The sequence below is a fragment of the Hymenobacter polaris genome (genome assembly GCF_012927305.1).
GTDB lineage: Bacteria > Bacteroidota > Bacteroidia > Cytophagales > Hymenobacteraceae > Hymenobacter > Hymenobacter polaris.
Genome location: NZ_JABBGH010000001.1, coordinates 1,541,041 through 1,597,688, shown reverse-complemented (window position 1 = coordinate 1,597,688; position 56,648 = coordinate 1,541,041). Strand labels below are relative to the sequence as shown.

The 56,648-nt window shown below is 63.4% G+C and carries 52 protein-coding genes and 1 riboswitch (2 of these 53 only partly in view); of the genes, 22 read left to right on the top strand and 30 right to left on the bottom strand.

The window, feature by feature from the left end:
- The 5 genes from HHL22_RS06785 to HHL22_RS06765 form a co-directional block, all read left to right on the top strand.
- A protein-coding gene (locus tag HHL22_RS06785; RefSeq protein WP_169530174.1) for a Gfo/Idh/MocA family protein crosses the window boundary here: on the top strand, window positions 1–127 show its 3' portion. 911 nt of this gene lie to the left of the window's left edge; the window shows 127 of its 1,038 coding nt (coding positions 912–1,038); the start codon falls outside the window, past its left edge; it ends in the stop codon at window positions 125–127.
- 74 nt (window positions 128–201) lie between these two features.
- A complete protein-coding gene (locus HHL22_RS06780) occupies window positions 202–855 on the top strand; it encodes an HD domain-containing protein (RefSeq protein ID WP_169530173.1) in 654 nt (217 codons plus the stop codon).
- Between the two features lie 51 nt (window positions 856–906).
- A riboswitch (SAM riboswitch) is annotated at window positions 907–1,016 on the top strand.
- Between the two features lie 194 nt (window positions 1,017–1,210).
- Entirely contained in the window at window positions 1,211–2,674 is a 1,464-nt protein-coding gene (locus HHL22_RS06775; protein ID WP_169530172.1) for an amino acid permease, read from the top strand.
- An 86-nt stretch (window positions 2,675–2,760) separates the two neighbouring features.
- The gene (locus HHL22_RS06770) at window positions 2,761–3,051 is read left to right on the top strand and encodes a TIGR03643 family protein (RefSeq protein ID WP_169530171.1); all 291 of its coding nucleotides are present in this window, start codon (window positions 2,761–2,763) and stop codon (window positions 3,049–3,051) included.
- Window positions 3,052–3,224: 173 nt separating this feature from the next.
- Window positions 3,225–4,019 carry a DUF6348 family protein gene (locus tag HHL22_RS06765; RefSeq protein WP_169530170.1) on the top strand — a complete coding sequence of 265 codons (795 nt, stop codon included), beginning with the start codon at window positions 3,225–3,227 and terminating at the stop codon, window positions 4,017–4,019.
- A 37-nt stretch (window positions 4,020–4,056) separates the two neighbouring features.
- Here the strand turns inward: HHL22_RS06765 and HHL22_RS06760 are convergent, their stop codons facing one another.
- From HHL22_RS06760 to pseC, 9 genes are all read right to left on the bottom strand, one after another.
- On the bottom strand, window positions 4,057–5,535 hold the full coding sequence (locus HHL22_RS06760; protein ID WP_169530169.1) for a lipopolysaccharide biosynthesis protein: 1,479 nt from the start codon (window positions 5,533–5,535) through the stop codon (window positions 4,057–4,059).
- 76 nt (window positions 5,536–5,611) lie between these two features.
- On the bottom strand, window positions 5,612–6,997 hold the full coding sequence (locus HHL22_RS06755; RefSeq protein WP_169530168.1) for a DUF7033 domain-containing protein: 1,386 nt from the start codon (window positions 6,995–6,997) through the stop codon (window positions 5,612–5,614).
- Window positions 6,998–7,031: 34 nt separating this feature from the next.
- The gene (locus tag HHL22_RS06750; protein WP_169530167.1) at window positions 7,032–9,680 is read right to left on the bottom strand and encodes a LamG-like jellyroll fold domain-containing protein; all 2,649 of its coding nucleotides are present in this window, start codon (window positions 9,678–9,680) and stop codon (window positions 7,032–7,034) included.
- A gap of 54 nt (window positions 9,681–9,734) precedes the next feature.
- Window positions 9,735–11,042, bottom strand: coding sequence for a glycosyltransferase family protein (locus tag HHL22_RS06745; protein ID WP_317172633.1), 1,308 nt, complete (start codon window positions 11,040–11,042; stop codon window positions 9,735–9,737).
- On the bottom strand, window positions 11,039–12,109 hold the full coding sequence (gene pseI / locus HHL22_RS06740; RefSeq protein WP_169530166.1) for a pseudaminic acid synthase: 1,071 nt from the start codon (window positions 12,107–12,109) through the stop codon (window positions 11,039–11,041). The genes HHL22_RS06745 and pseI overlap by 4 nt, the downstream gene beginning before the upstream one ends.
- Window positions 12,110–12,227: 118 nt before the next feature.
- Window positions 12,228–13,727 carry a UDP-2,4-diacetamido-2,4,6-trideoxy-beta-L-altropyranose hydrolase gene (gene pseG, locus HHL22_RS06735; RefSeq protein ID WP_169530165.1) on the bottom strand — a complete coding sequence of 500 codons (1,500 nt, stop codon included), beginning with the start codon at window positions 13,725–13,727 and terminating at the stop codon, window positions 12,228–12,230.
- A 4-nt stretch (window positions 13,728–13,731) separates the two neighbouring features.
- A complete protein-coding gene (locus HHL22_RS06730; protein WP_169530164.1) occupies window positions 13,732–14,466 on the bottom strand; it encodes a cytidylyltransferase domain-containing protein in 735 nt (244 codons plus the stop codon).
- Window positions 14,466–15,119, bottom strand: a complete 654-nt coding sequence (locus tag HHL22_RS06725) for a pseudaminic acid biosynthesis-associated methylase (RefSeq protein WP_169530163.1) — start codon at window positions 15,117–15,119, stop codon at window positions 14,466–14,468. The genes HHL22_RS06730 and HHL22_RS06725 overlap by 1 nt, the downstream gene beginning before the upstream one ends.
- Before the next feature lie 17 nt (window positions 15,120–15,136).
- Window positions 15,137–16,318 (bottom strand): UDP-4-amino-4,6-dideoxy-N-acetyl-beta-L-altrosamine transaminase, encoded by a 1,182-nt coding sequence (pseC, locus tag HHL22_RS06720; RefSeq protein WP_169530162.1) that lies wholly within the window; start codon window positions 16,316–16,318, stop codon window positions 15,137–15,139.
- 993 nt (window positions 16,319–17,311) lie between these two features.
- Between pseC and HHL22_RS06715 the strand changes: the two genes are divergently transcribed.
- Entirely contained in the window at window positions 17,312–18,385 is a 1,074-nt protein-coding gene (locus HHL22_RS06715) for a PKD domain-containing protein (RefSeq protein WP_169530161.1), read from the top strand.
- Here the strand turns inward: HHL22_RS06715 and pseB are convergent, their stop codons facing one another.
- Complete coding sequence (gene pseB, locus HHL22_RS06710) at window positions 18,386–19,408, bottom strand: UDP-N-acetylglucosamine 4,6-dehydratase (inverting) (protein ID WP_169530160.1); 1,023 nt, start codon at window positions 19,406–19,408, stop codon at window positions 18,386–18,388.
- Between the two features lie 199 nt (window positions 19,409–19,607).
- Between pseB and HHL22_RS06705 the strand changes: the two genes are divergently transcribed.
- On the top strand, window positions 19,608–21,419 hold the full coding sequence (locus HHL22_RS06705; protein WP_169530159.1) for a hypothetical protein: 1,812 nt from the start codon (window positions 19,608–19,610) through the stop codon (window positions 21,417–21,419).
- Here the strand turns inward: HHL22_RS06705 and HHL22_RS06700 are convergent.
- On the bottom strand, window positions 21,391–22,731 hold the full coding sequence (locus HHL22_RS06700; protein WP_317172632.1) for a glycosyltransferase family 4 protein: 1,341 nt from the start codon (window positions 22,729–22,731) through the stop codon (window positions 21,391–21,393). The genes HHL22_RS06705 and HHL22_RS06700 overlap by 29 nt on opposite strands.
- 90 nt (window positions 22,732–22,821) lie before the next feature.
- Here HHL22_RS06700 and HHL22_RS06695 point away from each other — a divergent pair, with 90 nt between their 5' ends.
- Together HHL22_RS06695 and ffh are read left to right on the top strand one after the other, a co-directional pair.
- Window positions 22,822–23,256 carry a hypothetical protein gene (locus HHL22_RS06695; RefSeq protein WP_169530158.1) on the top strand — a complete coding sequence of 145 codons (435 nt, stop codon included), beginning with the start codon at window positions 22,822–22,824 and terminating at the stop codon, window positions 23,254–23,256.
- A gap of 72 nt (window positions 23,257–23,328) precedes the next feature.
- A complete protein-coding gene (ffh, locus tag HHL22_RS06690; protein WP_169530157.1) occupies window positions 23,329–24,699 on the top strand; it encodes a signal recognition particle protein in 1,371 nt (456 codons plus the stop codon).
- 52 nt (window positions 24,700–24,751) lie between these two features.
- On the opposite strand, the gene HHL22_RS06685 is transcribed toward ffh, so the two are convergent.
- From HHL22_RS06685 to pdxA, 11 genes are all read right to left on the bottom strand, one after another.
- A complete protein-coding gene (locus HHL22_RS06685; RefSeq protein WP_169530156.1) occupies window positions 24,752–25,096 on the bottom strand; it encodes a hypothetical protein in 345 nt (114 codons plus the stop codon).
- 5 nt (window positions 25,097–25,101) lie between these two features.
- Window positions 25,102–25,716, bottom strand: a complete 615-nt coding sequence (locus HHL22_RS06680) for a Uma2 family endonuclease (RefSeq protein WP_169530155.1) — start codon at window positions 25,714–25,716, stop codon at window positions 25,102–25,104.
- 9 nt (window positions 25,717–25,725) lie between these two features.
- On the bottom strand, window positions 25,726–26,259 hold the full coding sequence (locus HHL22_RS06675) for a hypothetical protein (RefSeq protein ID WP_169530154.1): 534 nt from the start codon (window positions 26,257–26,259) through the stop codon (window positions 25,726–25,728).
- A 16-nt stretch (window positions 26,260–26,275) separates the two neighbouring features.
- The gene (gene accC / locus HHL22_RS06670; RefSeq protein ID WP_169530153.1) at window positions 26,276–27,619 is read right to left on the bottom strand and encodes an acetyl-CoA carboxylase biotin carboxylase subunit; all 1,344 of its coding nucleotides are present in this window, start codon (window positions 27,617–27,619) and stop codon (window positions 26,276–26,278) included.
- A gap of 173 nt (window positions 27,620–27,792) precedes the next feature.
- Complete coding sequence (gene accB / locus HHL22_RS06665) at window positions 27,793–28,290, bottom strand: acetyl-CoA carboxylase biotin carboxyl carrier protein (protein ID WP_169530995.1); 498 nt, start codon at window positions 28,288–28,290, stop codon at window positions 27,793–27,795.
- A gap of 144 nt (window positions 28,291–28,434) precedes the next feature.
- Window positions 28,435–28,998: an elongation factor P gene (gene efp / locus HHL22_RS06660; RefSeq protein WP_169530152.1), complete on the bottom strand. Its 564-nt coding sequence runs from the start codon at window positions 28,996–28,998 to the stop codon at window positions 28,435–28,437.
- 100 nt (window positions 28,999–29,098) lie between these two features.
- On the bottom strand, window positions 29,099–30,091 hold the full coding sequence (locus tag HHL22_RS06655) for a beta-ketoacyl-ACP synthase III (protein WP_169530151.1): 993 nt from the start codon (window positions 30,089–30,091) through the stop codon (window positions 29,099–29,101).
- A 60-nt stretch (window positions 30,092–30,151) separates the two neighbouring features.
- Window positions 30,152–31,093, bottom strand: a complete 942-nt coding sequence (gene plsX / locus HHL22_RS06650; protein WP_169530150.1) for a phosphate acyltransferase PlsX — start codon at window positions 31,091–31,093, stop codon at window positions 30,152–30,154.
- A 122-nt stretch (window positions 31,094–31,215) separates the two neighbouring features.
- A complete protein-coding gene (gene rpmF / locus HHL22_RS06645; RefSeq protein ID WP_169530149.1) occupies window positions 31,216–31,449 on the bottom strand; it encodes a 50S ribosomal protein L32 in 234 nt (77 codons plus the stop codon).
- A gap of 57 nt (window positions 31,450–31,506) precedes the next feature.
- The gene (locus tag HHL22_RS06640; protein WP_169530148.1) at window positions 31,507–32,046 is read right to left on the bottom strand and encodes a YceD family protein; all 540 of its coding nucleotides are present in this window, start codon (window positions 32,044–32,046) and stop codon (window positions 31,507–31,509) included.
- 134 nt (window positions 32,047–32,180) lie between these two features.
- A complete protein-coding gene (pdxA, locus tag HHL22_RS06635; protein WP_169530147.1) occupies window positions 32,181–33,233 on the bottom strand; it encodes a 4-hydroxythreonine-4-phosphate dehydrogenase PdxA in 1,053 nt (350 codons plus the stop codon).
- 247 nt (window positions 33,234–33,480) lie between these two features.
- Here pdxA and HHL22_RS06630 point away from each other — a divergent pair, with 247 nt between their 5' ends.
- On the top strand, window positions 33,481–34,455 hold the full coding sequence (locus tag HHL22_RS06630; protein WP_169530146.1) for an amidohydrolase family protein: 975 nt from the start codon (window positions 33,481–33,483) through the stop codon (window positions 34,453–34,455).
- A 134-nt stretch (window positions 34,456–34,589) separates the two neighbouring features.
- Here HHL22_RS06630 and HHL22_RS06625 read toward each other — a convergent pair whose 3' ends face one another.
- Complete coding sequence (locus tag HHL22_RS06625; protein ID WP_169530145.1) at window positions 34,590–35,738, bottom strand: FAD-dependent monooxygenase; 1,149 nt, start codon at window positions 35,736–35,738, stop codon at window positions 34,590–34,592.
- Window positions 35,739–35,902: 164 nt separating this feature from the next.
- A complete protein-coding gene (locus HHL22_RS06620; protein WP_169530144.1) occupies window positions 35,903–37,360 on the bottom strand; it encodes a leucyl aminopeptidase family protein in 1,458 nt (485 codons plus the stop codon).
- 167 nt (window positions 37,361–37,527) lie between these two features.
- On the opposite strand from HHL22_RS06620, the gene HHL22_RS06615 reads away from it, so the two are divergent.
- From HHL22_RS06615 to HHL22_RS06560, 12 genes are all read left to right on the top strand, one after another.
- On the top strand, window positions 37,528–39,183 hold the full coding sequence (locus HHL22_RS06615) for a M1 family metallopeptidase (RefSeq protein ID WP_169530143.1): 1,656 nt from the start codon (window positions 37,528–37,530) through the stop codon (window positions 39,181–39,183).
- A gap of 251 nt (window positions 39,184–39,434) precedes the next feature.
- Window positions 39,435–40,214 carry a 16S rRNA (adenine(1518)-N(6)/adenine(1519)-N(6))-dimethyltransferase RsmA gene (gene rsmA, locus HHL22_RS06610; RefSeq protein WP_169530142.1) on the top strand — a complete coding sequence of 260 codons (780 nt, stop codon included), beginning with the start codon at window positions 39,435–39,437 and terminating at the stop codon, window positions 40,212–40,214.
- Window positions 40,215–40,514: 300 nt separating this feature from the next.
- Window positions 40,515–42,599 (top strand): glycoside hydrolase family 97 protein, encoded by a 2,085-nt coding sequence (locus HHL22_RS06605; protein ID WP_169530994.1) that lies wholly within the window; start codon window positions 40,515–40,517, stop codon window positions 42,597–42,599.
- Between the two features lie 41 nt (window positions 42,600–42,640).
- Window positions 42,641–43,747: an acyltransferase gene (locus tag HHL22_RS06600; RefSeq protein ID WP_169530141.1), complete on the top strand. Its 1,107-nt coding sequence runs from the start codon at window positions 42,641–42,643 to the stop codon at window positions 43,745–43,747.
- A gap of 111 nt (window positions 43,748–43,858) precedes the next feature.
- Window positions 43,859–44,443, top strand: coding sequence for a hypothetical protein (locus HHL22_RS06595; protein WP_169530140.1), 585 nt, complete (start codon window positions 43,859–43,861; stop codon window positions 44,441–44,443).
- Window positions 44,444–44,865: 422 nt separating this feature from the next.
- Entirely contained in the window at window positions 44,866–45,810 is a 945-nt protein-coding gene (locus HHL22_RS06590; RefSeq protein WP_317172631.1) for an NAD(P)-dependent oxidoreductase, read from the top strand.
- 279 nt (window positions 45,811–46,089) lie between these two features.
- Entirely contained in the window at window positions 46,090–46,563 is a 474-nt protein-coding gene (gene greA / locus HHL22_RS06585; protein ID WP_169530139.1) for a transcription elongation factor GreA, read from the top strand.
- A gap of 155 nt (window positions 46,564–46,718) precedes the next feature.
- Complete coding sequence (locus HHL22_RS24345; RefSeq protein ID WP_169530138.1) at window positions 46,719–47,582, top strand: nuclease A inhibitor family protein; 864 nt, start codon at window positions 46,719–46,721, stop codon at window positions 47,580–47,582.
- 10 nt (window positions 47,583–47,592) lie between these two features.
- The gene (locus HHL22_RS06575; RefSeq protein ID WP_169530137.1) at window positions 47,593–48,366 is read left to right on the top strand and encodes an enhanced serine sensitivity protein SseB C-terminal domain-containing protein; all 774 of its coding nucleotides are present in this window, start codon (window positions 47,593–47,595) and stop codon (window positions 48,364–48,366) included.
- Between the two features lie 31 nt (window positions 48,367–48,397).
- Window positions 48,398–50,038 (top strand): M28 family peptidase, encoded by a 1,641-nt coding sequence (locus HHL22_RS06570; RefSeq protein ID WP_169530136.1) that lies wholly within the window; start codon window positions 48,398–48,400, stop codon window positions 50,036–50,038.
- A 113-nt stretch (window positions 50,039–50,151) separates the two neighbouring features.
- Entirely contained in the window at window positions 50,152–50,982 is an 831-nt protein-coding gene (locus HHL22_RS06565; protein ID WP_169530135.1) for an alpha/beta hydrolase, read from the top strand.
- A 21-nt stretch (window positions 50,983–51,003) separates the two neighbouring features.
- A complete protein-coding gene (locus HHL22_RS06560) occupies window positions 51,004–51,720 on the top strand; it encodes a hypothetical protein (RefSeq protein WP_169530134.1) in 717 nt (238 codons plus the stop codon).
- 8 nt (window positions 51,721–51,728) lie between these two features.
- Here the strand turns inward: HHL22_RS06560 and HHL22_RS06555 are convergent, their stop codons facing one another.
- The 6 genes from HHL22_RS06555 to HHL22_RS06530 all read right to left on the bottom strand — a co-directional run.
- Window positions 51,729–52,124, bottom strand: a complete 396-nt coding sequence (locus HHL22_RS06555; RefSeq protein WP_169530133.1) for a hypothetical protein — start codon at window positions 52,122–52,124, stop codon at window positions 51,729–51,731.
- Window positions 52,108–52,833, bottom strand: a complete 726-nt coding sequence (locus tag HHL22_RS06550) for a class I SAM-dependent methyltransferase (protein WP_169530132.1) — start codon at window positions 52,831–52,833, stop codon at window positions 52,108–52,110. The genes HHL22_RS06555 and HHL22_RS06550 overlap by 17 nt, the downstream gene beginning before the upstream one ends.
- Before the next feature lie 29 nt (window positions 52,834–52,862).
- On the bottom strand, window positions 52,863–53,609 hold the full coding sequence (locus HHL22_RS06545; RefSeq protein WP_169530131.1) for a DUF2071 domain-containing protein: 747 nt from the start codon (window positions 53,607–53,609) through the stop codon (window positions 52,863–52,865).
- A gap of 5 nt (window positions 53,610–53,614) precedes the next feature.
- Window positions 53,615–53,983, bottom strand: coding sequence for a DoxX-like family protein (locus tag HHL22_RS06540; protein WP_169530130.1), 369 nt, complete (start codon window positions 53,981–53,983; stop codon window positions 53,615–53,617).
- A gap of 53 nt (window positions 53,984–54,036) precedes the next feature.
- Window positions 54,037–55,515: a DNA/RNA non-specific endonuclease gene (locus tag HHL22_RS06535; protein WP_169530129.1), complete on the bottom strand. Its 1,479-nt coding sequence runs from the start codon at window positions 55,513–55,515 to the stop codon at window positions 54,037–54,039.
- Between the two features lie 72 nt (window positions 55,516–55,587).
- Window positions 55,588–56,648, bottom strand: the 3' portion of a protein-coding gene (locus tag HHL22_RS06530) for an NAD(P)/FAD-dependent oxidoreductase (protein WP_169530128.1). 280 nt of this gene lie beyond the right edge of the window; 1,061 of the gene's 1,341 nt are visible here — the last part of the coding sequence; its start codon lies beyond the right edge, outside the window — the gene reads right to left on this strand; it ends in the stop codon at window positions 55,588–55,590.

Sequence of the window (56,648 nt, the reverse complement as noted above, 5' to 3'; positions counted from 1 at the left end):
CAACCACGTGCACGTCATCGACAACGTGGTGGCCACGCTGCAGCAAGGTGGCCAAGCCACCACCAACGCCGAGGACGGCCTCAAAGTAGTGGACATCATCGAGCGGATTTACGCCTTGCGCTCCTAGCCAAGCGAAGGCTAAGCGAGAAGACGCCAAGGCTTACCTTTCGCCCGAACTGCGTAGTTAAGCAGTTGCTGCCCATGCTCCCCGATGCCCTGGCGGCCCGCTGGCACGCCCTCACCGCCCCGCTGCTGCCCGCCGCCGCCCCGCGCCAGGCCGAGCTGCAGCGCCTGGCGGCCGCCTACTCTGCGCCCGAGCGGCACTACCACACCCTAGGGCACCTCGAAAACCTGCTGCACCAGGTGGCCCGGTTTCCGCTCCAGGATGCGGCGGTGGTGGAGCTGGCCGTGTGGTACCACGATGCCGTGTACCACGCCCTGCGCTCGGACAACGAAGAAAAAAGCGCCGAGTGGGCGCTGGCTTTTCTGGCGCAAACCACCCTAGGGCCCGCCCGCGCCGCCCGCGTGGCCGACCTCATCCGCCGCACCCACGACCACACCCAGCCCCAGCCGCCCGCTGACGCTGACCTGCTGCTGTTTCTGGATGCCGACCTGAGCATCCTGGGGGCTCCCGCCGCCGCCTACTGGGCCTATGCCCGCCAGGTGCGCCGCGAGTACCGCCTGGTGCCCGACCTGCTCTACCGCCCCGGCCGGCGCAAGGTGCTGGCCCGGCTGCTCGAAGCGCCCGTGCTGTTCCATACCCCCGCGCTGCGGGCCGAGCTGGATGCCCCCGCCCGCCGCAACTTGGCGGCCGAGCTGGCGGCGTGGGAGCGGGGCGGGCTGCCGGCTGAGTAACGCGTGAAGCGTACCTTTGCCCTGTCAAGTCCGGCTGCTCAGCCTAGCTTGTTTTTATACCGAGGCGCCGAGAGATAGGCTCTGCGACGCGCCGGCAACCTGCGCGCTTGCGAGTTGGTGCCCAACCGACCAGCCGCCACCCTAGGGCGGCTATATAAAAACCGTGGCTTCTTTCACTTTCTGCGTTGCATCTGCCCACCCCGCTGCCGGCTCGGCCCGGTGTTGTTGTCGGTAGCAGGTGCGCGCAGCTTACTCCTTCATTTCAAGGGATTAAGTAGCCGGCCGGGCGCGCTGCGCCTGGGCTGTCGGCTGCTTATCGCCGGGCGGGCCGCCGGGTCCGGCCACCTCCACACGTATGCTAGTAAAATCATTGGAAAGCCTGCGGCAGGAAGCCGCGGCGGCGGGCGCGGGCACCCTCAAGCGCAGCCTCAACGGCGTGAGCCTCATTGCGCTGGGCATTGGCGTTATCATTGGGGCGGGGCTGTTTTCGCTCACCGGGCTGGCGGCGGCCAACCACGCCGGGCCGGCCGTCACGCTCTCCTTCGTGGTGGCGGCAGTAGGTTGTGCGTTTTCGGCGCTCTGCTACGCCGAGTTTGCGGCGCTGGTGCCAGTGGCGGGCTCGGCCTATACGTACTCGTACGCCACTATGGGCGAGTTGTTTGCCTGGATTATCGGCTGGGATTTGGTGTTGGAATACTCGGTAGGCGCCGCCACGGTGGCCATCAGCTGGTCGCAGTATCTACTCAAGTTTCTGGGTAAGTACGGCCTGCATTTGCCGCCGCGCCTGGTCATGTCGCCCTTCGAAACGGCCACGCTGGCCGACGGCTCCGTGGTGCACGGCTACGTCAACTTGCCGGCCATTCTGGTGGTGCTGGCCATTACGGCGGTTATCATTCGGGGCACGGCGGGCTCGGCCTGGTTCAATGCGCTGGTGGTGGCCCTCAAGGTGGCGGTGGTGCTGGTGTTCATCGCCCTCGGCTGGAAATACATCGACCCGGCCAACTACCATCCCTTCATTCCGGCTAACACGGGCACGTTTGGCGAGTTTGGCTGGAGCGGCATCTTGCGCGGGGCGGGGGTTATCTTCTTCGTCTTCATTGGCTTCGACATCGTGGCCACCATGGCCCAGGAAACCAAAGACCCGCAGCGCAACATGCCCATCGGCATCCTCGGGTCGCTGGCGGTATGCACGGTCTTGTTCGTGCTTTTCGGCTACGTGCTCACCGGCCTGGCCAACTACACCGAGTTCAAGAACAGCGCCGCGCCGGTGGCCATCGCCATCGAGAAAACGCCCTACGCCTGGCTGAGCGGCGCCATCATCCTGGCCATTCTGGTGGGCTACACCTCAGTTATCCTGGTCGATTTGCTGGGGCAGTCGCGGGTGTTCTTCGCCATGTCGAAGGATGGGCTGCTGCCGCCCGCCTTCTCGCGGCTGCACCCCACCTGGCGCACACCCGTGCAAAGCAACCTGCTCCTGGGGGCCTTCATCGCGCTGTTCGCGGGCTTCGTGCCTATCACCGTGGTGGGCGAGATGGTGAGCATCGGCACGCTGCTAGCCTTCGTGATGGTGTGCCTGGGCGTGCTCATCATGCGCCGCACCAACCCCGACGCGCCCCGCAGCTTCCGCACGCCCTGGGTGCCGCTGGTGCCCATCCTGGGCATCCTCACCTGCCTGGTAATGATGGCCAGCCTGCCTTGGGAAACCTGGCTGCGCCTGGCCGTGTGGCTAGCCCTAGGGCTGGCCATCTACTTCGGCTACGGCAAAAAGCACAGCGTGCTGGGCCGGCAGGCGCGGGGCGAGGGCAGCCCGTCAGAATGAAATGGCCATCTGACGAACACTTACTGCCCAAGTATCCTTAAGAGGAAGCGCCGCCCCGGTAGTTTGCTGGGGCGGCGCCATCGTTTATGCCTGAGCCCTTACCCGCGCTAACCGCGCCGCAAATCGACCGCATCATGGAAATGGCCTGGGAAGACCGTACGCCCTTTGAAGCCATATTTGCCCAATTCGGCTTAAAAGAAAGTGAAGTAATCCAGCTGATGCGCCGCGAGCTGAAGCCCACTTCGTGGCGCCTGTGGCGGGCCCGCGTGCAGGGCCGCGCCACCAAGCACCAAGTCAAAAGCGCCGTCGATGACGCCCGCTTCAAAGCCAACCGGCAGCGCAGCATTACGCTCAATAAGATTTCTAAGCGCGGCTAGGACTTTGGCAGAGCTGGATGGTTTATATGCACTTAGCTGAGTGTTGAGCCCTAGGGTATTAGATAATGTAGGTGGTGCAGTGGGCTGGTAATCGCGAAGCACATGGCTTGGATTCAGATATGCCCGGTAGCAGCTAATACCTACCTTGCGTGTTGACGCATTTATCGTTAGCAATGAACCTACTGCGCAAATTGCAGCAATTATTTCAGCCCGCTAAAGCGATTATCGCACCTCCTGCAATTAAGCAGTCATCGGCTGCCGAGGTCAATCAGCTATTTCAGCAGGAGTTACTGACTATCATCCAGCAACAATTTTCTGCGTTATTACCAGTACTAACTGAACAGGGTATTGCACTTAACCCGGTGCAGATGCTATTAGAAACCGAAGTATTGGAGCTTACGCGCCATCCTAATGCGCTTGTGGGTGGCTTTGCCGTACGATTAAGTCAACCAGACTACTTCCCGCAGGGCATGATGGAATGCTTGGCTGGCATTGGGCAGGATGAAACTACGGCGGCTACTGCCGCCGCCAAGATTTATGTTGAAGGAGTATTGGCTACCGTGCTGGAAGCCTTTGAGGGGCGACACGATGCTGCGCTTGATGTTGTTTCGCCCCATGACGGGGCAGTCTGGCACCCCATACTTGGCTTGCTATATGTGCAGGGCGCCTGGGTGGCCCGCAGCCAGGAATTGATAGCCGAATACTTGTTTGAGCAACTAAAGCCGTTGCTGCTGGAGCATCTACAGCCTCAGCCGTTTCATTGGGTAAAGGTGTACGCCAGCCGGCAGCGCGCCAAAACCTTTATTGGCGAGTGCCAACTAGACAACGAACCTTGGGAAGCAGGTTTGCAGCACTTAGAGGCAATAACCGCTGCTTGGCCTGCTGAATGGGAATTTGCCGCGCAGAAGCAATTTATTTTGCTACGCAGGTGCGGGTTGTGTCAGCCAAGGAATCTTGCTGATGAATAATCAGCTAATAAATCCAATAAACGCTGCTTTATTCTCCTCACTGCTTTGTTAGCCACCGCGCCACCCTGCTCACCTCGGGCACCCAGCCGCTGAGCAATAGCCCTAGGCCGTAAATAGCCGTGAGGGTGCCGCCGCGCAGCAGCAGCGTTAGCCAGCTGTTGTGGAAGCCCGGCAGGGCCCAGGCTACCGCGCCCGCGCCGGCCGCCAGCAGCAGCAGGTAGGCCACCGTGCGGTCGAAGGGCTGCCAGCCGAAGCTGCGCCACACAAACCAGGTGCGCAGCAGGTTGATGCCGCTCAGGGCCAGGCAGTTGGAGAGCGACGCCCCGGTGAGGCCGAAGCGGGGGATGAGCAAGTAGTTGAGCACCACAATGGAGCCAGCCAGGCCCACGTTGAACAACAAATCGTAGCGGTAGCGGGGCGAGGTGCTTACAATCAGGCCGTTGACGCCCGTAATGCCGTCGGTGAGGCGGCCGGCCAGCAGCAGCAGCACCGCCGTGGTGCCCGCCGCAAACGCCGGCCGGTGGATGAGGCCATAAATGAACGGCAGGTTGAGGGCGATGCCCACGGCCAGGTAGGCCCCTAGGGCCGTGTTGAGGCGCGTAGTGCGGCGGTAAAAATCGAGCATCTTGGCGGCCGCGCCTTCCTTCCAGTACTCGGCAATGAGCGGGTGGGCCGTTTTGTAGAGCGCCCGAAACGGGATGGCCAGCGCCGTGCTGATATTGAGGGCAATGACGTAGATGCCCGCGTCGGTCAGGCTGCGCTGCGAGCCCAGCATCAGCGAGTCGATGGTAACCAGGATGTTGCCCGAGATATTACTCAGCAGCGCGAAGCTGCCAAAGCGCAGCAGCTCGCCCATGGGCCGCACCGCTAGCACCGCCCGGCGCGGGCGCAGATGCAGCTCGCCCACTACCCCTAGGTACACCAGCAGCGCGAGGGCCACCGCCGCGTAGCTGCCCAGGTAGGCCAGCACGAAGCCCTCAAACGAAAGCACTTTGGTGGCGTAGAGCGCCGCCGCGCTCACGATGAGCAAGCGCTGCAGTACCTCGGTCAGAAAGGAAGAAAATGAGCTGTAAAACAGCGACTTGGCATAGGAATCGAGCAAGCTGTAGAGCAGGATGAAAAAGGCCATCGCCAGCATTACGCCGTAGTGGCGGCCCACCAGGTCGGTATCGTGGCCGTGGCTGTACCAGGCCAGCACCCAGGGCCGGCCCAGCCACAGCCCCAGGGCCACCCCCCCAAACACGGCCAGCGGCACGGCCAGCAGCAGCGGCAGGTAGCCCCGGTGCCCACTCTCGGCATCGCGGAAGTAGGGAAAATAGCGGAGCGTGGTATTGGTAAAGCCCAGCGCCGAGAGCTGCGCCCCCAGTGTGGCCAGCGCCACCAGCACGCTCAGCAGCCCCAGCTGCGCCGGCGCCAGCAGCCGCGGCAGCACCAGCGTGGTATTTACGAAACCGACCCCTAGGCCCGCGTAGGAAATAATAGTGTTGCGCAGCCCCTGCCGCTGAACGATACCCAAGTTTGAGTTATAAGTTAAAAGTTATGAGTTAAGATGTTCGCGCTTAACGCACCTCTGCGAATTACCACGGCGCACCTCAGCGGGAGCTTCCGGGCGGTGCAACGAACTCGCTGTAAATCTCGCGCCCCGTGCGGAAGGCCGCCCCCAAATCCTGCAAGTGGCGCATCAGCGCGTGAAATTCCCTAGGGCCGTTGCGCTCGTTGGTGGGGTCGAAGTTCTCGTTGTGCCACAGCACCGAGGCCACCCCGCCAAAGCGCCGGATTTCGGCAAAAATGGGAGCTAAGGCGGGTAGAATTTCGCTAGGCGCCAGCTGCAGGTAGCGCGGGTGGTGCAGCGTGGCATCCATCACGTTGAGCGGAATTTCCAGGAAGCTAGCTTCGCTACCGGTAGCGAAATCGAACGGGTAAAATGGCAGGCAGTAGCTGTGGCGGAAGCCGTAGTGCTCAGCAAAGCCTAGGGTACTGTCGTAGATAACCTCCGTCCACTCGACCATGGTCGGCGTGCGATATGGCTCCCAATGTAGGTAATGAAACCTCAAGCCTGACCCTGGTAGATATAAACGTCGCAACTCACCAATTAAAGCCCAGTTATCGATACTAGTACCCAAGCTGCCGTGTAGCCCCAGCTCGCAACCCTGCTCTTGTAGCCGTCTTAGGCGGTGCCGAAACTGCGGTGTAAATTGGTAGTCAGCATTAGGCGTGCCATTAGGCGCTCTACGGTGCTCGGGCAAAATGAAAAACGTGCTGCGCCCGCCGTACTGCGCTACCTGCGCGGCCACGGCCTCCAGGTTGTCCCAGGCGTCGGGTTGCGTCAGGTGGCGCCATAGTAGCCGGCCGAAGCGCAGCAGCTGGCCGCGCCCTAGGGCCGCTTTGGCGGGGGCCTTCCAGGCGCTGCGCAGGTTGTCCACGTCGTGCGAGATAAAGGCGGCGAACTCGGCCCGCTGCGGGCCCCAGCGGCGCGGCGCGTACTGCTGGCCAGTAGCTTGCTCCAGCGCGGTTTTCAGCACGTCGAAGTAATAATTAACTACCGGCAGCGCCGCAAACCCGTACTGCTGCTGCACGCTGGCCGCGTAGGGAAAGCGCCCGTGCTGGTCGCGCTCGTCGGAGAAATATTCCTGCCAGCCGCTGAGCAGGTAAAACGCCGCCGCCACCACATCGGCCGCCACGAAAACCTGGCCGCCGCGCTCGGTCAGCAACGGTTCGCCTAGGGGGGCGTCGAAGAAAAACGGCACCCGCCGCCCCCGCCACTCGCGCCAGGTGGGCGCGGGCGGGTAGGGCTGGGTGCCGTCGAAAAAACCAGCGCTGCCCTCGGCTACCACTACCACCGGCTGCCCGCCATCGGCGTAGCCCAGCAGCTCGGTGGGCAGTCCGGGGTAGGCCCGCGCCAGCTGCCGCCGCACGTAGCCCAGGCGCACCATCGCCGACACGGGGGCAGCGGGCGCAGGTAAAGGCGGGGTGGTCATAGTCCGGCAAAGGTACCTGCCCTAGGGCCGGGGCCTAGCGCACCACCTCCACCCAGCCCTTGTAGCTGTAGCCGGTGCTGGCGCGGCGCAGCAGCACGTAGTACATGCCGGCGGCAGCCTCCGAGCCCCAGTCATTGCGGTAGCTGTCGGTGTGCAGCACGGGGCGGCCCCAGCGGTTGTAGATGTCCAGGCTCCAGTCGCTGCCCGCCAGGCCCTGCACGGCAAACAGGTCGTTCTGCTTGTCGTTGTTGGGCGTGATGATGTTGGGCACCAGCAGGCAGTTGCGCGGGGCCACCGTGCGCGCCGCCTGGGTGGTGCCGCACTGGCTGCTCACGCGCAGCGAGTAGCTGCCCGCCGCCGTCACCCTCAGCAGTTGGTTGGTCGAGCCATCCGACCACAGGTAGCGCAGGCCCGCGCCGGCCGGGCCGCGTAGCGTCAGGCTTTCGCCGTCGCAGAGCGTCGTATCAGCCCCTAGGGTGAAGGTGGGCGCGGCCAGCGCGCCGCGTACCCGGTAGCTGGCCTGCTGCGCGCAGCCCGTAGCATTGGTCACAGTCACGGTGTAGGTGCCCGCCTGCGTTACGGGCAGGCTGGCAGTGGTGGCGCCGGTATTCCAGCGGTAAGTAAGCGGGCTCGCGGCATTGCCCACAAACGTAACCAGCTGCGCGGTAGCGCCGGGGCACAGCACCGAGTCGCCCCCAATCGCCACGGTGGGCAGCGCCAGCGCCCGCACGCGCACCTGCGCCGTGCTGGTGCAGCCGTTGGCAAAGCTGGCCGTAACGGTGTAGGTACCCGCCTGGCTCACGGCGATGCTGGCCGTGTTGGCGCCGGTGCTCCAGCGGTAGCCAGTGGCGCCGGCGCTGGTGGCCGCTAGGTGCCCGCTGCCGCCCGCGCACAGCACCGTGTCGCCGCTGATGCTAAGGGGAGCCGTAGCCAGCAGCTGCACCTGAAAGGCTGCCTGCCCTACGCAGCCCGCGGCCGACGTAGCCGTAACGGTATACGTGCCCGGCTGCGTAACGGCGATGCCGGCCGTAGTAGCCCCGGTGCTCCAGCGGTAAGTGGCGGCGCTGCTGGCAGTGGCCGTGAGGCGGCCGGTGCTGCCAGCGCACAGCCCCGCGTCGCCCGTAATGCTAACGGTGGGGTTGGGCGCCACCCGCACCCGGTAGCTGGCCTGCTGCGGGCAGCCCGCGGGCGAAGTAGCCGTGACGGTATAGGTGCCCGCCTGGCTCACGGCGATGCTGGCCGTAGTAGCCCCCGTGTTCCACAAATAAGCCACGGGCCCCGCCGCGCTAGCCTGCAAGCGGCCCGCCGCGCCCGCGCACAGCACCGAGTCGCCGCTGATGGTGGGCGCATACGAGCGGGCTTGCCGAATGGTGGCCTGCGCCGTGGCCGTGCAGCCATTGGCAAAGCTGGCTGTGACGGTGTAAGTACCCGGCCCCAGGCCGCTGAGCGTGGCCGTGGTAGCCCCGGTGCTCCAGCGGTAGCTGGTGGCGCCCGTGGTGGTGGCTACCAGGCGGCCCGTAGCCCCGGCGCACACCGCCGAGTCGCCCGCGATGGTGAGGGGCGCGGCGGCGCTGCCCAGCAAAATGTACTCGCCGCGGTAGCTCAAACTACTGCTTAGTAAGGAGTTATTAACAGTGGTAGTTGTCAGCGCCGACCAGCCTTGGTCGTTAGCCGGACGCTGCTGGGCGGTGCGGCAGTTGGCGCCCCCTAGGGGGTGCAGCCGCAGGGTAAAGGTGGGGATGTTGCCGGTGCCCACCGTAAAAACGCCTACGTAGTTGGCCGCCGCCCCCGCCCCGGCCGCAATGCTGGGCGGGCTATCGACGGCGTAGAGCTGCACGCCGCGCGTTTGGGCGCTTACCAGGCTGGCCACGGCCGAGTCGCCGGTGGCCGTAGCCAGCGCCACCCGCGCGCCCGTGGCCAGCGAAGCCTGGTAGAGGCTGGTGCTGGCATCGCCCAGGGCCGCCCCCGACGGGTGCCAGGGCGAGCCCGCAAAGCCCACCAAGGTGCCGTTCGTGGGCTGGCTGCCCTGGTCGGTAGCCGTCAGCCCGCTGCTCTGGTCGAAGCGGTAGTACGCTACCAAATCGGCCGGGGCAGTGGCAAACTTACGGCACATATTCTGCTGAATGTCAGCAGTAGAGCGCGCCGTGCGCCATACCCGCACCTCGTCGATGTCGCCCTGGAAATAGAAGTTGGTGAGGTAGGTATAGGTGCCAATCGTCATGGGCTCGGGCGTGCGTAGGTCGCCGCCCGAGTAGGCGTAGGTGTTGCTGTTTTCCAGCACGCCATCCACGTAAATGCGCCACACGTTTTGCTCTACCTGCCCGGCAATGTGGTGCCAGCGTCCGTCGCTGACGACGGTAGTGGAAAGCCCCGACGTGAAATAATTGCCTTTGCCGGCCCGGCCATAAATAGCCGCCCGGCCCTGCACCGTACCAAACTCAAACCCACTTTCCGAAAAGAAGGAATTAGAATACTTGGTTACGGCAAACTGCCCTTCGTAGGAAATGGTTTTCACCCAGGCTTCCACCGTGAGGGTATTGACAATGCCCCGGTCGGCGGTGCCGCAGTTAACGTATTGGCTGTAGCCGTTGAAAGTCAGGTTATTGCCTGAGCCAGGAAGTGATTGAGCGGTAGCTAGATGCGCAGCTATGAAAAGGAAAAGAACTAGTAATTGTTTAAGCATATACTTACGTAATAAAAAACTGCCTATAAGCAACAAAGCTACAGTGTAACCCCCTTATTCAGCCCGTGAATTGTCCAGCATAGCAGCCAGTTTAGCCAGGCAAAATTGCTGGCTATGGCCTTCTAGCTCGGTGCCTAGGGTGGCATTGTAGTAGGCCGCCCGCTGGTAGAGCGTGGCCGGCTTGCAGGCCGCATACTGCTGCACCAGCGCTGCCAACTCCGGCAAGCTATCGGCGCGCGCTACCAGGCCGTGCCGCACGTAGCCATAGTAGTCGTTGGTGAGGGCATTAGTGCCGAAGCGGTAGTACATACTAGCCACGTTAAGCAGGGTAGCCTCTAGGTGCGTCGAGGTGTCGGCGGCGATGAGCGCGTCGTGCGCCAGCAAAAAGTCGAATACCTGCTCCTGCCGGGCATCCGACCACTGCAAACCAGGCAGCAATTGGCGCAGGGCGCTGAAGTCGCGCGTATCGCTAGGGTGGGGGCGCAGGGTAAACGTGAGGTTCGGAAACTGCGCGGTCAGGAACACGAGCGCCTCCGTTAGGGCGGGCAGCGGGTCGTGAATATTGCAGGCTACCGCCACCCGTTGCACCCTAGGGTTGGTATTGCGCCGGCTCAGAAAGGCGTCGGCTTTGGGCATGCCCACCAGCTCGACGCGCCCGGCTACGGGGCCGCACTGCCGGTACTTATCCAGCGCGTCCTGGCCTTCGAGCAGGCTGAGGTCGAAGCCCAGGGGCGGGAAGTTGGTGCTCACGCTGGCGTGCTGCACGTAGGCCGTGGGCACGCCCTCGGCGCGGCAGGCCAGCAGCAGCGAGCGGCTATCGTCGTTGTGGTCGTTGGCAAACACCACGGCCCTAGGGCGGTAGTGGCGCAGCGCCCGGCGGTACACCTCGTAGTAGCCGATGGCGTAAAAAACGAGGTCGAAAAACCGCAGCGCCCGGCTGCCCACCAGCTGCCGCAGCCCTCGCAGTGCTGCCGGGTACTGCCAGTAGTACAATATTTTACGGCGCAGCGAAAGCCGGTTTACCGCCCCGCCGTAGCGCCCGATATTCTTGCCCTGGCCCGCCACCAGCACCGCGTCGGGCCGCGCTTCTTGGATGAAGCGCAATGCCTCGTAGTTGTTGGCGCTCACCACGTAGAGCCACACCGCGCCGCGCAGCTCGCCGGGGTTGCGCAGGGGTTGAAATACGTTGCCCACCAGCCGCAGTCCGGCGTAGCCCAGCACCCGGCCCAGACGCCGCCAGGGGCTGGCCGGCGAAATACCCGCCAGCACCGAGGCAGGCAGCGCGGCAAATAAGTCGGTAAAGCGCAGCTGTAGCACATCGCGCAGCCGCTGGGCCAGGGGGCTAGCAGTGGGCGCGCTCACGGCTGGGGGGCGGCCACGGGCTCGCCCAGCAGCGCGTCCCAGCTGAGGGGGGTGCCGGGGGCCAGGTCGCGGGCGGCCGGGCGGCCCAGCACCACGTCCCAGAAGCGCGGCAGCAGCCCGTCGCCGGGCCGAATAATACGCAGATTGTCAGCGGTTAGGGGTTCGCCAGCAGCAATGGGCCGGGCCACGTAGATGCTACGCTTAAAGATGCGGCTCTTCGCCTCGCTGGCTTGTACGCACAGCTGCACCGTTCCCAGGGCCTGGTGGGCGCGGGTGGTTTCGGCTACCAGCAGCTGCAGCTCCTCGGGCTCGAGCGAAAAGGCCGAATCCACGCCCCCGTCGGCGCGGCGCAGGGTGAAGTGCTTTTCGATGACGCAGGCCCCTAGGGCCACCGCCGCCACGCTGGCGCCCACGCCCATGGTGTGGTCGCTGAGGCCCACCGGGCAGTCGAACGTTTCGGCCAGCACGGGGATGGTGCGCAGGTTGGTGGTGGCCGGCGAGGCGGGGTAGGTGCTGGTGCACTTGAGCAGCACCAGCTCGCGGCAGCCGGCGCCGCGTAGCACCCGCACGGCCTCGTCAATCTCGCTGAGGGTGGCCGCGCCGGTGCTCACAATCACGGGCTTGCCGGTGGCGGCCACCCGGCGCAGCAGCGGCCAGTGCGCATTCTCGAACGAGGCAATCTTGTAGGCCGGCACGTCGAGCGCCTCCAGAAAATCCACCGCCGACTCGTCAAACGGCGAGCTGAAGGCCAGCAGCCCCCGCTGCCGGGCCCGCTCAAAGATGGGCGCGTGCCACTCCCAGGGCGTATAGGCCTCTTTATAAAGCTGATACAGGCTCTTGCCCTCCCACAGCGACTGCCCATTTTCGCGGATAACGAAGCCCGTGTCCATGCTAATGGTGTCGGCGGTATAGGTTTGGAGCTTGAGGGCGTCCACGCCCGCGTCGGCCGCCGCATCTACCAGGGCCAGGGCCCGGTCGAGGCTCTGGTTGTGGTTGCCCGACATTTCGGCAATGATAAAGGGCCGCTGGGCGGGACCCACGGGCCGCCCGCCAATGGTAATATCCATAGATAATCGATTCACTGTTAACGCAATGGCCAGGTAGTGCAAGGGCCTCGGCCGGGCGGCTGCCCCTGTCAAGGGCCCGGCAAAAAGCGTCCGCCAGGCCGGCGCCGAGCCTTCGTGCCTAGGCCACCCAGGCAAAAGTACGGCTGCCCGCCGGCCCGCTGCTCGCCACTTGCTGATAGCCGGCCCGCCCAAAGGCCCGCACCGAAGCCAGGTTGTCGACCTTCACTTCGCCGCGCACCTGCGCCAGTTGCGGCCAGTGCGCCAGGGCCGCCCGCGTGCCCGCCAGCAGCAGCGGCGCCGCCCAGCCCCGCCCGCGGTAAGTCGGCCCTAGGGAGTAGCTTAGTATAGCCGTAATTTGCTCATTATTATCGGATAAAGCAAAGCGAATCAAGCCCGCCGGCTCGCCCGTAGCGGTTTCCTCGGCCAGTAGCAACAGGTAGCGCGCGGGTTGCGCCAGCTGGCCCGCCAGCCAGGTTTCGTGCTGCGCCAGCGGCACCGGCGCGGGGTCGAACGACTGCTGCCGGGTGGCGGGGTCGTTGGTCCAGGCCAGCAGCTGGGCGGAGTCGGCGGGCTGCACCGGGCGCAGGCGCAGCGGCGCGGCCGGCACTTGCAAGGCGGTAAACTCCTGGCGCAGGCGCCGCCCCTGCTGCCCATCGAAGCAGCGGTGCTGGGCCTGCCTCAGCTGCTGGGTTAGGCGCGGCGCCTCGGCGGCGGTGAGCACGTTGGGGGCGGTAGTATAAGGTAGCCCTAGGCCCGCCGCCCGCAAAAAGCGGTCGAGGTCGTGCTGGTTGTCGGCGGTGGGCAGCAGCAGCAGCAGCCCGCCGCCCGCCGCGCAGTACTCGTAGCTGATGGTGCTGGGCGAGAGCACGGCCGCGCCGCACTGCCGCATAAGGGCCGCCAGCTCGGCGCCGCCCAGGGCCCGGTGCAGCGTCAGGCGCTCGGCGTGGGGGGCAGCCCAGGTGCGCAGCTCGTCCCAGCCAGCGTAGGCGGCCCCCGCTACGGCGTGCACGTGCGCCACGCCCGGCAGCGCCAGCAGCGCGGCGGCCGTGGCGCGGGTCAGCTGGCGCGGGTCGGCCCCGCCCAGGCACAGCAGCACTTGGTGGGGGCTAGGCGCAGGGTCGGTTGGGGAGGCAGGCGTTAGAAACTCCTCGCGTAGCGGCGCGTAGGCGGGGCCGCTCAGCAAGCGAGCGCCCGGCGTGCGCAGGTCGTAGGCGGCTGGCCCCACGCCCCCGGCCGGGTTCAGCACCAGGTCGGCAGCGAAGGGGAAAGCGTGGATATCATCCAGGCACACCAAGCGGGCCACCAGCGGCCGCACCGCCAGCTGGTAGGCGTAGTCGAAGCTGTACCCATCGAGCACCAGCACATCGGTAGGGCGCAGCAGGGGCGGCAGCGTAGCGGTAGCCTCCGGGCCCAGGGGCTGGCCAGGCAGCTCGCCCAGGCTTAAGCCCGCGCGTCGCACCAGCTCGCGCACAGCCTCATCGGGCGTCTGCGTCAGAAAAAGCACCTCCGTAAAGTCCGGCCGCAGCAACTCGGCCAGCGCCAATAGTCGCATCAGGTGGCCTAGGCCCAGGCGGCCGTTGCCATCGGCGCGGAGCACGAGGCGGGGGGCAGTAGCCATAGGCCTAGGCGGTTTTTTGCACTACCTCGGCGTTTAGCGCCAGTAGCTCGGGGTGGGCGTTCAGCAGCGCCAGTAGCTCGGGCAGCGCGAGTTCGTGGGCGTGATAGGTGCCGATTAATTGGCGCAATACCTCAAAGTCGGCGGGCACATCCAGCGTCAGGCGCGGGGCGCTGTAGTCGCCCAGGGGGCACAGCTCGTCGCGGCGCAGCACGGGGCCAGCGGGCGCAAACTGGGCGCGTAGGTAGGGCGTCACGTGCTCGCGCTCGGCGGCGGTAGTGGCGCGGCGGTGGGCCAGGGCCAGCAAGTCGGCGGAGAAAATCTCGAAATCCAGCCCCCGCGGAAAAGTACGGGCTACTACGTTCGAGCGGTAGGCGAGGGCGTTGCCCTCGGCCAGGTAGCGCGCTACGGCCGCCCCGATGGTGGGGCCATCGAGCAGCGGGCAGTCGCTGGTGACGCGCACTACCACGTCGAACCCCAGCTGCTGATTGGCCTCATAGTAGCGGCTCAGCACATCGCTTTCTGAGCCTCGGTAGCACGGCAAGTCATGCTCGGCAGCGTAGGCAGCCAGCACATCATCGGCCGGCAGGGTAGTGGTAGCCAGTGCCACCGGCAGGCCGCTGGTGCGCAGCCGCGCCACGTGGTAGTCGAGCATGGGCCGCCCGGCTACCGGCAACAACACCTTGCCCGGCAGCCGGGTGCTGCCCATGCGCACCTGCGAAATAATGCCGGCCGTTTGCATTAGCTCGGGATTTTTTCCAACAGGTACATGGCGTCGGTGTTGCCCTGCTCGGGGGCGCTCACATAAGGAAATAACTCCTTTTTTACCAGGCGCAGCTGCGGAAAAGTATCCAGGAAAAGCTGGGCGAAGTCAGCCTTCCACAAAAAGCCCTCGTTGCCGCGATACGGGATGGCCGTGGTGGCGGGGGCGTAGTACTCAAAGCCCCAGATGTAGCGCCGCGAGCAGCGCACCATCTCGGCCATGAGCTGGGGCAGGTCGGCCGGGGCAATGTGAATCAGCACGCCGTTGGTGCACACCACGTCAAAGAAACCGTCCTTAAACGGTAAGTCGAAACCGCTACCCTGCATGATGTTTATATGCTGGGTATATTCCTTGGCTTTCTCCACGGCGTAGGCTTGTAGCTCCACGCCGTAGAGCTGCGAAAAGCCGGCTTCCTGCAAGCCGCGCAGCTGCATGCCCGTGTTGCAGCCCACTTCCAAAATGCGGCTTTCGGCGGGTAAATCCCCTAGGAAGCGCTGGTTCATTTCGGGCTTGGTCAGGCCCCAGGTGCGGCGGTAAAAGTCGTTCCACTCGGCCAGGTGGCGCGAGTTGCGGTCGGTGTATTCGCGGCCAAACTCGCCAGCCCAGAATTCTTCTTGTTGAGTAGGTTGCATATAAAAGGCGGTGACGCTTACGCCGTCGGGTTATGAGCCAGAAACTCCTGCACGCAGGCCACCACGTACTGCTGCTCCTCGTCGGTGAGGGTGGGGTAGAGGGGCAAACTCAGGCAGCGGCTGTAGTAGGCTTCGGCGTGCGGAAAGTCGCCGAATTCCCAGCCCAGGCGCTCGTAGTAGGGCATGCGGTGCACCGGCACGTAATGCACCTGGGTCAGAATGTTTTTGGTGCGCAAGAACTCGTAGAGCCCGCGCCGATTAGCTACTTCAATCACGTACAAATGGTAGGCGTGGCCCGCGCGGCCGGGCGCTAGCACCTGCACGCCGGGCGTGGCGGTAAAGGCCGCGTCGTAGGCGGCGGCCAGCTGGCGGCGGCGGGCCAGGCCGGCCTCGGCGCGGGCCAGCTGGCTGAGCCCTAGGGCACAGTTGAGGTCCGAAATGCGGTAGTTGTAGCCCAGCTCCTGCATTTCCATGTACCAGCCGCCCTCGTCCTGGCGCAGCAGGCCGGTGGCGTCGCGCTCGATGCCGTGGGTGCGCAGGCGGCGCAGGTGGCGGGCCATGGCTTCGTCGTTGGTGGTTATCATGCCGCCCTCGCCGGTGGCAATGTGCTTGACGGGGTGGAAGCTGAAAATGGCCAGCTCGGCCAGCTGCCCGCTGCCGCAGCGGCGCTCCTGCCCCTGGCTGTCTACAAAAAAGCCGCCCGGCGCGTGGCAGGCGTCCTCAATCAGCCAGAGGCCGTGCTCGTCGGCCAGCGCCCGCGCCGCTTCCATATCCACGGCCAGCCCGGCAAAGTCCACCGGAATCAGCCCCGTGAAGTAGCCCCTAGGGTGCGCTTCGAGCAGGCGGCGCACGGCCGCTAAATCCAGCAGGCCCGTAGCCGGGTCAATGTCGGCGAAGTGCACCTCGCCGCCGCAGTAGCGCACGCAGTTGGCGCTGGCCGCGAAGGTGATGGGCGTGGTGATGACCCGCTGGCCCGGCTGCACCCCTAGGGCTAGCGCGCACAAGTGCAGGGCGGCCGTGCCGTTGCTCACGGCCACGGCGTAGCGGGCGCCCACGTAGGCGGCGAATTTCTCCTCAAACTCCGCCACCCGCGGCCCCTGGGTTAGGAAATCCGAATGCAGCGTTTCAACGACGGCGGCCACGTCGTCGTCGGTAATGTGCTGGCGGCCGTAGGGGAGGGGATGAGTAGGCGTAAACATGGGGGGCAAAAGTACAGTCGCGGCCCGACCTGCTCGCGGCCGTGGCGCTCAGCTCAATCCGGCTCCATATTTGAACGGCGCTTAAGCTCTGCCTTACACCGTATCAACCTAGTGAGATATTTTTTACTACTGCTATTGCTCGAATTGCTAGCCCCCGCCACCGGATGGGCTCAACGCGAATACTACAACTGGTACTTCGGCAGTTCGGCTGGCATAACCTTCAATACGGGTACCCCCACGTTCCTGCCTGGCAACCAGCACGACAGGCCTCATAGCCCCTTCACTATCTCCAATGCCGCCGGGGTAGTGCAGCTAAGTGGTGAGGATACAAACTTATGGGACCGCACCGAGGCACCCATGCCGGGTAATGTGCTGGGAAGTTGCTCGTTGGGTGCTACTATCGGCGCCTCCTCAGCCTGTCTAGTTGTGCCCCAGCCTGGGCGGCCAGGTCGCTACTACGTACTCCGTAGTGTTGCGAAACAATACAGGCAGGCATGCATTACGGGCTTTCAATACGCAGTGATAGATATGGGGCGGCGGGGTGGCCTAGGGGAGGTAGTGGAAGCAGATTCGCTGCCTTACTCGCAATGGCTTGCTAATTATGGTGCACCAACGGCCGTACGCCATACTAACGGCCGCGACCTGTGGATAATCACTCAAAATCGCGTTACTAACCAATACTGTGCTTGGTTGCTGACCGCGACTGGTTGGCAAGGCTTACCCGTGCTGAGCGGCCCGCCGACCGCCTATGCTACTTTCTTTTTCAATGAATTATATAGACTAAAATCTTCTCCCGACGGGCAGCATTTAGTAACCGCTTGGTACGACTTAGTGCCAGTTTTACCTAACGCGCCTTATTTTAAAAGACGTACCTACCTTGAATTAGCGGATTTTTCTCTTAGCACCGGCACTGTTACGCAGCGTCGTATTCTGCCTGACTCGCTTCAGGGGGCTAATAAAGTTGGACCGAATAGAGATTGCATCATTGGCGGCTTGGAATTTTCACCCGACGGCTCGCGCCTGTACGCCGACACTGTAGGAGGCCACGAAATCTGGCAATACAACCTACTAGCTGGAACACCAGCGGCCATCGCGGCTTCTAAGCAGCGCATTCCTATCACCACGCGCGGCGAGCTTAACGATTTGCAACTCGGTCCTGACGGCAACATCTACGTTTCGGCATGGGACAGTCATTATTTAGCGCGGCTTACCAACGTCAATGCCTCGGCTGCCGCTGTGCGCTACGAGGAGCGGGTAGTCGACCTGCAAGGCGCGACCTGCCAGTTTGCCTTGCCTCGCGGCCCCAACGACTTAAACCTACCGCCCGTGGTTGTTACTAATTCTGGTACCGTAAGCGCCTCAGCCGTCACGTGTGCGGGCGAGCCGGTGCTGTTTCAGTCGTCGCTGAGTCCCTTCGTCACCGCAGCCTCGTATGCCTGGGATTTTGGCGACCCTGATGCGGGCGGTGCCAACCAGGCCGCCGGGCAGGCCCCTAGCCACACCTACACCCAAGCTGGCACTTACGCGGTGCGCCTACGCGTAACCTCCAGCAGCGGGCAGGTATTTGAAACGGGCCAAACGGTGCAAGTGCTGCCATTGCCCCGCATAGCTTGGCCCGCCGACACTACGCTGTGCGCCGGCGGGCAGTACAAGCTCAGCCCTGGGCCGCAGCCAGCTGGCACCACCTACCGCTGGCAAGACGGAAGTACCACCAGCGGACAAACCATAATCCAAGCCGGCCAATACCAAGTAAGGGTAACAAGCCCTACCGGCTGCACCACCCAAGCGCAGATAACCGTGAGCTTTGCGGATTGCCCGTCCTTGCTACCAAATATCATCCTTCCTGCCGGCGACAACGCCGCCAATGCGCATTTTGCCTTACGAGGGCTGAATGCTTCCGACTGGGACCTGACGCTGTTTAACCGTTGGGGCCGGGAAATCCACCGCCAGGAGCATTATGATAACTCCTGGGCGGCAGCAGGCCAATCCGCCGGCCTGTATTACTACTTTCTCTACAATCCCACCACTGGCCAGCGCCTGCGTGGCTGGGTCGAAGTGGTGAAGTAGTTACACCTCAAACGCGGGGTCTACGTGCAGGCGGATTTCCTCGCGTATCTGCTCGGCGCTCAGCCAGTCGGTGTTGTTGGCCGAGTCGTAGTGGAAGTCCTCGGGCACGCGCTTGCCGTCGAATTTCTCGATGAACTTGTCCACGTTCCAGCCGGGGGCGGTGGCGGGCAAAATCACGTAGTAGCGGTCCAGCTCCACGGTGCTTAGCGCGTCGGTCTGGGTTATCATCTCCTCGTGCAGCTTCTCGCCGGGCCGGATGCCCACAATCTGCTGCTCGCAGTCGGGCCCAATGGCGCGGGCCACCTCGGTAATCTTGTAGCTCGGGATTTTGGGCACGAAAATCTCGCCACCCCAAGCGTGCTCCAGCGCGTAGAGCACCAGGTCCACGCCCTCTTCGAGCGAAATGTTGAAGCGCGTCATGTCGGGGTGAGTGATGGGCAGCACGCCCGTGCGGCGCTGCTGCAAGAAGAACGGCACCACCGAGCCGCGCGAGCCAATCACGTTGCCGTAGCGCACCACCGAGAGGCGCAAGTCCCTAGCCCCCTTCATGTTGTTGGCTGCCACAAAGAGCTTGTCCGAGCACAGCTTGGTGGCGCCGTAGAGGTTGATGGGGGCGGCGGCCTTATCGGTGCTCAACGCCACTACGTCGTGCACGCCGCTGTCGAGGGCGGCGTTTATCACGTTTTCGGCCCCGAAGATGTTAGTTTTGATGCACTCCATGGGGTTGTACTCGGCGGCCGGCACTTGCTTGAGGGCGGCGGCGTGCACGATAATGTCCACGCCCTCGCAGGCCCGGTGCAGGCGGGCAGGGTCGCGCACGTCGCCCAAAAAGAAGCGGATGGCCGGGTACTGGCTCTGCGGAAACTCCTGGCTCATCTCGTACTGCTTCAGCTCGTCGCGCGAGAAGACGATGAGCCGGCGGATGCCCGGGTAGAGGCGGAAAATGGTGCGGACAAACTGCTTGCCGAACGAGCCCGTGCCGCCGGTGATGAGGATGGACTTGCCGTTGAGGTCGAGGGCCATGAGTGGGTAATGTGGAAAATGCAGGGAATGTGGGAAATGTGAAAATGAAAAGTGTCTAAGGCCTGGGGCAGCCAGTCAGCCTAGCTCATCTCCATATTTCCACATTCAATACATTTTCACATTTAGTAAAGAAATCTGGCTGCAAAAATAACCCCGCCGGCCGCCCGAACTTTGTTGCCGCCCTAGCCCTTCGTTTCGCATGACCCTGCCGCACCCCGTTAAATTGCTCATCTGGGACCTCGACGACACCTTTTGGCGCGGTACCCTCTCGGAAGGCGCCGTGGAGGCGCTCGCCGAAAACCTAGCCCTGGTGCGCGACACGGCCGCCCGCGGCCTGGTGCACACCATCGTGAGCAAGAACGACCTAGGGCCGGTGGAGGCCGAGCTAACGCGCCTGGGCATCCGCGACTTATTCGTGTTTCTGCGGGTGAGCTGGCAGCCCAAGGGCCCGGTTATCAAGGAGCTACTGGAGGCCATGCAGCTGCGGGCGCCCAACGCGCTGTTTTTGGACGACAACGCCGCCAACCGCCAGGAAGCCGCCTTCTACAACCCCGGCCTGCAAACGGCCGACCCTGCCGACCTGCCCACCCTAGGGCCCCTGCTGCGCGCCAGCGGCAAGCCCGACCCCACCCTGAGCCGCTTGCAGCAGTACCAGCTGTTGGAGCGCCAGCAGGCCGTGCGCCAGCAGTACGGCGCCGACAACCTGGCCTACCTGCGCGCCGCCGGCATTCAGGTCGAGTTTCGCGAGGGCGCGGCCGCCTTGCTGCCCGACTTGGAGCGCATCGAGGAACTGATAAACCGGAGCAACCAACTCAATTTCACCAAGGTGCGGGTGGAAAAAACAGCGCTGGCCACTGCCCTGGACGACCCCAGCCGGCGTTGGGGCAGCGTGCGTGTGCGCGACGCGCTGGGCGACTACGGTTTGGTGGGCGTGTTTAGCCTGAATCAGCAAACCAATGAGCTAGAGCAGTTTACTTTCTCGTGCCGCATCCTGCACCTCGGCATCGAGCAGTTCACCTACGCCTGGCTGGGCTTTCCTGGGCTGGAAGTGGCTGGCGAAGTAGTGAGCGAGCTAAATCGCACCGACCGGCCCGACTGGATTACGGTAGCGGCGGCCTCGGCTGATACGGCTGCCCCCGCACCCCCTAGGGCCACGCCGCGCCTGCGGGTGCTGCTCAAGGGCGGCTGCGACCTGGGGCAGCTCACGCCTTTTCTGCAAGCGTATGAGGTACAAGTAGAAGAGGAATTTAACTACGCCAACGAAAATCAGATTATCGCCCACCTCGAGCACACTGTGCTCTTGCGCGAAGGCCGCGAGCTGCCCCCGGCCGCGCTGCAGCGCCTAGGGGCTAGCCTGCCGTTTTTGGGCCGCGAGGCGTTCGCTACCAAGCTGTGGCAATTTGACTATGACACACTGATTTTCAGCACAATCATGGATTATACCCAGGAGCTGTACCGCGAGCGGGCCACGGGCTACGAGGTGCCCTTTGGCGGCTACTACGACCTCACCGCCCGCGACCCGGCTGCCCAGGCTGCCCGCTTTGCCCAGCGCCGCTACCGCGGGATGGATGAAAACTTCCTGCGCCAGTTTGCCCGGGATTTTACGTGTGAGGGCCAAATCAGCCCCGCCCGCTTCCAAGAAAATCTGGCTTGGCTGCGCGCTCAGATTCCGGCAACCATTCCCATTTTCTTCCTCAACGGCGCCGAATTGGAGCTGGCCAACCCCGCCGAGCCTACCGCCCTAGCCCGCCACGCGGCCCTGAACGCCGCCTTGGCCGAGTTCGTGGCGGGTGCCGAAAACTGCGTTGTCATCGACGTGCGTCCCCTCATCCAAACCCGCGCCGACGTGACCAACAACCTGCGCCATTACCAGCCGCGCCACTACCGCGCCCTGGCCCAGCAACTGGCCGCCGCCCTGGCCGCCTGGCGTGGCCAGGGCCAATTGCGCCACTCGCGCTGGGTTGATGCCAAAGCGCGCCTGCTCAGCTACTTGCCGCCGGCCTGGCGCTAGCGGGTACCAGCTGGGCCAGCCGCGCCGCCTGGCCCCGCCGCGAGTAGCGCGCCACCATCGGGCTCGGGGGCAGGTCGAGGTCGGGACTTTGCTGCCAGCGGTGCCCTAGGGCTAGCAAGGTGCTCAGCATCAACTCGTAGTCGTCGTAGGGCAGGGCCTGGCCGGCGCCGGCTTCGCGCAGAATGTGGTCGGCGTCGGAGCCGGCCGGGCCTACGCACAACACGGGCTTATAAGTAGCCAGGTACTCAAAGACTTTGCCCGGTAAGATGCCCAGGTTCAGCGGCACGTCGGGGATGGCCATGAGCACGGCGCTGCTTTGCAGCAGGTAGGCCACCGACTGCTGGTGCGGCACGAAGGGTAGAAATTCCGTGGCATCGGCCAAGCCCGCCGCGGCCACCTGCGCCCGAATGCCGGCATCGACCTGCCCTATGAAGCGCAGCCGCCAGGGCACGGCGGGTAGGCGCCGGCCGCACTCGGCCACGGCCCGGAGCAGATTGTCAATGCGATAACGCGCCGTGATGGTGCCGGTGTGGGTGATGCGCAGGCAGTCTGCGGGCGGCTGGGAGGGCTGCTGAAAATCGGGCTCGTCGTAGCCGTTGGGCAGCACCACGATTTTGCCAGCCGCCAAGTCGGGCAGTTTGCGCCGGAACAGGCGCTCGGTTTCGGGCGAGGTTACCAGCACCGCGTCGGCCCCGCGCAGCACCTGCCGCTCGTAGCGCGCATCAAGCCAGGCGGCGGCCGGGGTGCGGTGCAGGTCCTTGGTATAGTAAATGTCGGTCCAGGGGTCGCGCAAATCGGCCAGCCAACGCAGGCCGTGGCGTCTTTTTAGCTCCAGGCCAATGAGCTGAGTAGAATGCGGGGGCGAGGACGTCAGCACCGCGTCGAAGCGCTCGCCCTGCGCCAGCAGCTTCTCCACGGCGGCTAGCGCGTAGGCGTTCCAGCCCCGGCGCGGGTCTGGGATAAACAAATTGCCCCGCACAAAGCGCATGGCTTTTTGCGAAAGGCTCGGGGTGCCCTCGTTGGCGAAGCCGCCGTGCGGCACGGCCCGCCCCGTCAGCTTCTGGTACGAGCCAAAGGGCTCGAGCGTAGCCGTGCGGATGACGCGCACTCCTAGGGGCACGTCGTGCAGCAGGCTCTCGTCGCGCACCGGGTAAGTGGCTTGGTCGGGGTCCACGGTGATGACGGTGGGCTCCACGCCCAGGCCCGGCAGATACTTCACCCACTTCAGGCAGCGCTGCACGCCCGCCCCGCCCGAGGGCGGCCAGTAGTAAGTGATGACGAGCAGGCGAAGCGGGGAGGCAGTTTCGGGCACGGCGGGCGGCGAATTTTTGTTGGCAAAGCTACGCGATGCCCTAGGCTGCCGGGGCCGTACCTTTGGCTATTCAAGCCCGCCTTCCTTGCCATGACCAACGAGCAAGCCACCGAACTCCTGGCCTTGGTGGCCGACCAATTAAAAGCCACCGACCGGCTCAACGAAACCTTCAACCGTCGCTTCGAGCAGCTTACCGAGGTAGTACTCAACGGCTTCGTGCGCCTGGAAGATAAGTTTGATAAGAAAATCGACGTGCTCACCGGCCGCGTAGACGTGCTGACCGACCATGTAGATGTGCTGACTGATGAAATGCGTGAGGTGAAAGCCGACGTGCGCGACATCAAGAGCGAAGCCCAAACTACCAACCGCCGCCTGCAAGCCACCTTCGAGCAAACGGGCAAGCTCACCGAAAGCAATACCGACAAGGAGGCCCGTATCGTGAAGCTCGAAACCGAAGCGCCTAGCAATGCCGAGCTGCATCGCCGCCTGCTGGCCCTCGAGGAGCAAATGCGCCGCGCCTCCTAGCCCCCCCCGCGTAGTCAGCCCGCGCAGCGGGCGTATCCACGCAATCCGTTAAATCCGTTAAATCTGCGATTTATGTTTGATAACCTCTCTACCAAGCTCGACCGGGCCATCAAAACCCTCAAAGGTCAGGGCAGCATCTCCGAAATCAACGTCGCCAGCACCGTTAAGGAAATCCGCCGGGCGCTAGTGGATGCCGACGTCAACTACAAGGTTGCCAAGGAGGTAACCGACAAGATTAAGGACGAGGCCATGGGCCGCGAGGTGCTTACGGCCGTGTCGCCGGGCCAGCTCATGGTCAAAATCGTCTACGACGAGCTGACCGAGCTGATGGGCGGCGAGAAGCAAGACATCGTCATCAAGGGCGACCCGGCGGTGGTGCTGCTCTCGGGCCTGCAGGGCTCGGGCAAAACCACCTTCGCCGGCAAGCTGGCCGCCTTCATCAAGAAAAGCGGCCGCAACCCGCTGCTGGTGGCCTGCGACGTGTACCGCCCCGCCGCCATCGACCAGCTCAAGGTCCTGGGGGAGCAGATTGGCGTGGAGGTGTACAGCGAGCCGGAGAACAAGAACCCGGTCGAGATTTCGCAGAACGGCATCGCCTACGCCAAGAAGAACGGCAAGAAGGTCGTCATCATCGACACCGCCGGCCGCTTGGCTGTGGACGAGCAGATGATGCGCGAGATTGAGCAGGTGAAGCGGGCCATTAACCCCTCGGAAACCCTGTTTGTGGTGGACTCGATGACCGGCCAGGACGCCGTGAACACCGCCAAGACCTTCAACGACCGGCTCAACTTCGACGGCGTGGTGCTCACCAAGCTCGACGGCGACAGCCGCGGCGGGGCGGCGCTCAGCATCCGGGCGGTAGTGGAGAAACCCATCAAGTTCATCTCGACCGGCGAGAAGATGGAGGCCCTCGACCTCTTCTACCCCGACCGCATGGCCCAGCGCATCCTGGGCATGGGCGACGTGATTTCGCTGGTAGAGCGCGCCCAGCAGCAGTTCGACGAGGACGAGGCCAAGCGCATCAACGCCAAGATTCGCAAAAACCAGTTCGACTTCAACGACTTCCTAGGGCAGCTCGAGCAAATCAAGAAGATGGGCAACCTCAAGGACCTGGTGGGCATGATACCCGGCGCCGCCAAGATGATGAAGGACGTTGAAATTGACGACGACGCCTTCAAGCCCGTCGAGAGCATCATCAAGAGCATGACCAAGCAGGAGCGCTCGCAGCCCGACCTCATCAACGCCTCGCGCCGCCGCCGCCTCGCGGCTGGCTCCGGCACTGATATTCAGCAGGTAAACGCCCTAATGAAGCAGTTTGAGGATATGCGCAAGATGATGCGCCAAATGAACAAGATGAGCCAAACCAAAGGCGGCATGGCCCAAATGGCCAAAATGATGGGCGGCATGAAAGGTGGCGCCATGCCCGGCATGGGCCGCCGCTAAGCCTAGGGGTATTAGCAACTAAAAAACGCCCGGTTTCGTAACCGGGTGTTTTTTAGTTGGTGATTTTGAGGCGTGGAATTTCTTTTTCGCGCAAGTCGATATCTGCTGGCGCGGGCTGCTTGCTGAACTCGTCAAAGCATACCGTGCGCTGCCCGCGGTATTTCATTTCCGGGTCTTCGATAATAATAACGTGCGGAAACGTGCCGTATTCCTTGTCCTCGCGCGTCAAGGTTTGCTGGGTGCCTAGGTCAGGCTTGTTCAGCACGTTGGCATACACGAACTGCCCCCTAGGGGCCTGCTTGAAATAAAGCACGGTAGCCTCGATGTGGCCGGTGCAGGGGGCGGAGCAGGCAGAAGCCAGTAATCCCGCAAGCGCATAAAACAGTGAACTGCGCATAAGCATTAAAATGAACCCGCCAGCCGTAGCAGACTAATTTCCACGTCTTCATAAATAGCCGCTAAACTCACCCGCAGCCCCACGGAGGGTAGTGCCAACTCGTCCGTCAGCTGCCGTAGCGAAGTGAGCTTCCACTCGTTTTCCGAGTCGCGTAGGTAGCTTTCCACTAGCACCTTATTTTGCGATACCATTACGTACTGCTGCAAGTCGGGCAGCAGTTGGTACTGCTGAAACTTCCAGCCCCGGTCGTGCGCCTCAGTGCTGGCCGGAAGCACTTCGATAACTAGAATAGGGTGGCGGGCCATACGGGTTTCGCGCCGGTCGTCGGGGTGGCAGGTAACCATCACGTCGGGGTACGTGAACTGCTTGTCCTGCTCCATCCCCAGGCGCACGTTTTCGTCGAAAACCCGGCAGCCGCTGCCCCGCAGCCCCTGCCGCAACGCCATCACACAGTTTTGCTTAAGTGTATTGTGGGCAAACGTGGCACCCGCCATCGCCGTTGGCCCATCCAGCGGAAATACCTCGCCGTGGTAATACTCGTGCCGCAGGTCGGATTGCTCTTCTAGGGCGAAATATTCCTCGGCGGTGTAAAGGCGGGGAGTGGGTTGGGCGGCGGACATGAAATTATATTACTGACACTTTTGTGTTACTGACGATTCAATTTTCATCAGTCCTATATTGTTGCTGGTTGTGGTAATATATTTTAAATAAAAAACCTGATAAATTGTTGTGTCATAGTTGTTCTGTACAAGCCGAAGTCGTGCGACAGTATCATTGTTAATAATGGCAATACTATATTTTTTACCCAAAAATCGGCTTCCACTTGGTGAGTCGTAATCTAATTTACTAAGAGATGCACTTAAATAGTTGGTCGCAATAATTCTGCAATCAGAATTATATAAGACTATTTTCTGCAACTTTGGGCTTCTGGTAAGCAGCAGAATTTCACGACGTGCTCTCGACTTTAGAATATTTCCGCTAATCAAAGATGCTGTTGTTAGGAGAATAAATAGACACGCTCCCCATTTGAAAGAGGCCCTTTTCCAGGGAAGACTTTCACTTCCAGAAAGACCATGAGCCGCAACAGTTATCCAAGTGACGATAAATGCTGCGGCTCCAAGTAAGCCTATTCTTTCTGAAAACAAGTCCAGAGAATTAGCCATTTAGTAAGCTAGTAACTTACACCACCGAAAAATCAAACGACTCCAGAAACTTGGTCGTGAAATTTCCCGCCTTGAAATCCTCGCTGTCCATCAGCGCTAAGTGAAAAGGGATGGTAGTTTTTACGCCTTCGACCACGAACTCGCTCAGGGCGCGCTTCATTTTCACGATGCACTCCTCGCGGGTCTGGGCCACAGTGATGAGCTTGGCAATCATGGAGTCGTAGTTCGGCGGAATCTGGTAGCCGGCGTACACGTGGGTATCGACGCGCACGCCGTGGCCGCCGGGAATGTGCAGCGTGGTGATGCGGCCGGGTGCGGGGCGAAAACCGGCCCTAGGGTCCTCCGCATTGATGCGGCACTCCATGGCGTGGCCGGTGGGCAGGTAGTTGCGGCCCGAAATAGGGATGCCCGCCGCTACTTTTATCTGCTCCTTAATCAAGTCGTAGTTGATGATTTCCTCGGTCACGGGGTGTTCCACCTGAATGCGGGTGTTCATCTCCATGAAGTAGAAATCGCGGTTCTTATCCACCAAAAACTCGATGGTGCCCACGCCCTCGTAACCAATGGCCGCGGCCCCCGCGATGGCCGCCGCACCCATGCGCTCGCGCAGGTCGTCGGTCATAAAGGGGCTAGGGGCTTCCTCTACCAGCTTCTGGTGGCGGCGCTGAATGCTGCAGTCGCGCTCCGAAAGGTGGCAGACGTGGCCGTACTGGTCGCCACAGATTTGAATCTCGATGTGGCGGGGTTCCTCCACGTACTTTTCCAGGTACATCCCGTCGTTGCCAAAGGCGGCGGCGGCTTCGGTGCGGGCGCTGTCCCAGGCGTGCTGAAACTCGTCCTCGGCGTTGATGATGCGCATGCCGCGCCCGCCGCCGCCGGCCGTAGCCTTCAGAATAACGGGATATTTGATTTTGGCGGCCACTTTCTTGCCCTGCTCCACCGACTGCAGCAAGCCATCGGAGCCCGGTACCACCGGCACGCCGGCCGCAATCATGGTGGCCTTGGCCGACGCCTTGTCGCCCATGCGGTTAATCATGTCGGGCGAGGCGCCGATGAACTTGATGCCGTTTTCCTGGCAGATGCGCGAAAATTCGGCGTTTTCACTCAGGAAGCCGTAGCCGGGGTGGATGGCGTCGGCGTTGGTAATCTCGGCTGCCGCAATCAGGGTTGGAATGTTGAGGTAGCTCTGGCGGCTCGGGGGCGGGCCAATGCACACGGCCTCATCAGCAAAGCGCACGTGCAGGCTCTCCTTATCGGCGGTCGAGTACACGGCTACCGTTTTGATGCCCATTTCGCGGCAGGTACGGATAACGCGGAGCGCGATTTCGCCCCGGTTAGCAATCAGGATTTTATTGAACATAAGGGGGTGGGGCAGGGGCAAGCTAGCCAGCAAAGTTGCTATAAAATTGTTATCCTGAGCACTGCGAAGGACCTTTGCCCCCTAGGCCGCCCGCATGGATGATTAGTCCTGACGGCCGGCTGGGGGCAAAGGTCCTGCGCGGTGCTCAGGATAACAGCTGGTTAGGGTAGAAACTACTCAATCAGGAACAGGGGCTGGTCGTACTCCACCGGGGTAGCATTCTCCACCAGCACTTTCACGATGCGGCCAGCTTGCTCAGCTTCAATCTCGTTGAAGAGCTTCATGGCCTCAATAATGCAGATGACCTGCCCTTTTTCCACCATGTCGCCCACTTGCACGAAGGCCGGCGTATCGGGCCCGCTGCTGCGGTAGAAGGTGCCAATCATGGGCGACTTCAGCGGCGAGTAGTTGGCGGCGCTGGCGGCCGGGGCGGTGGCCGCAGCTGCCTCGGCGGCCGTGGGCATGGGCGCCACGGGCGGCAGCACCGGCTGAATGGGCGGCAGAGCGCTGGGGGCTGGCGCAGCTAGTGGCGCGGCGCTGGCACTCACGATTTGCTTCACGTTAGGCTCACGCTGCACTGAAATCGTAAACTCTTCCGTTTCAATGTGCACCTTATTGAGGCCCGACTTAGCAATAAAGTCGAGCAGCTCCTGTAGTTCTTTGGCTTTCATGGGAGCGTCTTTCTTGGGCGGGTTTTTAGCAGGGTCTTTGGGCATTTTTCTAGCTGTTGGCTCTTGGCTGTTAGTTTTTCGCGGAAAAATCTATTGGCCGAAAGCTGATAGCTAGTAGCCAAAAACTAACAGCTCAAAAAAACGCTACTTCACGCGCTCTACGTAGCTGTAGTCGCTGGTTTTGATACGAATTTTGGTGTCGGTGTCTACGAACAGCGGCACCTGAATGCGGGCGCCGGTTTCGACGGTGGCCGGCTTGAGCGTGTTGGTGGCGGTGTCGCCGCGCAGGCCCGGCTCGGTGTACGTCACCACCAAGTCGACAGTGGCGGGCAACTCGGCCGTAAGGGGCTGCTCGGTTTCGGCGTGGAAGAGGATGCTCACATCCTGGCCTTCTTTCATCAGGTCGGCGAAGGGTACCATGACCTCGGGCAGCACCACCTGCTCGAAGTCGTCCTTATTCATGAAGGTGTAGCCGTAGTCGTCCTTGTACAGGAACTGGTGCGGCCGCTGCTCCACGCGAGCCGTTTCCACCTTCACGCCAGCGTTGAAGGTGTTATCAATGGTGCGGCCCGTTTTGATGTTGCGCATCTTGGTGCGCACGAAAGCCGGGCCCTTGCCAGGCTTTACGTGTTGAAATTCGGTGATGACGTGCAGGTCGCCGTTGTAGTTAAGGACTAGCCCGTTGCGGAAGTCGGCAGTAGAGGCCATAGTAAGTAATTATGAATTATGAATTGGAAATTATGAATTGAAACCAATGAATTAGATATTGCTCAAGCGCAATTCGTAACTCATATTTTTCAATTCATAATTAAGAATTATACGCCCATTTTACGTGCATGGCGCCCCAGGTGAAGCCACCGCCGAAGGCCGCCAGGATGAGGTTATCGCCCTTGTGAAGCTGCTTCTCGTAGTCCCAGAGGCACAGCGGGATGGTGGCGCTGGTGGTATTGCCGTAGCGCTGGATGTTGAGCATCACCTTCTCGGGCCCCACGCCCATGCGGTGGGCCGTGGCGTCGATGATGCGCTTGTTGGCCTGGTGAGGCACCAGCCAGGCCACGTCGTCGTGGCTTAGGTGCTGGCGGGCCATCACTTGCGCAGCCACGTCGGCCATGCTTTTCACCGCAAACTTGAATACCGTTGCGCCTTCCTGGTAGATAAAGTGCTCGCGGTTGGCAAGCGTTTCGGCCGAGGGGGGGCGGCGGCTGCCGCCGGCTTTCTGGTGTAGGTAGGCTTCGCCGCTGCCATCGGTGCACAGCACCTGGTCGAGCACGCCGTAGCCGTCGGTGTTGGGTTCGAGTAGCACGGCCGCCGCGCCGTCGCCAAACAGAATGCAATTGGCCCGGTCGCTGTAATCCACGATGGCCGACATCTTATCGGCGCCCACTATCACCACTTTTTTGTGCAGGCCGCTTTGAATGAACTGTGCCCCGGTAGCTAGCGCGTACAGGAAGCTAGAGCACGCCGCGTTCATATCGTAGCTAAAGGCTTTGGTGATACCCGCGCCGTTGGAGATGATGTTGGCCGTGGCCGGAAACAGCATATCGGGCGTTACGGTGGCACAAATCAGCAAGTCTACCTCAGTGGGGTCGGTGTTGGTTTTTTCCAGCAGCTGCTTCACCGCCTTAATGCCCATTACCGACGCGCCCTGGTCTTTGCCCTTCAGAATGCGGCGCTCCTTAATACCGGTGCGCGTCATAATCCATTCGTCGTTGGTATCGACCAGCTGTTCCAGCTCCTGGTTGGTGAGCACGTAATCGGGCACGTAGCCTCCAACTCCAGTAATAGCGGCGGTAATCTTCATGAACGCAAAGGTGCGGCCCCGAACGCGAAAAAGCCCGGCCCTAGGCCCGGCCGTTTCACTCTAGGATTTAAAAGAGTCTTTAATCTGGTCTACGATGCCGGCGTAGGCCATCTGGTAGCCCTGCATGAGCATGTTGCAGATGGCCCTGGGCGTGCTCACCCCGTGCCCAATGATAGCATTGTCGTTGATGCCCAAAATGGGCGAGCCGCCAATGGTTTCGTAGTTTACGCGGGCAAAAAATTCGTCGTCGAGCTGGCGCGTCACCATGATGTCGTACATCGACTCGGCCATTTTCAGAATCACGTTACCCGTAAAGCCGTCGCACACTATCACGTCGGCCTTATCATTAAACAGGTCGCGGCCTTCCAGGTTGCCAATGAAGTGCACGTGGGGGTTCACTTTCAGCAATTGGTGCGCCGCCTGCGTCACGGCCGAACCTTTGCCCTCTTCCTCCCCTAGGCTCATCAACCCCACTTTAGGGCGAGCAATGCCGAGCACGTACTGGGCGTAGAGTGAGCCTAGCTCGCCAAACTGCTCCAGCATCTCGGGCTTGCAGTCGGCGTTGGCCCCCACGTCGAGCATAATACCCATGCCACCATCAAGCTTGGGCACGAAGTTGGCAATGGCGGGCCGCAGCACGCCAGGCACGGCTTTCACCGTAAACATGGCGCCCACCAGCATGGCCCCCGTGTTGCCAGCCGAGCAAAAGGCCTCGACGGTGCCGCTGTGCAGCAAGCGGTAGCCCACGGCAATGCTGCTATCGGGCTTTTGCTGAAAGGCCTTGGCTGGGTGCTCACCCATTTCAATGACCTGGGTCGAGGGTACCAGCTCCAGGGTGGCCGCCGCGGGCCCGTACTCCTGCAAAAGGGGCCGCACGGCCTCTTCCGTACCAATGAGCACAACCTGGGCTTTGCCGGCCAGCTGCTGGGCGGCCAGCACGGCGCCAGCCACGGCCGCCTGAGGGGCAAAGTCGCCGCCCATGGCGTCGAGGGCAATTTTCATGAACGCGGGAATAGTAGAGAAACAGCCAAATTAGCGCCGGGCGCGAAACCAAACCGGGCCGGACTACTCATGCGAGGGGAGTAGCCCGGCCCGATGGCACCGCGAAATAACAACGCTTTTGACTATTCTTCGTCCGAGTCCGCGTCGCCCGCAGTGGCGGGGGCCGCTACCGAGGCGTAGTTTTTGATGGCTAGCTGGCCATTATGGTACAGGTCACCATCCACTACGTAGGCCTTGTGGCGCAGGTGCAGCTCGCCCGTGTTGGGGCAAATAGTCACGGCTTTAGGGGTGAGCTTGTGGTGGCTGCGACGCTTGTCGCGGGTGGCGGTGGAGGTCCGGCGCTTAGGATGAGCCATGGTCTGGAGGAATTATGAGTTATAAGTTATGAATGATGAATTAGCGCAGGCGAGGCACTAATTCAAGTTTTTAAGGGCGGCCCACCTAGGGTCGGCCGGCTCGTCATCATCGGGGCTTTCGCCCTTGGGCCGGGTCGAGAAGATAAGCTTGGTTTCGGCCTCGGGGTCTTCATCGGCCTCGTGCTGAAAGCGCGGATGCAGGCGCTTCATGGGCAGGGCCAGGCCAATGTAGTCGTACAGGTGCTGGGCCACATCGAGCGTCAGCGTTTCGGGGGTTACTTGCAGCACGTCGTCATCCAGCTCCTTGGGCTCGTCGCCGTAGCGCACCAGCAGCTGGTGCGTGATATCCAGGGGCTGGTCGTACTCGTCGAGGCTGCGGTCGCAGGTGAGGCGCACGGTGCCCACGATGTGAAAGTCAAGGGTAATCAGGCGCTCCGTTTTCTCCAGCGTTACGTCGGCGTGCAGGTTGCCGTCGGCGATAAATTCGCCCTTGGGGTCGAACTGCTCGAAGAAAGCACGGCCGAGCTCAAACGCAAAGTGGTGCGTTTTAAGCGATAGCCGGGCAATCGGCAAATCAAATTGCGGGTCCTTCTTCACAGTTAGCCAAGTAAACGGGGGGCAAAGGTAAGGGTTTTTCGCGGCTTTATCAAGCCAGCAGGCGGTTAACAGTTCAGGGCCAGCTAGTTTTTAAAAAGTGCGTGTTGCTCGCCTCGCCCCTGGTAGCCCTAGGGCTAGCGCGTCGAGCGCGGGTCGGCCATGCCCAGGCGGCGGGCGCGCACCACGTCGCAGGCCAAGTACACGGCGGCGCGGAACGAGGAGGGGTCGGCCACGAATTTGCCGGCAATGCCGTAGGCCGTGCCGTGGTCGGGCGAGGTGCGCACTACCGAGAGGCCGGCCGTGAAGTTGACGCCCTGCTCGAAGGCCATGAGCTTGAACGGAATCAGGCCCTGGTCGTGGTAGAGCGAGAGGGTGGCGTCGAACTGCCGGAACTGGCCGGTGCCGAAGTAGCCATCGGCCGGGTAAGGGCCGAACACGAGGTGCCCGTCGTGCTCGAACTGCCGGATGACGGGTGTTACTACGTCGCCTTCCTCGCGGCCTAGTAGCCCGCCCTCGCCGGCGTGGGGGTTGAGGCCCAGCACGGCCACCTTGGGCTTGAGGATGTTAAAATCTTGCTGCAAGGACTTGAGCAGCAAGCGGATTTTGGTGCGCAGTAGGTCGGCCGTGAGCTTGGTGGGCACGTCCTTCAGGGCCAGGTGGCCGGTGGCGGTGGCCACGCGCAGCGGCAGGCCCTCATCCACTAAAAACATGAGGTTGTCGGCCGCCCCAAAGTAGCTGGCCAAAAACTCAGTGTGGCCGGGGAAGCGGAAGTCGTCGCTCTGCGTGTTTTCCTTGCTGATGGGCGCCGTCACGATGGCGTCGAGCAGGCCAGCCTTGAGGTCGCGGGCGGCGGCCAGCAGGCTTTCGCGGGCGGCCTGGCCGCTGGCGGCCGAAGGCTGACCGGGCGTGAGGTGGAAGTCCTCGTCCCAGCACGTGACGGCGTTGAGGCGGCCGGGGGCGATGTCGGCCGCGTCGCGCAGCTGCCGGAAGGTGAGCGGCTCGGCGTTTTTCTCCACCGGAAAGTCGGCGAAGAGCGTGGTGGCATCGCCATACACTACGGGCGTGCACTGGCCGAGCAGGCGCTCGTCGCGCAGGGTTTTGTAGATAATCTCGGGGCCAATACCGGCGAGGTCGCCCACCGAAAAGCCGAGGCGGGGCAGGTGGGGCTTGGGGCTTGGGTGGCTCATGGATGGGGGAGGGGCCTAGGGCCGCGCGCAGAGGCTAGGGCGCGGCCGGGCGGTGTAGCAAGCTCAAAAGTACTAGCTGCTGGGGCCGGCCCCGCGTGGGTGGCGGCCCCGGGCCAGCTGGCGCCTTGTGCCGCAGGCCTGGCGAAGGGTGCCGAAGCGCGGCGTAAAGTATCTGCTCCCGGTAAACGTTAGTGCAATTACGGGCCAGCCCCGACCCGTAACGCATCCGCACGTATTACCTGCCAGTATGAAACTCATCGCCATCGAAGAACATTTTCTGACCCCGGCCATCCGGGCCGCCTGGGCGGCGTCGGCCATTGGCCAGGAAGGCACCGCCAGCTTCGACCGGGGCGAGATAGAAGCCCGCCTCGACGAGCTGGGCCCGCAGCGCCTGGCCCTGATGGACGAGGCCGGCGTGGACGTGCAGGTGCTGTCCGTGACGACCCCCGCGCTGCACAACCTGGAGCCGGCCGAGAGCGTGGCCCTGGCCCGCCAAACCAACGACCTGCTGACCGCCACCGTGGCCCAGTACCCCGCTCGCTTCCAAGGCTTTGCTACGCTGCCCATGCCGGCGCCCGCCGAGGTGGCGCCCGAGCTGGCGCGCTGCGTCACGGAGCTGGGCTTCAAGGGGGCGATGGTGTGCGGCCGTACCCGCGACAAAAACCTGGACCACCCCGACTACCGGCCCCTGTTCGCGCAGGCGGCGGCCCTAGGGGTGCCGGTGTTCATTCACCCGCAGGTGCCGCAGCAGGCCGTGCGCGAGGCGCTGTACAGCGGGTTTAGCGAGACGGTCGATGCCGCGTTCTCCGCGTTTGGGCTGGGCTGGCACTACGAGGCAGGCATCCAGTTCGTGCGCCTGGTGCTGGCTGGTGTGTTTGATGAGCACCCGGAGCTGCAAATCATCCTGGGCCACTGGGGCGAGGTGGTGCTGTTTTATTTGGAGCGACTACAGAACCTAGGGCGGGTGGCCACGCTGCAGCGACCCATTACCGAATATTTCCAACGCAACCTGTACGTGACAGCCAGCGGCATGTGGAGCCCGACCTACCTGCAGCGCGCCCTAGATATTGTGGGCCCCGAGCGCTTGCTGTTCTCCACCGACTACCCTTACCAGTACCGGCCCGGCCACCAAGCCCGCCGCTTCCTGGACGAAGCGCCCCTGCCGGCCGAGCAGAAGGAGCTGTTCGCCCATGGCAACTGGGAGCGGCTGACGCAGCGGTGAGATAGCAATAAGTAGGAACGTCATGCTGAGCGCAGCCGAAGCATCTCTCCCGAACGACCCCCTAGGCGGCGTGGTAGAGATGCTTCGACTGCGCTCAGCATGACGTTCTTTTTTAGCTTTGAACGCTACTGCCACTATAACTCCTGGTACAGCCAGGCAATTTGCTGACGGGTTATCCAGTCGGGCACGGTGGCCATGGTGGCATCGCGCAGGGGCACCAGCCAGGGCGGCGTGAATTGCGCCACCGCCCCCAGTAAGCGCGACTGCTGGATGATGCGCCGGGTGCGGGGCCGGCGCTGCTGGTCGAAGACGGCGAAGGCGGCCGGCAGGTTAGGGCCGCTTGCTGCCAGGCAGCGTTGCAGCACGTAGGCGTCTTCCACAGCCATGCCGGCGCCCTGGCCCAGGTTGGGGGTGGTGGCGTGGGCGGCGTCGCCTAGCAGCAGCACCCGGCCGTAGTCGAAGCGGCGCAGCGGGGCCAGGTCGAGGATGTCGCCCCACAGCAAATCGGCCTCGCGGGTGAGGGCCAGCACCGCCGGAATGGGCGCGTGGAAGCTGGCGAAGTGCCGCCGCAAATCGGCCACCGTGTAGGCTTTATACACCGGATTATTGGCCTTAGGGCTATTGATGCAGGCAAACCAGTAGAGCTGCCCTTGCGCCACTGGTACCAGCCCGAAGCGGCCGGCGCGGCCCCAGGTTTCGGACGTGCCATCGGCGGGCAGCCCGAGGGTGCTGGCATCGACCACGGCCCGCCAGCAGGTGTAGCCGGCGTAGCGCGGCTGGCTGGCCGGCAGCAGCTGCCGCCGCACCGGCGAGCGGATGCCATCGGCCGCGATAAGAGCGTCGGCGGTGGCGTGCGCGCCGTTTTCGAAGTGGGCGGTTACCTGGGTGCTGGTCTGCTGGAAGTGGGCTAGGCGGTGCCCCAGGTGCACGGTGCCGGGCGGCAGCGCCTGTAGCAGCGCCCGCTGCAAGTCGGCGCGGTGCACGGCCAGATTGTCGTAGCCCAGGCGCTCAGTAAAGGCACGGGTATCGGCCTGGTTGAGCACCCGCCCGCGCTCGCTGAACAGGCGCACGCTGGTGAGCACCGCGCCGGTGGGTTGCACGGCGTCGTGTAGCCCTAGGGCCGCCAGCGCCCGCATGGCATTGGCTCCCAGCACCACGCCCGCGCCAATCTCGCGCAGCTCAGTGGCGGCCTCGTACACCCGCACCGCGTGGCCCAGACCCAGCAGCGCGTGCGCCGTGGCCAAGCCCCCAATGCCGGCGCCGATGACAAGAAAAGAAGCCATAGAGGAAATGAGATGTCTTCTGGAACAACAAAAAAGGCGGTCATGCTGAGCGTAGCCGAAGCCTCTCTACCGCGTAACTAACTCCAGACGTTAGGATTACTTACGCGGTAGAGATGCTTCGGCTGCGCTCAGCATGACCGCCTTTTACAGAACAAGGCCTTGCCCTAGGCTACCTGCCGTTTCAGAAACTCGTACAGCAGGCGCACGCCCATGCCGGTGCCGCCCTTGCCGCGGTAGCTGTCGGGGGCGGTGAGGTAGGCGGGGCCGGCGATGTCGAGGTGCAGCCAGGGCGTGCCCTCGATGAAGCGCTCTAGAAACTTGGCGGCCGAGATGTGGCCCGCCTCGGCCTTGCCCAGGTTCGAGAGGTCAGCAATGTCGGACTTCATGTGGTCGCCGTAGTCGTCCCAGAGCGGAAACTCTACCAGGCGCTCGTGCACGCGGTGGGCGGCGGCCAGCAACTGGGCGGTGGTATCGGGGGCGGCGGTGCCCATGACGGCGGCGGCCTCGGTGCCCACGGCCCGCACGGCGGCCCCGGTGAGGGTGGCCAGGTCAATCACCAGCGCTGGCTCGTACTTCTTGGCGAAGCCTAGGGCATCGGCCAGCAGCAAGCGGCCCTCGGCGTCGGTGTTTTTGACTTCTACGGTCAGGCCCGTGAACATCGTGATGACGTCGCCGGGCGTGTAGGCCAGGCCGCCGGGGCGGTTGTCGGTGGCCGGCACTAGGCCCACCACGTGCAGCGGCACGTTGTTTTTGGCCAGGGCGTAGAGCACGCCGCCCACGGCCGCGCCGCCAGCCATGTCGCACTTCATCATGTCCATGCTGCCCGGCGTGGGCTTCAAGCTGAGGCCGCCCGTGTCGTACACCACGCCCTTGCCCACCAGCACGTAGGGCTGCGGGTTCACCGCGCCTGCGGGCTTCCACTCCAGGATACTGAAGGTAGGCGGCTCGGGCGAGCCCAGGTTCACGGCCAGCAGGCCACCCATGCGCAGGCTCTCGATGTGGGCTAGGTCCAGGATTTCGGTCTGGTAGCCGGCCTGGTCGCCGGCCTCGGCCAGGCGGTCGGCCAGCTGCTGGGCGTTCAGCTTGTTGACGGGCATGTTCACCAGGTCACGGGCCAGGGCCACGCCCTCCAGCAGGTGCTGCAGCTCAGTTACTTGGGTTTCGCTGGCGGCCTCGCCTACCAGGGCAATGGTGGTGAGCGCGGCGGGCGTGCGCGATTTCTCGTCGGTCTTGTAGCCTTCGAACTCGTAGGCCGACAAAAACAGGCCCTCAGCCAGAATGAGCGCCGCCTCAGGCAGCTCGCTCAAGTTTTGCAGGTACACGGCCTCAGTTTTCTCCTTTTTGAGGGCGGCGTGCAGCTGGTGGCCGGCTTTGCGCAGGGCCTCTAGCTGTAGCTCGGGCGTGCGCTTTTCTTCGAGTACCACGAAGTAGTGCTGGTGCGAGAAGTGGTTGAGAGCCACGAAGGCTTGCTTGTCGGCCAACGCTTTTTCGACGTAGGCGCGAGCCTCGGCGGGCAGGTCGGTGGCGGCGGCTTCGGGTAGGGTAGTGGTCCCTAGGGGCAGGACGAATACCTGGGTGCTGTGAGCCGGTACGGCGGTGGCGCGGGAGAGCGTGAGGGACATAAGGTGTTTATAGTTGCTGGTTGTTGGCTATCAATGGGCTGCGCGGACGCCAGATAAGCATGACGTTCTTATTAGATACCGACACGCTACTGCCGCTTACTTTTGGCGAAGGTAGGGCCAGCCGGGCTGGCCGCCCCTAGGGCCCCTGGGCCGCTTCTTTCTTCGCTATGCACCTGAAAAAACTGCTGCTGCCCCTGCTGGGCTTGCCGCTGCTAGCCTCGGCCCAGCTGATGCAGCCCAAGGCCACCTTCACCCGCGCCGATACGCTGCGGGGCGGCCAGCTGCCCGAGCGCACCTGCTACGACATCACCTACTACCACCTCGACGTGAAGCTCGACGTCACCCAGCGCGCCATCAGCGGCAGCAACCTGTTCCGCTTCACGGCCACGCGCGACTTCACGCGGCTGCAGTTCGACCTTTTTGCTAACCTGAAGGTGGAGAAAGTGACCTATAAAGGCCGCGAGTTACCCTTCACCCGCGAGGCCAACGCCGTGTTCGTGACCTTTCCCGCGCCTATTAAACAAGGCACCCGCGACGAGTTCACGGTGACTTACGCCGGCCAGCCCACGGTGGCCAAGCGGGCGCCCTGGGACGGCGGCCTCGTGTTTACGCAGGATGCCAAGGGACGGCCCTGGGTGGCCAGCGCCAACCAGGGTGTGGGCGCCAGCATCTGGTGGCCTAACAAAGACCAGCAAGCCGACGAAGTGGACTCGATGCTTATCAGCGTGGCCGTGCCCCTAGGGCTCAAGGACGTGAGCAACGGCCGCCTGCGCGGCACCAAGAAGCTGCCCGGCGGCTACACCCGCTACGACTGGGCGGTGCGCGAGCCCATCAACAACTACGACGTGGCCCTGAACGTGGGCGACTACGTGCACTTCGGCGACGTGTACCAGGGCGAGAGCGGGCCGCTGACGCTCGACTACTGGGTGCTGCCCGAGAATCTGGAAAAAGCCAAAAAGCAGTTCGCCGCCAACGTCAAGCCCATGCTCAAGAGCATGGAATATTGGTTTGGGCCCTACCCGTGGTACAAGGACGGCTATAAGCTGGTGGATGCCCCGCACCTGGGCATGGAGCACCAGAGCGCCGTGGCCTACGGCAACCACTACCAGAACGGCTACCTGGGCCAGGACCGCTCGGGCACCGGCTGGGGCGCCAAGTGGGACTTCATCATCATCCACGAAAGCGGGCACGAGTGGTTTGGCAACAGCCTCACCAGCAAGGATATCGCCGATATGTGGGTGCATGAGAGCTTCACCACTTACTCGGAGGCGCTGTTCGTGGAAAGCCAGTACGGCAAGCAGGCCGGCCAGGAGTACTTGCACGGCCAGCGCCGCAACATCTCGAACGACGGCCCCATCATCGGGCCCTACGGCGTGAACAAGGAAGGCTCGGGCGACATGTACGACAAGGGCAGCAACCTGCTGAACATGGTGCGCACCCTCGTCAACGACGATGCTAAATGGCGGGCCATGCTGCGCGGCCTCAACAAGACGTTCTGCCACCAAACCATTACCGGCCAGCAGGTTATCGACTACCTCAGCCGCGAGTCGGGGCTGACCCTAGACCCCCTGTTCGACCAGTACCTGCGCCACTCGGCCCTGCCCGTGCTAGAGCTGCGTCAGCAGGACGACCGGCTGCTGGGCCGCTGGGTGAGCAGTGTGCCGCCCACTTTCCAGGTGCCCGTGCGGATGCGGGTAAAAGGCGGCGAGTGGCAGTTCGTGACGCCTACTATGCGCTTCAAGCCCCTAGGCCTGCCCGGCGCCACCCGCGACAACGTGGAGGTGGACACGTTCAACTACTACATTGGGGTGTTGGTGGATTAGGGTAGAGAAAGCCGAAAAACCCTCGAGAACGTCATGTTCATCTGGCGTCCGCGCAGCCGAAGCCTCTCTACCGAACGAAGGCCCTAGGGCAATTCTAGCGGCGTGGTAGAGATGCTTCGGCAAGCGGACGCCAGATGAACATGACGTTCTTTGTGACTTGCGCCGGCCGCTTGCCCTCAGCTGCGTAGTCAGCCCGCCGCCGCAGGCAGGCGGGCGTATCCGCGTAATCCGTTAAATCCGTTAAATCTGCGATGACCGCCGTTCGTCCCAAGAAACACCTGGGCCAGCACTTCCTGGCCGACCCTAACATCGCCCGCCGCATTGTGGAGAGCCTGCGCCTGCCCGGTGGCGTGCGCGAGGTGCTCGAAATTGGGCCCGGCATGGGCGTGCTCACGCAGTACTTGCTGGAAAACCCGGCCTACCAAACCAGCGTGGTCGAAATTGACCAGGAGTCGGTAGCCTACCTCACGGCGCACTACCCGGCGCTGGCCCCGCGCATCTACGCCACCGATTTTCTGCGCCAGAACCTGGGCCAGCTCTACGGCGACGCGCCGCTGGCCATCATCGGCAACTTCCCCTACAACATCAGCAGCCAGATTTTCTTCCAGGTGCTGGCCCAGCGGCAGCAGGTGCGCGAGGTGGTGGGCATGCTGCAGAAGGAAGTGGCCGAGCGCCTGGCCGAGCCGCCCGGCTCCAAAACCTACGGCATCCTGAGCGTGCTGCTGCAGGCCTACTACGACATTGAGTACCTGTTTACGGTGCCGCCGCACGTGTTTGTGCCGCCGCCCAAGGTCGAGTCGGCTGTGGTGCGCCTCACGCGCAACGCCACCGAGCAGCTGGCTTGCGACGAGAAGCTGTTCTTCCGCGTCGTGAAGCAGGCCTTCTCGACCCGCCGCAAAACGCTGCGCAACGCCCTCAAGCCCCTAGGCCTCTCGGCCGAGGCCATGGCCGGCGAGCTGTTTGACAAGCGCGCCGAGCAGCTGGGCGTGGCGCAGTTCGTGGAGCTGACCAACTTGGTGGCGCAGGCCTAGCTAATGTCCCAAGGGTTTATAAACAGTTAGAAAAAACGGTCATGCTGAGCTTGCCGAAGCATCTCTACCGCGTCGCGTGAACGGTTCGGATGGATGCGATAGAGATGCTTCGGCAAGCTCAGCATGACCGTTTTTTTGCTGTTTTGTTGGTCTAATGCTTAGAGCCTGCCGACACCGCCATCTTACCCGCCCTCGTCCCTAGGGCCCGCGCCAACCAAAAGGCGCGGCATTACTTTCCTGATTTATATGAAACAGTTTTTCCTGCTTAGCCACTTAAAACCAACTGGCTGGCTGTTGTTTATGCTGTGCCTGGGGCTGCTGGGGCAGCGCGCGGCGGCCCAGCAGATTGCCTCGCCCGATGGGCAATTGAAGCTCGATTTCGTGCTGCAGGCGGGCGGCGTGCCCACCTACAGCTTCACGTACAAGGGGCGGCCGGTTATCAAGCCCAGCCGCCTCGGGCTGGTGCTGAAAGAAGGGCCCGATTTAGCCAGCGGCTTCGCGGTGGCGGGCACCAGCACCCGCAGCTTCGACGAAACCTGGCAGCCGGTGTGGGGAGAAGTCAAGAATATTCGCAACCACTACAACGAGCTGACCGTGCGCCTGACCCAGGCGGCCACCAAGCGCGCGATGGTGCTGCACTTTCGGGTGTTCGACGATGGCCTAGGGTTTCGCTACGAGTTTCCGAAGCAGCCGGCGCTGGAGTATTTCACGGTGAAGGAGGAGGCCACCCAGTTTGCGCTGGCCGGCGACCACAAGGCCTTCTGGCTGCCCGGCGACTACGACACCCAGGAGTACAGCACCGTGACCTCGAAGCTGTCGGAGGTGCGCGGGCTGATGAAGGCGGCCACCACGCCCAACGCCTCGCAAACGCCGTTTTCGCCCACCGGCCTGCAAACGCCGCTCATGCTCAAGAGCGCGGACGGCCTGTATATCAACCTCCACGAGGCGGCGCTGCTTGACTACTCCACGCTGTCGCTGGAGCTGGATGATAAGAACATGGTGCTCAATGCCCACCTCACGCCCGACGCGCTCGGCGACAAGGGGCATTTGCAAACGCCCTGCCTTTCGCCCTGGCGCACGGTTATCGTCAGCGACCGGGCCGGCGCTATTCTGGAGTCGAAGCTGGTGCTCAACCTTAACGAGCCCACCAAGTACCCGGATGTGAGCTGGATAAAGCCCATCAAGTACGTGGGGGTGTGGTGGGAGATGATAACCGGCAAGAGCACCTGGGCCTACACTAACGCCAGCAACATCAAGCTCGATAGCCTCGACTACCGCCAGGTGAAACCCAACGGCATGCACGCCGCCAATACCGCCCACGTGAAGGAGTACATCGACTTCGCGGCCCAGCACCACCTCGACGCGGTGCTGGTGGAAGGCTGGAACACGGGTTGGGAAGACTGGTTTGGCCAGGGCAAGGACTACGTGTTCGACTTCGTGACGCCCTACCCCGACTTCGACGTGCCGGAGCTGCACCGCTACGCGGCCAGCAAGGGCGTCAAAATCATCATGCACCACGAAACCAGCAGCTCGGTGCGCAACTACGAGCGGCATATGGAGCAGGCCTACCAGTTTATGAACGACAACGGCTACGACGCCGTGAAGAGCGGCTACGTGGGCAACATCCTGCCCAGGGGCGAGCACCACTACGGGCAGTGGCTCAACAACCACTACCTCTACGCCATCACGGAGGCGGCCCGGCACCACATTATGGTGAATGCCCACGAGGCCGTGCGCCCCACCGGCCTGGCCCGCACCTACCCCAACCTGATTGGCAACGAAGCGGCCCGCGGCACCGAATACGAAGCCTTCGGCGGCAACAACGCCGACCACACCACTATCCTGCCCTTCACGCGTCTCATCGGCGGGCCCATGGACTACACGCCGGGCATTTTTCAGACCCGCATCAGCGCCTACAACCCCAGCAATAAGTCGTTTGTGCACAGCACCCTGGCCCGCCAGTTGGCCCTGTACGTGACCATGTACTCGCCGCTGCAAATGGCCGCCGACCTGCCCGAAACCTACAACAAGCACCTCGACGCCTTCCAGTTTATTGAGGACGTGGCCGTGGATTGGGACGACACGAAGGTGCTCGAAGCTGAGCCGGGCGACTATATCACCATCGCCCGCAAGGCCAAGGGGAAGAACGATTGGTTTGTGGGCAGCACCTGCGACGAAAACGGCCGCACGTCCACCATCAGCCTAGGGTTCCTGGACTCCGGCAAGACATACCTGGCCACCATCTACGCTGACGGCAAGCACGCGCACTACGAGAAAAACCCCCAGGCCTACGCCATCCGCAAGCTCAGCGTGACCCGCAACACCAGGCTAACGCAGTACTGCGCGCCAGGCGGCGGCTACGCCATTAGCTTAGTGGTTAAATAAGAGTACCTTACCGTTTTCTTGCTTAGCCTGCTACCGTCTGTATGTCTGCTGCCTCCTTGTCGGCTTCGCCCAGCCTAGCCCCCGAAAAAGACTTGGCGTTAAACCAGCCTTCCCGCGTGTCCTTTATGGACGTGCTGCGCATACTGGCCTGCTTTATGGTCATTATGGTGCATTCGGGCGAGTTTTTTTACATTGGGCCGGGCGACGTCATCGTGCGCGACCACACGTATGGCACTGGGGTGTACGGCAGCGCGCTGCGGGCCTGCGTGCCGCTATTCGTGGTAGCCTCGGGCTACCTGCTGCTGCCCATCCGCGAGGCCACGGGTACTTTTTTTCGGCGGCGCTACACCAGGGTGCTGGTGCCGTTTCTGCTATGGTCGGCCGTGTACGTGGTGTACTTTCATAAGTATACCGACGCAATAGGCCTAGGGCAGCAGCTGCTGCTGATTGGGGTAAACTGGACTTCCGGCCACTTGTGGTTTGTGTACATGCTGCTGGGCTTGTACGCGTTTGCGCCGGTTATCTCACCCTGGCTGCGCGCGGCCTCGGCCCAAGAGGAGCGCTGGTTTCTGCTGGCCTGGGGCGTCACGCTGCTGCTGCCCTTCGTGCGCCTGTACTTCCCGAAGGTGTGGGGCGAGGCGTTCTGGAACCACATTGGCGGCGCCTACTACTTCTCGGGCTACCTGGGCTACTTCGTGCTGGGCCACTACCTGCGCGTGCACCTGCGGCTGGGGGCGGCGCGCAGCCGCGGCCTAGGGCTGCTGCTGCTAGGGGTGGGGTATGGCCTCACGTACTGGGGCTTTGCCAGCCGCCTGCCCTGGGCGCGCACCCTGCCCGAGCTGGAGCTTACCTGGGCGTTTCCCACCTTCAACGTGGCGCTGATGACCCTAGGGTGGTACCTGCTGCTAAAGGACCTGCCGCTGCCCAGCCCCCGCGCCCAGCAGTGGCTGGCGCGCCTCTCGCAGCTCAGCTTTGGCGTGTACCTGGCTCACATCCTGGTGCTGGAGCAAGTGCACCGGCTGCTCGCGGGCGTGGTGCCGCCCGGCCTGGCGTTTATTCCGGTGCAGGCCCTGCTCACGTTTTTGCTGGCCTACGGGCTGGTGTACTTGCTCTCGCTGCTGCCGCGCAGCCGCTACCTGGTGGGGTAGGGCGGCACCAGGCCCTAGGGGCAGCCTGGCGCGACACGAACGGGCTGGCTTGCAACGCTTGCGGGCGCTGCCGGCTCTACCAGAAGAACGGTTTTTTGCCCCGCTGCCGCCATGAAAATGACCTTGCTGATAGCCGCGCTGGCGGCCGCGCCCACCTACCGCGGCGCCTGGTTTAGCGGCTGCATTACCTACCGCCTGGAGGCGCACAACGCCGCCGGCGAAACCCTGGAAACTTCCTTTGGCGCCGAAAACCAGCTCTACATCAGCGGCCAGGGCTACAAGATGCTGGCCGCCCACCGCCGCCTACTGGAGGTGTACGACAGCCAGACCGACCAGCGCCAGGCCTTTGGCGCCGATGGCCAGCTGGTAGCGCGGGCCGATACCGTGCGCCCCACCATTCGGCCGGTGGCGGCCACGCAGCAGGTGCTGGGCTACCCCTGCCAGGCGGTGCAGGTGCGGGTGCCTGGCGTGGTAAGCACCGTGTTCTTTGCGCCGGCCTTGCGGGTAAATCCGGCCAGCTTCCGCACCCCCGCCAGCGGGCCGACGGGCGCGCTGCTGCAAGCCACGGGCGGCGCCCTGCCCCTGCGCGTAGTGACGATGGGCACCGCCGCCGGCTTCACCCTCGTTAGCGAAGCAACTAGCGTGCAGCCGCTGGTGCTCAAAGCCGCTGATTTTGCAACTGCTGCAGGGCGGTAGCTTTGCGGCTATGAGGAGTTTAAAAGGGTTAGGCTGGGTGCAACATGCCTTGATACACTGCGCCCTTGTGCTGCTGGCCAGTGGCGCTACCGGATGTTCTGGTCCTGAGCGAACGCGAATAGTAGGACGCTATTTTACCGCGCCTACAGAAGATGGAGATTATAGGCTCTATTTTGACGACCCCAAATTAGGGCCTACTGAGATGGGGGCTCCCTCAATAATAGGAACAGCTAAAGGCTATGTAGCATCCTTTGAAGGTGGTGAAAATGGGTGCTACCTATTTCTAGCAGATGCTGCTACGGCCGAAGCAGCCCGCAACTCTCAGCTAGGCCCCTTTTCTACTACTGTTTGTGAGCAAAAAGTAGCTGAACTGACGGGCGACTCCTTGCGACTTAAGTCATTATACAACAATTTTTAAGTTCGTGTCCCTCTGCCTGATAATTGACGAAATGCACCCCACGCTGCTGCCGATGCTGGCCAACATTGGCGTGGAGGGCGACTACCAGCCCACCCTGAAGCCTGCCGACGTGCCCGCGGCCCTAGGGGCCCGGCCCTACGCCGGCCTGCTGGTGCGCAGCAAGATGCAGATTAGCGCCGCGCTGCTCGCCCACGGCCCGCACCTGCGCTACGTGGCCCGCGCCGGCGCCGGCGTCGATAACATCGACGTGGAGGCCCTAGGGCCGGCCGGCGTGGTGCTGCTCAACGCGCCCGAGGGCAACCGCGACGCGGTGGGCGAGTTTGCGGTGGGGGCGCTGCTGGCGCTGCTGCGCCACACCACCACGGCCGACGCCGAGGTGCGCCGCGGCGAGTGGCGCCGCGAAGCCAACCGGGGCGAGGAAATCGGCACGAAAACCGTGGGCCTGCTGGGCTACGGGCACATGGGGCGGGCGTTTGCGCGGCGCCTCAGCGGCTTTGGCTGCACGGTGCTGGCCCACGACCACGACCCCACCGTATTTGCCGACGGCCACGCCCAACTGGTGCCGCTGGCCGAATTGCAGGCGCGGGCCGACGTGCTCAGCATCCACATCCCCTACACGCCGGCCAACGATAAGTTTGTGAGCGAAGCGTTTCTGGCCGCGTTTCCTAGGCCCCTGTGGCTGCTGAATACGGCTCGCGGCGACGTGCTCGACCTAGCGGCCCTAGTGGCGGCCCTGCAAAGCGGCCGGGTGCGCGGCGCCGCCCTCGACGTGCTCGAAAACGAGAAGCTGGCCACGCTCAGCCCCGCCCAGCGCGCCCGCTTCGACTACCTGGCGCAGGCGCCCAACGTGGTGCTCTCGCCCCACATCGGCGGCTGGACGCACCAGAGCTACGTGCGCATCAACGAGGTGCTGGTGGCCAAGATTGGCAAGCTGTTGGGTAGTGACTAACTACTAGTGGCTGGTGGCTGATATCGTTTGTAATGAGTGAATTAGCTAGCCTGGTGCTTTGCGTATCCCGAGGCCTCAGCCGTAGCAGTGGCGGCGGGTGATGCGGCGCTGCCGCACCTACTCGCTAAAGCAATTAGTCACTCGTCCCTAGTAGTTAGTCACTAAAAAGCCGTATCTTTGCCTGACCGAAAGGGGAGAACGGCTGGCCGCGTGCTAGCCGTTCTCTTTCTTTTTGGCCGGCACCCTACCTGCTGCGCAACCTACGTTTTTTTGATTCTTATGGCAACCATTAATTATTACACCGCCGAAGGCTTGCAAAAGCTGAAAGACGAGCTGCAAGACCTCAAAGTTCGGGGCCGGGCCAAGGCCGCCGAAGACCTGCGCGAAGCCCGCGACAAGGGCGACCTGAGCGAAAACGCCGAGTACGACGCCGCCAAGGACGCCCAAGGCCTGCTGGAGCTGAAAATATCGAAGCTCGAAGAAGTAGTGGGCAACGCCCGCCTGCTCGACGACTCGAACATGGACACCAGCAAGGTGCTCATTCAGAGCAAGGTGAAGCTCAAAAACCTGAAAAATAACGCCGTGCTCGACTACGTGCTGGTAGCTGAAGAGGAAGCCAACCTGGCCGCCGGCAAAATCTCCGTCAAGTCGCCCATCGGCAAAGGCCTGCTGGGCAAGGAAGTAGGCGACGTGGCCGAAATAACCGTGCCCGCTGGCAAGCTGCAGTTCGAAGTGCTGGAAGTAGGCCGCTAGGTTTAGAAGCTGTTAGCTAACAGCTGTTAGCTTATGCCAGATAAGGCCGCTGATGACCTCAGCGGCCTTTCTTTGTTACTTGTAGCATCTTTCACGGCAGCGGCTGACAGCGGAAAAGCTAATAGCTAGCAGCCAATAGCTAACAGCTAAACCCCATGGCTTCCATTTTCTCGCGCATCGTGGCCGGCGAGCTGCCCGCCTACAAGGTGGCCGAAGACGCCGACCACCTGGCCTTCCTCGACATCACGCCCCTAGTGGAAGGCCACACGCTCGTCATTCCCAAGCAGGAAATCGACTACATCTTTGATATGACGCCGCAGGCGCTGGCGGCGCTGCACGTGTTTGCCCAGCGCGTGGCTAAGGGCGTGCGTGCGGCCGTGCCCTGCAAGCGCATCGGGGTAGCCGTAATCGGGCTGGAGGTGCCCCACGCCCACATCCACCTGATTCCGCTAAACCAGGTGAGCGACATGAACTTCGCCAACCCCAAGATAAAGGTGCCCGAGGCGCGCATGCAGGAGCTAGCCACTGCCATTGCGGCCCAGGTGCCGGGCGGCAGCGGCCTGCCTGCGCCGGCCGGCGCGGCCGCAGCCGCTACTACCGCCCCCCTCGCCGCCGACCCCAACGATGCCACCCTGGCCCAGCTGCAGCCCCTGGTGGCGGGCCTCAATTTTGGCGATAAGTCGGAGTCAGATGCGCCGTTGCAAGCCGTAAGCTATGCCGCGCCTGGTGGCCCCCTTAGCGATGCCCAATTGCTGCAAGTGCTAGGCGAACCCGCCCGGGCAAAGGTTGAGCAACAGGAGCTAACCAACTTCTTGAGCCGCTATACTGCCGACCAAGGTGTGCTAGGCAGCGTGCAGCTAGCCAATCGTTTCAAGGCCTTACAGCTATTTTTAAAGCAGGAGCTGGATGGCACGCAGGTATACAAGGTGGGCACCGGTCCCGAAATCCACGCCTACGCCCTAGGCCGCGACGCCGCCGGCCGCCTGGCCGGCTTTAAAACCGTGTTCACCGAAACCTAGGCCCCAGCCCATGGGATTATTTGATTTCTGGAAGAAACAGGCGCCCCTACCTGAGCCGGCGGCTACATTAGAAGAGCTATTGGCGCAAGCTGCCCGCGACCCGGCCATGCGGCCAGAGCTGTATCGCCGGCTGCTGCTAGAGCCGCTGGTAGTCATAACGGGCGATAAGCCTACGTTGAGTGAGCCACGCCGCTTTACGCTGGAGGCGGGCGAAACCATGCACATCGCAGGCTGGGAAGACGGGCGCGTGCCTATTTTCACTACTACCCAGCGCATCTTCGACAAGGGCGTTGTCAAGCACGAAGTGAGCTTCGCGCAGCTAAAAGGCCGGGACCTACTGGAGATGCTGCGGGGTAAAACGCTGCTGCTCAATCCGTATTCCGATTACGGCAAAGAGCTGCTGCCTGCCGAGATAGAGCGTATGCTAGCCGGTACCGTGCTTGATACGGGCCATACCATCACGGTGCAGAAGCAAACCCAGGTGTTGCTAGGCCAGCCCGCCGTGTATCCCACCGAGATGGTGCAGGCCCTGAGCCGCTTGCTGAGCCAGCAGCCCCGCGTGCGCGCCGCCTACCTGGGCTGGATGCATGACCCCGCCGCCCCCGAGCCGCCGCACTACATCATCTGCCTCGACATTGAAGGCGAGCGCCGGGCCGTATCGCAGCAACTAGGCTACGTGGCGCAGCAGTTTTTGCAGCCCCACGAGATTGTTGATATTGTGCAAGCCGGGCAAAGCAGCCTGACCGATTACTTCTTGACCACCAAGCCATTCTACGAGCGGTAGCCTGGTCGATTTTTTTCTAGCGCATACCTACTTGAAACATCTTCTTCTGAGCGCCGCCGCCCTGCTGCTGGCCCGCCTGGCCGCCCCCGCCCAAACCATCGACCAGAATGCCGAGAAGGCCCTGGAGGCAGCCAAGCCCGCCGCCCTGGAAGCCCACGTGCGCTACCTGGCCGACGATAAGCTGCGGGGCCGCCTGCCCGGCACGCTCGGCTACCAGCTGGCCGTAGACTACGTGACCAAGCAGCTGCAAGACAACGGCGTAGCGCCGGCCGGCGAGCGCGGCGCCTACACCCAGCGCGTGCGCCTGCGCCGGGCCTTCGTTGAGCCCGGCGCCACGCTGCGCCTGCAGCCAGCCGCCGGCGCGGCCGAGGCCCTAGGCCTGGGCCAGGACGCCAGCTTTTACCCCAACCCCGGCCAGGCCGAGGTGCGCCTGGAAAACGCGCCGCTGGTGTTCGTGGGCTACGGCATTTCGGCGCCCGAACTGAAGTACGACGACTACGCCGGGCAAAACGTGAAGGGCAAAGTGGTGGTAGTGACGCGCCAGCCCGCCCGGCAGTTTGGCGACAACGAGCGCCTGTACTTTGCCGACGTGCGCACGGTGCTCGAAACCGCCGCCCGCCACGGCGCCGCCGGCGTGCTGCTGGCTGCGCCCCGCGCCGACGCCCACCTGCCTGACCTGAGCAAGGGCCTCGTGAGCGCCCTAGGGCCCGACGGCAAGGTAGCGGTGTCGCGCAGCTACGCGCCGGGGTCGGCGCAGCTGGTGGGCAGCATTAGCGCGGCTACGCTGCAGCGCCTGTTTGCCGGCGCCAGCCAAGATACCGCGCAGGCCCTGAGTGCGTTGCGTGGTGGCCGGCCGGCCTCGCAGGCGCTGGCGGCTCGCCTCAGCGCGCAGTACCGCTCGCGCTACCAGGAGGTGGATAGCTACAACGTGGTAGGCAAAATAGAGGGCTCGGACCCGCTGCTGCGCGATACCTACGTGGTGCACAGCGCCCACCTCGACCACCTGGGGGTGGGGGCGCCGGTAGAGGGCGACTCCATCTTCAATGGAGCGCACGACAACGCCACGGGCGTGGCCAGCGTGCTCGAAATCAGCCGCATGTATAGCAAGCTCCGGCCCAAGCCGCGGCGCTCGGTGCTGTTTGTGCTGGTGACGGGCGAGGAGATGGGGCTGATTGGCTCGGCCTACTTCGCGCGCTTCCCCACGGTGCCGGCCGTGGCGCTGGTGGCCGACGTGAACACCGACATGCCCACCATCATCGCGCCCTTGCTGAGCGTGGTGCCCCTAGGGGCCGACCATTCCTCGCTGCTAGGCCAGGTACAAACCGCCGCCCGCTACCTCAAGCTGGCCATCGAGCCCGACCCCGAGCCCACCCAGAACCGCTTCATCCGCTCCGACCAGTACAGCTTCGTGGTGCGCGGGGTGCCGGCCCTGCACCTCAAGTACGGCAACCGCACCGCCGACGGGCAGAACAACCTGGCTGAAACCGTGCAGAAGTGGCGCGCCCGCACCTACCACAAACCCCAGGACAACTACGTGGGCGGCACTTTCGACTGGGCGGCCGGCGTGAAATACGCGCAGCTTAACTTCCTCATTGGCTACCTGATAGCCCAAAACCCGGTGCTGCCCACCTGGAACAAGGGCGACTTTTTTGGCGCGCGGTTTGGGAAGTAAGCACTGAAGTAAGCGCTACAGTACCCATTCTGGTGCAACGGGCGCTGGCGAGCGGGGTCTGTGAAGCTAGCCGGGGCCTAGGGCGCTGGCAGCTCACTTTTTACGCCTTCTTTATGGTGCGCCTATTACTTTGCTGCCTGGCGCTGCTGGCAGCCGGCCCGGCTTTTGCCCTCAAGCCTAGCCCCACCTGGTGGGCCAAGCCCGACACGCTGGGCCTGAAATACCAGCAGCTAGAGCTGACCACGCCCGACCACGTGCAGCTGGTGGCCTGGCTGATTGAGCCCGCCGCCGCGGCCCCCGCGCGGCACACCACCATGGTAGTGGCCGGGGGCGACGCCTACAACATGTCGGGTAGCCTCTACACGGCGTGGGCGCTGGCCCAGGCCGGCTACCGCTCGCTGCTGTTCGACTACCGTGGCTTTGGCCACAGCCAGGCGTTTGCCATCGACCAGCAGCGGCTTTATTACCCCGAGTTTGCCACTGACCTGCGCACGGCGCTGGCCGCGGCGCGGCGCCTGGCGCCCCACGACCAAGTAGGCTTGCTGGGGATGTCGATGGGCGGTATTATGGCCTCGGAAGTGGCGGCCAGCGACCAACCCGCTTTCCTAATAACCGACGGCTACCCCGGCAACCTGCCCGGCATTGTGGCCTACCAACAAGCTGCCAACCACAAAACCGTGACGCTGCCCGCCGCAGCCGCCGCTTATCCGCGCGTAGCTGCCCAGGTGGCGTGTCCCTGGCTGCTAATTGCGGGCACGCAAGATAAAAAAGTGCCCCTGGCCGATTCGGCCGCCGTGGTGCGGGCCGCCCGCCGCGGCCAGCGCCGCCAGCTGCTGGCCGTAGACTGCGACCACCTGGGCGCGCAGGAAAAACTAACGGAAAAAGACTTCGCCGAAGGTTACGTGCGCGCCATCGGTCGCTTTCTGGCGGGCGGCCGGGCCTAGGGCGTAACGTATTGATTAGCTATGCCCTTCGTGCTGCTGCCGGTGCTCGCCGCTATGCGCCAGGTATACACTTTGCCGCGCACCCCGGCCCGCTTTCAGGCCTACTTGCGCCTGCTACACGGCGCTACCAGGACCGACCTGCTGGTGCCGGTGCAGCACTTCAACCCCCTGGCCAAAGAAGCCCTAGTGGCCCGGCTCGACGAGCTGCTGGCCCTGGCGGCCGAGCCAGTAGTGGCCGAGGCGCTGGGGCCGCTCAACGCGGGCGCCCCGGCCGGTGAGCCGCTCGTGCAAGTAGCCCTAAACCTGGCCGACGACGCCCACGGCGGCTGGACTAACCGCTACACCACCGACTTTGCCAACAAGTTTGCCCTAGGCGCCCCCCTGGAGCGCGGTTTTTGCACGCCCCTTATGTGGAGTAGCGAGGCGTTTTCGCCGGCCCTTATTGAGCACCGCACGCAGGCCCAGGCTTGGCGCTGCCGCTACCGGCTGGCCCACCCGGCCCCGCGCACGCTGGCCGAGCATGTAGCCCAGGAAGTTTACGTGGCCCGCCAGCTAGCGCCTCCCGCCGCCGCCGCCGAGCCTGCCACCCTAGGGGCCTACGAGCGCCACCAAGCCGCCACCGACCAAGCCACGCTGCTAGCCTTTTTCTACGGCGACGAAGCGGCCCGGCAACTGGGCTTGCGGCCGCTGGGGGGCCTAGGGCCAGGCGCAGGCTTCCGGCTGGCGCAGGCGCTCTGAGCAGCAGCCTAACCAGCAGCTACCTTGAAAAATAATGTTGTTAAATATATCCAGAGCCCGGAAAAAAGTAGGTGCACAGCGGTCTCAAAACGCTTGCCGCGCCACAGCTCGGCTGAGTAGCCGAAAAACTGCAACACGAGCCGCGCCAGCCAAAACACTCCTAGGCCCAGTGCCACGCGGTGGCCTAGGGCGGTGCCAGCTAGCTCGGCGGCCGAGGTCAGGCACAGTAGCCCCATTAGGAATACGGTAAAGGCCACAAAGAACGTGTGCACGTACATGAGCTGCCGGCTCAGTAGACTGAGGGGAGCCAACTCGCGCCGCCAGTTGAAGTAGCGTGGAAACGCCGCGTGCAGCAGCGCCAGCGCCACCAATAGTCCGCCGGCGGCCTCAAGCTGATTCTGCATAGCGCCGCAAGATAAAGGCGGAAATAAACGGCGTAATTTTCAACTCTTGCTCCAAGCGCAGCCCCGCCGCTTGGAAGCTGCGCAGCCAGCTGGCGCGCGTGTGAAAATGCAGAAAGCCAATGGTGTAAGCCAGAAAATTGACTGCGTCGCGCAAGTGCTCTACTACTATAACGGGTGCCCCTGGCAGCACCACCCGGCCTAGCTCGCGTAGGAAAGCGCCGCGTTCAGTTTCGTCGCGGATTTCGTGGGCCGACAGAAAAGCTACCGCGGCCCCGGCCAAGCCAGTAGCCAGCGGTAGGGCCGTGGTGCCCACGGCCAGCGTGCCCGGCCAGGGACGCGTGGCCGCCCGCGCCCGCCGAATAGATACCTCCGTGTGGCGGGTGGGGTCGTAAAAATCAAGCGCCAGCACCTGGGCTGCCGGGTACTGGTAGTGCAATAGCTCGCTTATCTCGTCGAAGCCAGCCTGCACGGTCAGCAGCGTGGCGGGCCCCTGAGGTAGTAGCCCCGCCGGCAGCCAGCTTAGGCGGTATAGGGTCGACTTGTCGTAGACGTAGGCCGTGGCGGCCAGCGACCCGAGCACCGGCACCGCCCCTAGGGCCAGGGCGCCGTGGTAGGCCGGACGCCAGCGCCGGGGCACCCAGCGGGCTGCCGCCAGGGCCGCCGCCCCCGCCCCCAGGGCTAAAGCATAGAAGTGCCAGTTGAAGCGCACAACGTTGCGCAAGCCCTGCCAGGGGGCTCTTAGGGGTGCGGTTGCCATTGCTCGGTGCGGCCTTTTTGCCAGTGATATGGAATATTCTCTACCACGAAAGCGCTGGCCAGCTGCACTTGGCTGAAAGGCAATTGCTTGAGAAAGCCCACGTGGGCAGTAGTCACCTCCACTGGCTGCGGCTGCCAGTGCTCGCGCATGCCCTCAATGAGCAGCACCCGGCGCGTAGGCGCGTCGTAGCTGAATGTGAAGGGCAGCGGCCCGGCAAAGCGCCGCGCCTGCTGCCAGCTGCTGAAGGGCGAGCCGGCCGGCAGCCGGGCCAGACCGGCTGGCCGGTGCACTTCGGCCTGGAAAGCAGCTCGGTGCGAGCGAATGCTGATTTCAGCGCCGTGCTGCTGGTGCGCAATGTCCACCGTATGGTAGCAGTAGTGGGTAAACAGGTTGCCAGCCAGCTCCATCAGCTTTTGGTCGGTTTCGGAGCGCAGGATGTACAGCCCCCGCAGGCGGCGGCCGGCGGCCGTGGTGTAGCGGACAAACAGCCGGTAGCCAATAAGATAGAAGTCGCGCCCCAGCCAGGTGGGCCAGCCTTGCGGGCGTAGGTGGCGCGTTTGCACCAGCGCCACGGCTACGAAGCCCCATTGCTGCTGCCAGGCATCGGCGGCAAGGCAGGGCGGCAGCAGCGGCGCCAGCTCGGCCACCGGCACGGCGTAGGTGAGCACCAGCGACTGGTCGAAAAAGGCCTCCACGGCAAACGGGTGCGACTTTAGGAACGATAGCATAGGCGTTAGCGCAGCACTGCGGATTTGGTCCGGAACTCCTGCCAGTAGATGAGCGCCATAAATAGCCCGGCAAACACCGCGTTGAGGTGGCCCCACAGCAGTAAGTCGGGCGCTAGGATGGCTTCGAGCACGTTCATGCTGCCAATGAGTACCAACTGCACCACGGCGCACCAGCGGCTATGGCGCCCGCTCAGCACCCAGGCCCCCAGGGCAATTTCGCCTAGCCCAATGGCAATAGTAAGCGGCCGGGCATGGGCTAGCCCCAAGATGCGCGCCACTATGAGTGTATGCCGCGGTACTAGGTTCAGCACCTTGGCCAGCAAGCCATTCGCTACCCAAACCAGCGCAATGCAGCAGTGAAGAAAACGACTCATGAACGCTGGCAACTAGCAGATACTTAGTAATGCAATGCTCTGCGCCCCTATCTCTAGCGCGCCCGGCCGCTGTCTACCCGGCTTTGCAGCTGGGCTTGGGTAGCGGGGGGCAGGGCGCTTAAAATATCGAGGCCGGTGGCGGCTTCAATCTTGTCTACGGAGGTGAGGTACTGCTCCCAGCTGGGGTTGCTGCCGTCGTTGTTGGGCGTGTCGATGGCCACCACGCGGGCCTGGCCGGCAGCAATGCGCGCCAGGTCGTTGCTGCCTTCGGGCAGGAAAACGACCACCTTCCACATGCGGGCGGGTACCGACACGCGGCCCTGGTCGATGGTGCTGGCGGGGCCATTCTTGCCGGTGCCGCCGCGGCCGTAGCTGCCCATCACCACGTAGGCTTCCTGGCCGCGCTCGACCTGAGCACGGGTGTATTCCTCGAGGTGGGCCCAGGTTTGCTGGTTGTTTTTGGGGGCCTGGGGCACCATGTTGCTCATCAGGAAGGTGGCCGAGTTATCGTCTAGCGAGGCCGTGCGGTCGCCGCTGGGGCAGTTGTGGCCCTTGTCGAAGCCCGAGCCGGCGTAGCTCTGGGGCGTCACCTGGTAAAACTGGCGCGGCAGGCCAGGGTCGGCGCGGAAGTCATCCTGCCGGGGGGCAGCTTTGGTGAGGTCGGCGCGGCCTACGTGCCAGCTGGTCCACACCGGAATGCCGCGCTGGGCGTTGTAGCCGGTGGCGTACTGCGGGTGGATGTAGAGATAATTGGTCGTGTTGGCGGGGTCGGAAGTAGCCCCGCTGGGGTTGCCCAGCAGCAGGTTGTCATCGTCAGCAGCTGTGCGCACGGCGCCACTGGCCGGGCCGGTTGGGCGCGGCGTGGAGGTAGGCGCACCGGCGTTGCCCCGGTTTTTAAAGTAGTCGTCGCCCGCCCCTTGCGCCGGCGCGGAGGGGCTAGGGGCGGCACTGCCCGGCACGGCCACCACGGGGCCGCTCCCGGTTTCGAGGCTGATATCGTCGAGGTTGAGGCGGCCCTTGCCGACGTCGGTTTTGCGCAGCTCCAGGCGGAGGGGCTCGGTGGCCAGGCCCTCGAACAAGGCCGGGCGCAGGGTGGCCTCGCTCGCGGTTTGGGGCAGGCCCTGGCGGCGCCAGGTGCGGCCGTGGTCGCGGCTCACCCACAGCTCCCAGGTGCTGGGCGCGTCCTGGCCGTAGGCGGCGGCCAGCACCCGAATGCGCCGCACGCCCGCCGGGGCATCGAACTGCATGGTGAGGCGGCCCCCGGCCCGCAGGCGCGCCGCGCGCGCGCCGTCCTTGTGGTCTTGCTCGGTGCTGCCCACCAGGGCGTCGGTAAACAGCCACGGGCCAGTAGCCAGGTCTACGGTGCCGGGCTCGTAGGCGCCCTTCGAACCGCTTTCGAAGGTTTCGGGGAAAGCGGCGGCTTGGGTAGGCTGAGTGGGGGCGCCCGCCGCGGTGCCCGCGGTGCTGGTAGTTTGGGGCGACGAGCAGGCGAGCAGGGCAAAAGTGGCCAGCAGGAGAAGCGAGTAGCGCATGGGTGGCTAGGGGCAGTAGAATGCGCCCGCAAGGTAGCGCCCGCCCCGGCCCCCTAGGCCCCGCAGCCCGCCCTAGCCCGCTACCGCGCCGCCTAGCTCGGCCGGCGCCGGCTGGCTGGGCAGCGGGGCGCGGGGCCGGATAATAAGGCTGGAGCCCCGCTGCTGGGTGAAAATCCGGTACGCCCAGTTGGTGGCCACCAGCAGCTTGTTGCGGAAGCCCGACAAGTAGAACAGGTGCACTGTGAGCCAGGTGAACCAAGCCAGCCGGCCCCCTAGGTGCACGTTGTCGGGCAGGTCGGCCACGGCGCGGCCCCGGCCCACGATGGCCAGCGTACCCTTGTCGAGGTACTGGAAAGGCTGCCAGGGCTCGCCCCGCTGCTGGCGCACCAGGTTGGCGGCCAGCGCCGTGCCCTGCTGCATGGCGGGCGGCGCCACCTGCGGATGGCCCTTGGGGTATTCCGGGCTCTTCATCAGGGCCACGTCGCCGATGGCAAACACGTTCTGGTAGCCCAGCACCATGTTAAACCCATTGACCAGGTAGCGGCTGTGCTCGATTTTCTCGGGCGGCAGCCCCCCAATGGTGGCGCCCTGCACCCCGGCCGCCCACACCAGCGTGCCGGCCTTAATGGTTTCGCCGTTCTTGAATGTCACCGTCTGTCCGTCGTAGGAGTCTACCAGTTGCTTGAGCTTGATGCTCACCCCTAGCTCCTGCAAGTACTGGTGCGCGTGCCGGCCGGCGTAGTCCGACATGGGCGGTAGCACCCGGTCGAGGCCATCGACGAGGTAAATGCGCATCTGCTCGAAGTCGAGGTCGGGGTACTCCTGAGGCAGGGTGTGGCGCCGCATCTGGGCCAGCGAGGCCGCCAGTTCTACCCCCGTAGGCCCGGCCCCGGCCAGCACGAAGGTGAGCAGGCGCTGCCGCTCGGCGGGGTCCTGGGCCAGGCTGGCTTGCTCCAGGGTTTGCAGCAGGTGGTTGCGCAGCCCCACCGCCTCGCCAATGTCCTTCAGGCCTAGGGATTTCTGCTCAATCTCTTGGTTGCCAAAGAAGTTGGTAGCCGTGCCCGTAGCCAGCACCAGGTAGTCGTAGTGCAGGTCGCCCACGGGCGTGTGCACCACCTGGGCGGCGGGGTCGA

Excerpts from the sequence above, each read along its gene's own strand:
- HHL22_RS06655 (WP_169530151.1), bottom strand. The coding sequence starts at position 30,091 with ATGAAGATTACCGCCGCTATTACTGGAGTTGGAGGCTACGTGCCCGAT.
- HHL22_RS06555 (WP_169530133.1), bottom strand. The coding sequence starts at position 52,124 with ATGCAGAATCAGCTTGAGGCCGCCGGCGGACTATTGGTGGCGCTGGCG.
- HHL22_RS06780 (WP_169530173.1), top strand. The coding sequence starts at position 202 with ATGCTCCCCGATGCCCTGGCGGCCCGCTGGCACGCCCTCACCGCCCCG.
- HHL22_RS06730 (WP_169530164.1), bottom strand. The coding sequence starts at position 14,466 with ATGCAAACGGCCGGCATTATTTCGCAGGTGCGCATGGGCAGCACCCGG.
- pseI (WP_169530166.1), bottom strand. The coding sequence starts at position 12,109 with ATGGATATTACCATTGGCGGGCGGCCCGTGGGTCCCGCCCAGCGGCCC.
- HHL22_RS06595 (WP_169530140.1), top strand. The coding sequence starts at position 43,859 with ATGAAAATGACCTTGCTGATAGCCGCGCTGGCGGCCGCGCCCACCTAC.
- HHL22_RS06535 (WP_169530129.1), bottom strand. The coding sequence starts at position 55,515 with ATGCGCTACTCGCTTCTCCTGCTGGCCACTTTTGCCCTGCTCGCCTGC.
- HHL22_RS06705 (WP_169530159.1), top strand. The coding sequence starts at position 19,608 with ATGACCCTGCCGCACCCCGTTAAATTGCTCATCTGGGACCTCGACGAC.
- HHL22_RS06605 (WP_169530994.1), top strand. The coding sequence starts at position 40,515 with ATGCTGTGCCTGGGGCTGCTGGGGCAGCGCGCGGCGGCCCAGCAGATT.
- HHL22_RS06630 (WP_169530146.1), top strand. The coding sequence starts at position 33,481 with ATGAAACTCATCGCCATCGAAGAACATTTTCTGACCCCGGCCATCCGG.
- HHL22_RS06560 (WP_169530134.1), top strand. The coding sequence starts at position 51,004 with ATGCCCTTCGTGCTGCTGCCGGTGCTCGCCGCTATGCGCCAGGTATAC.
- HHL22_RS06625 (WP_169530145.1), bottom strand. The coding sequence starts at position 35,738 with ATGGCTTCTTTTCTTGTCATCGGCGCCGGCATTGGGGGCTTGGCCACG.
- HHL22_RS06545 (WP_169530131.1), bottom strand. The coding sequence starts at position 53,609 with ATGCTATCGTTCCTAAAGTCGCACCCGTTTGCCGTGGAGGCCTTTTTC.
- HHL22_RS06695 (WP_169530158.1), top strand. The coding sequence starts at position 22,822 with ATGACCAACGAGCAAGCCACCGAACTCCTGGCCTTGGTGGCCGACCAA.
- efp (WP_169530152.1), bottom strand. The coding sequence starts at position 28,998 with ATGGCCTCTACTGCCGACTTCCGCAACGGGCTAGTCCTTAACTACAAC.
- HHL22_RS06615 (WP_169530143.1), top strand. The coding sequence starts at position 37,528 with ATGCACCTGAAAAAACTGCTGCTGCCCCTGCTGGGCTTGCCGCTGCTA.
- HHL22_RS06755 (WP_169530168.1), bottom strand. The coding sequence starts at position 6,997 with ATGACCACCCCGCCTTTACCTGCGCCCGCTGCCCCCGTGTCGGCGATG.
- HHL22_RS24345 (WP_169530138.1), top strand. The coding sequence starts at position 46,719 with ATGGCTTCCATTTTCTCGCGCATCGTGGCCGGCGAGCTGCCCGCCTAC.
- accC (WP_169530153.1), bottom strand. The coding sequence starts at position 27,619 with ATGTTCAATAAAATCCTGATTGCTAACCGGGGCGAAATCGCGCTCCGC.
- rsmA (WP_169530142.1), top strand. The coding sequence starts at position 39,435 with ATGACCGCCGTTCGTCCCAAGAAACACCTGGGCCAGCACTTCCTGGCC.
- pseG (WP_169530165.1), bottom strand. The coding sequence starts at position 13,727 with ATGGCTACTGCCCCCCGCCTCGTGCTCCGCGCCGATGGCAACGGCCGC.
- HHL22_RS06765 (WP_169530170.1), top strand. The coding sequence starts at position 3,225 with ATGAACCTACTGCGCAAATTGCAGCAATTATTTCAGCCCGCTAAAGCG.
- pseB (WP_169530160.1), bottom strand. The coding sequence starts at position 19,408 with ATGGCCCTCGACCTCAACGGCAAGTCCATCCTCATCACCGGCGGCACG.
- HHL22_RS06770 (WP_169530171.1), top strand. The coding sequence starts at position 2,761 with ATGCCTGAGCCCTTACCCGCGCTAACCGCGCCGCAAATCGACCGCATC.
- pseC (WP_169530162.1), bottom strand. The coding sequence starts at position 16,318 with ATGTTTACGCCTACTCATCCCCTCCCCTACGGCCGCCAGCACATTACC.
- ffh (WP_169530157.1), top strand. The coding sequence starts at position 23,329 with ATGTTTGATAACCTCTCTACCAAGCTCGACCGGGCCATCAAAACCCTC.
- HHL22_RS06565 (WP_169530135.1), top strand. The coding sequence starts at position 50,152 with ATGGTGCGCCTATTACTTTGCTGCCTGGCGCTGCTGGCAGCCGGCCCG.
- HHL22_RS06600 (WP_169530141.1), top strand. The coding sequence starts at position 42,641 with ATGTCTGCTGCCTCCTTGTCGGCTTCGCCCAGCCTAGCCCCCGAAAAA.
- HHL22_RS06725 (WP_169530163.1), bottom strand. The coding sequence starts at position 15,119 with ATGCAACCTACTCAACAAGAAGAATTCTGGGCTGGCGAGTTTGGCCGC.
- HHL22_RS06680 (WP_169530155.1), bottom strand. The coding sequence starts at position 25,716 with ATGTCCGCCGCCCAACCCACTCCCCGCCTTTACACCGCCGAGGAATAT.
- HHL22_RS06750 (WP_169530167.1), bottom strand. The coding sequence starts at position 9,680 with ATGCTTAAACAATTACTAGTTCTTTTCCTTTTCATAGCTGCGCATCTA.
- HHL22_RS06775 (WP_169530172.1), top strand. The coding sequence starts at position 1,211 with ATGCTAGTAAAATCATTGGAAAGCCTGCGGCAGGAAGCCGCGGCGGCG.
- HHL22_RS06675 (WP_169530154.1), bottom strand. The coding sequence starts at position 26,259 with ATGGCTAATTCTCTGGACTTGTTTTCAGAAAGAATAGGCTTACTTGGA.
- HHL22_RS06685 (WP_169530156.1), bottom strand. The coding sequence starts at position 25,096 with ATGCGCAGTTCACTGTTTTATGCGCTTGCGGGATTACTGGCTTCTGCC.
- plsX (WP_169530150.1), bottom strand. The coding sequence starts at position 31,093 with ATGAAAATTGCCCTCGACGCCATGGGCGGCGACTTTGCCCCTCAGGCG.
- rpmF (WP_169530149.1), bottom strand. The coding sequence starts at position 31,449 with ATGGCTCATCCTAAGCGCCGGACCTCCACCGCCACCCGCGACAAGCGT.
- HHL22_RS06540 (WP_169530130.1), bottom strand. The coding sequence starts at position 53,983 with ATGAGTCGTTTTCTTCACTGCTGCATTGCGCTGGTTTGGGTAGCGAAT.
- pdxA (WP_169530147.1), bottom strand. The coding sequence starts at position 33,233 with ATGAGCCACCCAAGCCCCAAGCCCCACCTGCCCCGCCTCGGCTTTTCG.
- HHL22_RS06575 (WP_169530137.1), top strand. The coding sequence starts at position 47,593 with ATGGGATTATTTGATTTCTGGAAGAAACAGGCGCCCCTACCTGAGCCG.
- HHL22_RS06620 (WP_169530144.1), bottom strand. The coding sequence starts at position 37,360 with ATGTCCCTCACGCTCTCCCGCGCCACCGCCGTACCGGCTCACAGCACC.
- accB (WP_169530995.1), bottom strand. The coding sequence starts at position 28,290 with ATGAAAGCCAAAGAACTACAGGAGCTGCTCGACTTTATTGCTAAGTCG.
- greA (WP_169530139.1), top strand. The coding sequence starts at position 46,090 with ATGGCAACCATTAATTATTACACCGCCGAAGGCTTGCAAAAGCTGAAA.